This window comes from Rhizobium sp. CCGE 510, assembly GCF_000292525.1.
Classification (GTDB): domain Bacteria; phylum Pseudomonadota; class Alphaproteobacteria; order Rhizobiales; family Rhizobiaceae; genus Rhizobium.
Genome location: NZ_AEYF01000002.1, coordinates 54,772 through 111,194, shown reverse-complemented (window position 1 = coordinate 111,194; position 56,423 = coordinate 54,772). Strand labels below are relative to the sequence as shown.

Here is a 56,423-nt window from a genome sequence, read left to right as displayed (position 1 = left end):
TCGATCACAGAATAGCGCCATGAAAGGCCGCGATACTCGAAAGGCCGAGCGCGATAACCACAGCCGAGCGAATGAGAAAGAGCGGATAGTCGAAACGGTACATTGTATGAAGAGAGGTCATGGCTGCAGCACTTCCCGTTTTTCTGAAAACATGTCAATGGGTGATAATGTCACGCCGGAGCGTGGCGCGGCCGATAGGACGCGCCATCACCTTCAATTCACGCATGATTTTGCGCGCAAATCGATCCTGATTTTCGCTGTATATGCGTGGGGGCTCGATAGGAGCGTCTATTTCTTTGGAGCACTGCCGTGCGGGGCGGTCGTGGTCGCCGTCTTCATCTGGTTGGCGAATGTGCTTTCCGTCTTAGCCGCCTGCTTGTCCTTCTTCGGCTTCCGGACCTCACGATTGCTTCTTACCTGTCCCTTTGCCATGGATAAATCTCCCGTTTGATCGAAAACTGAAAGCCGTAGCCTGCGCGGTGTTCGCCCACTTGTCGGTCGCGACCAGAGATCGCGGGATCGTCATGAGGGCGACCCGACAACGCCGGGCCGCAGGAATTGAATGAAATGATGCCTGCTGAAACCGCATCGAAGTCTGGAGGCAGATGACCTCAGAGGTCACCAAAAGCCAAACCCGACGTTGAGACGGGACGTCACCATGCTTTCGCGATCAGGAAAATGGCGGGCCGAAATCCGGTCACCGCAAATGCCGCATCGGCCAAATCAGCGAGCCATATTGTTACACTGAAATTACGGTGCCATTAAGGCCGTTGCCGCAAGAAAGCCATATTTCCACAGGGCTTAATCATTAATGGGAAACAGGCGGATCAGCTTGGTTCTTTCCATTTCTGCTCGGCCTGATGCCGACATGATGCCGCGGGCTAGGCAAAGGTCTATATCCCGCCCGATATCGACCGGTACTTGCATGCCGCCGGCCTTGAGCAGGCGGTCGGTCATCGAAAAAAGCAGGTCCAACCGTGCCTGGCAACCGTCCACTTCGAGGAGCGCCACTCGGCGCTCCCTGTCGATCTCTGCAAGTTCCTCGGCATGCTGCCCTTGCTGGTAAGCCCTGAACTGTACCCATGCAAAATAACCGGCCGCTGCGACGCAGATACAGAGCAACAGGGTTTTTCGCACAATAATCCCTCGGAGCCGGGCGGCTCGGTATGCGCAAGTTCAAAGTGATTGAGAGACCTTGGCTAGTCTGAGAAGACCCGGCGCTCTAGCCCGCGGCGCGTCTTTCGCGGGGCAATCCCTGTATCGCATATCGGTTGCAGACGGGCGTTACCGGTTTCGGCGGTGCCTTCGGCTTGCCGAAATGGTATTCGAGCGCCCGTGAGAGCAGGGCCGGCGAGGTGACGCCCTCCTGGAACAGCCTGATCAGCAGCACGGCGGCGACGTTGAAGACCCTTTGGTCCTCGATCAGGATTCTGGCGTCGTAGCCGGCGTCGTCGAGCACGCCCTGAAGCATGTCGAGATCGGACGAGGTCAGATGCTTTTCGGAAGTGGAAGACATAGGTCCTCCTTTCGTCGGGGCGAGGGTATGAAAACCCTCAGTCGGCAGCGCCCGTACAATGGCTGCCGAAGGCGAGACCATGCGCCTTTCGCCGAGGCAAGGCAATGGGGTTCTGCTGCTAATATTCGCTTTGTCTTATGAAGAGCCCGCACCGATCAGGGTGCGGGCGCAACGGTCATTCCGCCGCTTGATAGGCCGGCGGCCGGGCGGCCGATGTCCGCGGACCGGCGGCTGCAAGCAGGGTGATCGCCACCGCAAGCAGCGCCACGAAGGCGATGCCGGCGACATAAGGGTCCCAGCCGAAATGCGGTGCGGCGCCGAACACCGCCGAGGCGGCTGCAAGCACGATGCCGCCGCCGATCTGGAAAGAGGCGAAGAGCAGCCCGGAGGCAAGCCCCGCCTTGTCATCCTCCACGTCGGAGAGGGCCGCAACCTGTACTGAGGGGTAGGTCAGGGCGTAACCGAGGCCGAGCGGGATCTGCGAGAACACGACGAGCAGGATCGGGTCGACATGCCCGAGTGCGGTTACCCAGAAGATGTAGCTGAAGGCCTGCAGGCCGACACCCGCTGCCATCAGCCGGGTAGCGCCGCGATTTTGCGCGAGCGTCGCAAAACGTGGCGCCAGGAACATCACGAAGACGCCGCCAAGCGCAAAACAGAAGCCGGTGGTGAAGGCCGACCAACCGATGACGTTCTGATAATAGAGCGTCGCCAAGAACTGGAAGCCGACATAGGCGCCCTGGAAGAGTGCGGCAATCGCATTGGCATGCCGGAGCCTGGCCCGGCGGAACATGCCGAGCGGCACCATCGGATCGGCATGACGCGCCTCGACCACGAGGAAGAGCAGGATCAGCGCCACCGACGCGACGAGCGAACCCCAGCTCGCAAAAGCCTGCCAGCCGGCGGCCGCGGCATTGGTGATGCCGAAGACGAAGAGCAGCAGCCCAGGCGTGATTGTCAGCGCGCCGGCCCAGTCGAAGGCCGGCCGCGGTCCCGTCCTTTTCGGGTCGGCGGGCAGCACCAGCGGCGCAAGAAAGAGCGTCAGGATGGCAACGGGCGCGCCCATGACCAGTGTCGCCCGCCAGCTGAAGATCGTCGCCGCACCACCGAGCACCATGCCGAGCACGAAGCCGGCGGCACCGGTCGAAGAGAAGACGCCGAGCGCCTTTGCCCGTGCCTTTCCCTCGCCGAAGACGGAGAGCAACAGCGCGAGCGCCGCAGGCGCGGTGAAGGCGGCGGCAATGCCTTTGACCAATCGGGCGGCGATCAGTGTCGGGCCGCTGTCGACGAAGCCGCCGGCGATGCTGGCGGCGGCAAAGATCGCCAGCGACCAGAGGAAGACGCGGCGATGGCCGAAGACATCGGCGACCCGGCCGCCGAGCAGTAGGAAGCCACCATAGCCGAGCACATAGGCGCTGACGGCCCATTGCAACGAGGTCGCCTCCATGCCGAGTTCAGCCTGGATGGCGGGGAGCGCGACGCCGATGGTGGACACGTCCATGGCGTCGAGGAAATTGGCGGCGCAGAGCAGCAGCAATGCCAGCCCCGCTCCACTTTTCGATTGGGAAAGAGTCATCGAAATCGTTCCTTTTTGCTGCCGCCTCATCGGGGGAGGTTGCCGGGCGGCAGGGAACGAGAAAATGTACAGCTTCTATTCCTATTGCAAATTGATAGTAGCCATGCCAGGTATTACTCACGATGATGAATGATGTCACCCTTCGTAAGATTGACCTTAATCTGCTGCTGGCCTTTTCGGTGCTGATGCAGGAGCGCAATGTCAGCCGCGCCGCCGAACGGCTGCTGCTCGGCCAACCGGGCCTCTCGGCCGCTTTGCGGCGCCTGCGCGAGGCACTGGATGACGAATTGTTTGTGCGTGTCGGCCGCGGCCTGCAACCGACGCCGCGCGCCCTTTCCATTGCCCCGGCGATCGAGGATGCGCTGTCGGGCATCGAACGCGCCATCCGTCCGCAGGCCGAGTTTGATCCGGCGAACTGGCAGGGCGAGTTCCGCATCGGCATGTGTGACAATCTCGAATCGGCGTTTTTCGGCCCGCTTGCCGCCCGCCTGCTGCAGCTTTCACCCGGCGCCCGGCTGGTCGGCATCGCTTCCGAAAAGCGCGATGCGGCGCGCCGATTGGACGAGGGCGTCTTCGACTTCAGCGTTTCTGTGCACGACGAGCCGGCCTCCTGGCACATCCGCGCGCCGCTGTTCGACCAGTCATCGATCTGCATTTACGATGATGCCCAGCTCCGGCTGAAGGCGCCGCTGAGCCTTGAGGATTTCGCCAATGTTGCGCATCTCACTGTCTCGTTCGAGGGCAATGCCTCGACCAGCATCGACATCGCGTTGAACCGCGCCGGCCATGTCAGGCGTGTGGTGGCGACCGTCCCGCGTTTTTCCGCCTTGCCGACGGCGTTGCGGGCGATGCCCGCCATCGCGATCGTGCCGGAATCGATCGGTCGCTGCATGGCGCAGCTGCATGGGTTGACCATCTCAGCGCCGCCGCTTTCGCTGCCGGCCGATCCGGTGACCATGCTCTATCGCCGGGTCGACCAGGCCGACGGCCGGGCGCGCTGGTTCCGCCGCCTGTTCCTCGACGTCGCCGGCGAGGCGCTCGAAGCCTCCGGCTGCTGCGTGTCGATCTCGAGAGAGGCGGCCTAAGCAATTCCAGGAAAAGTGTGAAGCGGTTTTCCGTCCGGAATTGCGTAGAAATAATGCCCAATTCCAGAAAAAGTGTGAAGCCGTTTTCCGTCCGGAATTGCTTAGAAATAATGCCCAATTCCAGGAAAAGTGTGAAGCGGTTTTCCTTTCGGAATTGCGTAGAAATAATGCGCAATTCCAGGAAAAGTGTGAATCGGTTGCGTAAGCCTGTTACAACTCGCCTTTTTGGAAATAGGCTTCGAGGCGATAGCCATCCGGGTCGATGATGAACGCGGCGTAATAAAAGCGTCCATAATCCGGCCGGATACCCGGTTCGCCGTTGTCGGTGCCCCCGGATGCAACGGCGGCCGCGTAAAAGGCATCCACCGCGGCCTCATCAGGCGCGACGAAGCAGAAATGCAGCCCGGATCGCATATCGGCAACAATCGGTTGCTCGACCTGCATCACCCAGAGCCCGACCTGTTCCGGGCCATAGCCGATCATCTTATCGGAATTGGATAGGCGCTCATAGCCGAGCGGCGCCAGTGCCGCATCATAGAAACGGCGGGCTCTGTCGAGGTCTTTTACGCCAATGGAAACATGATCGAACATGGACCGCAAAACTCCTTCTCCGCTCATTCCGGGATGAATCGTCCACAGGATGACTGATCCCCGAGGTCGCTTATCTGACGACGAGGGCCAACATCTTTCAACCCTCGTCCGAAGTCAACGAAGGCCTGCTCTCTGATCATTCATGGCCTGCGATGCCGTCGAGCGCCGGGAGCGGTTGACGATTTGGCGGCATCAACATCGGCGGTTGACGGTGCAGGTCGGCCTTACTGCAGCTGCGGCTTTTTGAGAAAGTTGTTACGGTCGGCGGATTTGATCCGCAGCCAGGCTTCCCGGCCGTTCCTGAGGATACGGATCGGAATCTCAGCGCCGGCCGGGCCGCTGCTCCAAACCTTGCGATAGAAGTCGGCCAGGCCATCGACCTCCTCGTCGCGGATCTCCGAGATGATGTCGCCCTGTCGCAGGCCGGCCTTTGCGGCCGGACCGCCTTCAGCAACGCTCATCACCACGACGCCGCCATTGCTCTCGGCGGAGAATGCGCCGAGCCAGGGCCGCGGCGGCCTGTTGACCCGGCCGCGGTTCAACAGATCGTCGAGGATCGGCGGCAAAAGGTCGATCGGCACGACCATGTTGATATCGGCGACATCGTCGCCCTGGCTCATCTGCAGGCGAAGCGAACCGATGCCGAGAAGCTTGCCATCCGAGCCGATCAGCGCCGCCCCGCCCCATGAGGGATGGGCCGGCGTCGTGAAAATCGCTTCGTCCAGCAGATATTCCCAATAGCCGGCAAATTCCTGCCGGGCGACGATGTTTGCCTCGACGAATTCTCCGATGCCATCGGCAAGCACGACGGGATCGCCGGGCTTGGCGCTTGCCGCGTCGCCGAGATCCACGGCCGGCGCATCAAGGGGCCCAAGCGCCTGCACCAGGCCGAATCCGCTTTCCTGATCATAGGCGAGCGCATGCGCGGGAACGACGCGCCCGTCATGGGTGGTCAGCCAGACCTCTTCGGCCTCGGTGATGAGATAGCCGATGGTCAGCACCAGCCCATTATCGCGAATAACCACGCCGCTGCCCTCCCGGACAGTGCCCAGCGTCTCCGCTGTGAAGGCATCTTCCGGAATGGAAGAACGAACGGCCACGACTGACCGCAAAATCGGATCAATATTCATGCTTTCATCCCGATGAGGCACCGGCGCGAAAGGATGAAAGCCGGTGCATTTCATCCTGAATAAGTAAGAAGATGGATGTGTGGAGGCAAGGCTGCGACGGAGGGAATTTCGAAAGCGCCGAAACCATGGGGAGATGCATTCAATGCGCGATCAACTACGTTGCAACAAGCCACTTCGTGCAATAGCCCTGTGTCACCGAAGTTGTGGACATGATGTTTTTGGTGACAGCGTCACCGTGCAACAATATACGGTCAATTCTATCAGGAATCAGGCTAACACGGATTTACGACATGAAAGACTGGCATCCCGATCTCAGCCGCAGCAGCAGCCCTCGTTATATGGCGATCGCCGATGTGATCGAAATGGATCTCCGCAGCGGCCATCTGGTGGCCGGCGACCGGCTGCCGCCGCAGCGCCAACTCGCCAAGCGGCTGAATGTCGATTTCACCACGGTAGCGAGAGGGTATGTCGAGGCGCAAAAGCGCGGGCTGGTGGATTCGCATGTCGGCCGCGGCACCTTCGTCACCAGTGGCATGAATAAGGAGCGCCAGGGTTTCGCGCCCGGCGCCGCGCCTGATCCGCGCCGCGCCTCCGTCGTCGATTTCTCGATGAACATGCCGCCGGAACCGGTCGATCCGGAACTGGTCGCCCGCATGCGTGAGGGCATGTCGGCGGTGGCCGCAAACCTCATTCCGCTTCTGCGCTATCAGGGTTTCGGCGGTTCCGGCATGGACAAGGAGGCCGCCGCCGCCTGGCTCAGCCGTCGCGGGCTGGTGCCCTCGCAGGAGCGGATTTTCGTCACGCCGGGCGCCCATCCGGCTCTGCTGGCGATCTTCGGCCTGCTGGCAAAACCGGGCGAGACCGTGCTTTCGGAAATCATCACCTATCCCGGCATGCGTTCGATCGCCGCCCAGCTGCGGCTCAATCTGGCCGGCCTGCCGATGGACGGGGACGGTATCCTGCCGGACGCCTTTGCTGAGGCCTGCGAGAGATTGAAACCGAAGGCGCTCTACCTCAATCCGACGCTGCAAAACCCGACGACGCTGACCATCCCGGCCAAACGCCGCGAGGAAATCGCAGCTGTTGCCCGCAAATACCGCGTACCGGTCGTCGAAGACGATGCCTACGGCTTCATTCCGCAGCAGGGGCCGGCGCCGCTCGCGGCGATAGCCCCCGATCTCACTTGGCATATCGGCGGATTGGCGAAGAGCATCGGCGCGGGTCTGCGCCTTGCCTATGTGGTGGCGCCGGATAGCAAGGCCGTATGGCCCTTCGTCAGCGCCATGCGCGCCAACAATGTCATGGCCTCACCGCTGACCCTGGCGCTTGCCACCCACTGGATCGAGGACGGCACTGCCGATGCGATCCTGCGCTTCATCCGCACCGAGGCCGCCGCCCGTCAGCAGATGGTCGCGGCCATCCTGCCGGCCGGCGGCTACCGCGCCGATCCGATCAGTTTCAACATCTGGCTGCCGCTCTGCAACGGCTGGACCCGCTCCACCTTCGGCAGCCACACCCGCTCCTCCGGCATCGGCGTCGTCGCAAGCGATGTCTTCACGGTCGAGGGAACGGCACCCGAGGCCGTCCGTGTCTGCCTTGGCGGCCCGATCACCCGGGAGAAGCTGCAGGGCGCGCTGGAATTCATGGCCCATGCGCTGGAAGGTCCGCCGGAAATGGCGGCTTCGTTCTTCTGACGTTCAAGCCTTGTGGCTGACCGTCAAGCGAAACCGAACGCCGGGAGCAGTCGGGGTAATCGGCCGCGCCAAGATCCACCCAAAATTGAAGCGTAGCCGTCAGTTGCTGCCAACCGGCGCAAACTGTGCGGCATTCTGACAGGTTGACTGGCAATGGTGAAACAATGTACCCATATTGCATGCATACATTATTGGGCATTGATTGGTTCGATGTCACACGCAAAAAGGCGAGATCATCATGGAGACCGAATATCCTCCGCTTCCTCCCCTGCAGACCGGCATCAGGGGACGCTGCCCGCGTTGCGGCCAGGGCCATATGTTCAAGGGCTTCCTGACCCTGCAGCCGGAATGCGAGGTTTGCGGCCTCGATTATTCCTTCGCCGATCCGGCTGACGGTCCGGCTTTTTTCGTCATCTGCTTTGCCTGCATACCGAGCGTGCTGCTCGGTGTCTGGCTGGAGGTCGCTTTCACGGCGCCCATCTGGGTGCAGCTTCTGGTCACCGGCCCCTTCATGCTCGCCACCTGCATCCCGCCGCTTCGGCCGCTGAAGGGCTGGCTGGTCGCCAGCCAGTATTTCTACAAGGCGGAAGAGGGCAAGCTCGCCTGAAGCATGTCGCGCAAAAGTGTGCAGCGGTTTTCCCAGGCAAAGCGCGAAGCGCTTTTGCCGCAACGACATGCGTAAAACAAAGGGCTAAAGCGCTAGGAGCGAATCTGAAAGATCGCGACGCGCTTTAGGATCTGTTCAGCGTCGCGCGCAGGCGCGGTGTGGCGAAATCGATGAGCGCCCGCAATTTCAGCGGCACCAATCCCTGCTGGGGATAGACGAGATGCACCGGTGCCGGCGGCGGTTCGAAATCGACAAGCAGCGGCGTGAGTAGACCCGCCATCTCAGCGCCTGCGGCCTGGTAGGAAAGTACCCGGGTGACGCCGAGACCGGCGACCGCCGCATCGACCGCAGCCTCGGCGGTGTTGACGGCAAGCCGTGAGCGGATCGGCACGATGAGATCGCGTTTCCCTTCGGTGAATGTCCAACTCAGCGTCGAGGCCATGGCCTCGAAGGTGACGCAGTCATGTGCGGTGAGATCGCCTGGCTGCTGAGGTGCGACGTGCCGCGTCAGATAATCCGGGCTGGCATAGACCGTCCGGCGGATTGCGCCGAGCCTGGTGGCGATCAGGTTGCTGTCCGGCAGGTTGCCGATCCGCAGCGCCACATCGATATGATCCTCGACGAGGTTGGACAGCCGGTCACCAAGCATCAGCCGCAGATTGATATCGGGGTAGGCCTTCAGGAAATCCACCACCACAGGCAACACATGCAGCCGCCCGAAGACGATCGGCGCAGTCATCGTCAACTCGCCCTTCGGCGCGCTGTATTCACCGGCCGCTGCCCGTTCGGCCTCTTCCACCCGATCGAGAATTTCCCGCGCCGCCTCCACATAGGAGCGGCCGGCCTCCGTCAGCGCGACCTTCCGGTTGGTTCTCTGGAGCAACCGGGCGTTCAAATGTGCTTCCAGTTCGGAAATCTTGCGGCTGACAGTTGCCAGCGGCGACCGCAGATGCCGGGAGGCGGCCGACAGGCTGCCCTGTTCGACCACGGCAAGAAGCACGGTCATGGCGTCGAGGCGGTCCATCCTATCCTTCCATGAGTTGGGAATATGCCTTCCATATTAGCGCTCTACTACACCTAAATGGAAGGCAATAAATTGTGCCGCAGATGGTTCGAAGCGGCCATCGGCAATCGCGGCCCGTCGATTGCAAAGATAAGAGGAAACCATCATGAAACTCTACCACCATCCGCTATCCGGCCATTCGCACCGGGTTCACCTGTTCCTGTCGCTGCTTGGCGTGCCCTATGAACTGGTCGAACTCGACCTGGCGGCGGGTGCCCACAAAACGCCGGAGTTTCTGAAGCTCAATCCGTTTGGGCAGGTGCCGGTACTTGATGACGATGGCACGGTGATTGCCGATTCCTCTGCCATCCTGGTCTATCTCGCGCGCAAATATGGCCGTACCGACTGGCTGCCGGAAGAGGCATTGACCGCTGCGCGAATACAGAAATGGCTTTCGGTCGCATCAGGCGAAATCGCCTACGGGGTGTGCGCTGCTCGCCTGGTGACCGTCTTCGGCGCCGATTTCCGCACTGAGGAGGTGATCACCCGGGCGCACCGTATTCTCGCGCTGATCGAGGCAGAACTCGCCGGCCGCAATTTCCTGCTCGGCGACGATCCGGTGATCGCCGACGTCGCGCTCTACAGCTACATCGCCAATGCGCCGGAGGGCAATGTCGATCTCTCTGCCTATCCAGGCGTCCGCGCCTGGCTGGCGCGCATCGAGGCGTTGCCGGGTTTCGTCGGCTTTCGCAAGACGAAGATCGGCCTCGCCGCATGACACGTCGCCGGGACGGATCACCGTCCCGGTTTCCCAAATGGTGCCCGCAAGGAGGCCGTAATGCTGGAGCAGACAAGACAGGACGGCACATCACCCTGGCATCAGGGTGAACTCGCCATGCAGCGCAGCGTCGGGGTCGTCGAACGCATGGACGGACCCGGGCGCAATTTCCTCCGCAAGGCGATGCCGGAGCAGCACCGCGCTTTCTTTCCAATGCTGCCTTTCGTCGTGCTCGGTGCCGTCGATGCCAAAGGCGATGTCTGGGCGACGGTGCGGGCTGAGCGGCCGGGCTTCATGTCCTCGCCGGATCCGGAGGTCCTGGATGTCGACCTGCGGCGCGACCTGGCCGATCCCGCCGATGCCGGCATGGAGGACGACAATGCGATCGCGATGCTCGGCATCCAACTCGAGACCCGCCGGCGTAACCGGCTGAACGGGGTGATCCGCAGAACGGATGCCGAAGCTTTCCGCGTGCGCGTCGGCCAGAGCTTCGGCAATTGCCCGCAATATATCCACCCCCGCTGCTCGGTCTTTGTCCGCGATCCCGATAGGCCGACAGCGGTGGTGCCGCTGCATTCCGGTCAACTCGACGATCGCATGCGGCAGATGATCGAGGGTGCCGATACCTTCTTCGTCGCCTCCTATGTCGATCGCGACAATGGCGAGCGGCAGGTGGACGTCTCCCATCGCGGCGGCGATGCCGGTTTCGTGCGTCTCAGTGCCGACGGCGTGCTCACCATTCCCGATTTTTCCGGCAATCGGTTCTTCAACACCCTCGGCAATTTCCTCGTCAACCCGAAGGCCGGCCTGGTCTTCATCGATTTTGAAACCGGCGACCTGCTGCAGATGACCGGCAAGGTCGAGGTGCTGCTGGATTCGCCCGAAATCACCAGCTTTCAAAGGGCGGAACGGCTGTGGCGTTTCACGCCGGAAGCGATCGTGCTTCGCCCGGATGCTCTGCCGTTGCGATGGAGCAAGGAGAGCGCCGATCTGCTGCGCCGTTCCCGCGGGTGAGGGAGATTCTGGCTGCATCTCGGCCTTAGCGTTAAAACGTTGCCTTGGGACCTTGCGACAACTGTACCAATCAGTACAATGATAACCGACCAGTACAGGAGCGCCCATGTCCAGCCTCGTCCCACCCTTCACTCTTGAGACCGCCACCCGAAAAGTCCGACTTGCCGAGGACGGCTGGAACGGCCGCGATCCAGAGCGCGTCTCACTCGTCTATACGCCGGATAGCCGCTGGCGAAACCGCGCCGAATTCGTCAACGGCCGAGCCGAGATCGTCGCCTTCCTCAGCCGCAAATGGGCCAAGGAATTGGACTACCGGCTGATCAAGGAAATCTGGGCCTTCACAGATGATCGCATCGCCGTGCGCTTCGCCTATGAATGGCACGACGACAGCGGCAACTGGTTCCGCTCCTTTGGCAATGAGAACTGGGAATTCGATGCCGCCGGTCTGATGCAGCGCCGCTTCGCCTGCATCAACGACCTGCCGATCCGGGAATCGGAACGCCGGTACCATTGGCCGCTCGGCCGGCGGCCGGACGATCATCCCGGTCTCAGCGAACTCGGCCTCTGACGCAAGCCAAGCAGGGAGCTCAGCCGGTGAAGACCGTCTACGAACGCGCCGACATCGTGCCGTTGCTGGCGGAAATCTTCCGCGAGCTCGGCTATGCGGCAACGTCGCTCAGCCGCATCACCGAACGGACCGGCATCGGTAAGGGCAGCCTTTATCACTTCTTTCCCGGCGGAAAGGAGGAGATGGCGGCTGCCGTGCTCGCCGATGTCGATGCCTGGTTCGAACATGCGATCTATCAGCCGTTAAGAAGGGACGACGCTCGTCAGGCGGTCGCGGCGATGTGGACGAATGTGAACGATTATTTCCGCTCCGGCCGGCGCATCTGTCTCGTCGGCGCCTTCGCGCTCGACGAGACCCGGGAACGATTTTCGTCAGCAATCGGCGGCTATTTTATTCGCTGGATCGACGCCCTGCGTTCGGCGTTGATGCGGGCAGGCTGTGCAGAGGAGGAGGCGCAGGTGCTGGCCGAGGAGGGCGTTGCCGGCATTCAAGGCGCACTGGTTCTGTCGCGGGCGCTGGACGACACAACGGTCTTCACCCGATCGCTGGAAACGCTAGCGAAACGGCTCGATGCCGTGAGGCGATGAGGGGCGGTCAAGCGGCTGGGATGTTTATTGCAGCTATGAAGAATTCACCCGGCCACGATTGATTGGCCGGGGCCTTGATCGGGCGCTGGACGGCACTCGATCTTATATCAGCGTTGTTGTTGAGGCTGCTGGACCGGGCGCGGATTTTCCCGTTCAGGGCGAATCTGGCGCCATTCGTTTTCCATCTGGTCGACGACGTGCTGGGGAATGGTGGTTTGCTGCGTTGCGGGCGTCTGCATCGGAAGTCTCCTCGCTTTTGTGGTAAGGCTTCAGGGCAAGAAAATGCATCGCACAAGATAAAAGGCGTGTAAATCAGTGGCTTAAACACTTTAACCGATTAAATAGATTTTAATCGATTAAGACGGTTTTAACCACGATATTTCTGGGAAGCGCGGAATGGTTGTCCACATGGACCGAGGTTTCTTTTTCGATACGGTGCGGGATCAACTCTTCAAAGGAGAGATGACGCATCCTCAGGTAGTGGGCATCACGGCGATTATCGACGCCTGGGAAGAGCGGTTTCCCCATGCCGATCGGCGGTGGCTCGCCTACATCCTCGCAACCGCTTACCACGAGACCGCCTATACGATGCAGCCGGTGCGAGAGACGCTGGCGCAAAGCGATACACGCGCGGTCGAGATCCTGGAGACGGCCTTTGCTGCAGGCAAGCTTTCCTGGGTGAAAACTCCTTACTGGCGGCCCGACGAGGATGGCCGCAGCTGGCTCGGACGCGGCTTGGTGCAGCTCACCCACAGGCGGAACTATGAGGCGATGAGCACGCTGACGGGCATCGACCTCGTTGCCGATCCCGACCGGGCGATGGAGATGGAGGCGGCGGTGACCATCCTGATCGAAGGCATGCTGCAGGGCAGCTTTACCGGCCACAAGCTTGCCGATCACCTGAACTTGACGACGGAGGATTGGGTGAACGCGCGCCGCATCGTCAACGGCACCGACCGGGCGGAAAAGCTCGCGGCTTACGCCATCGCCTTCGCTGCGGCGATACGTCCGGATGCCCCGCATGGCATGTTCGCACGGTTGAAGGCCTGGGGCGCGCGTGTTATCGCGCGGTTGACCCTCTGAAACTTGACAGGAGCTTCCGCGTGATCCGCCATATCGTCTTCTTCACCGTGCAGGAGGAACATCTGCAGGAGGTGAGGGCCGGGCTTTCGATTCTGACCGGCATTCCGCATGCGCGGTTGCTGGAAATCGGCACCAATGTGAAGACCGATCAACTGGGCACTGAGATCGATCTCGTGGTCTACGGCGAATTCGACGACGAGGCGGCCCTTGCCGCCTACAAGGCCCATCCCGATTATCAGCTCTCGATCGAGCGCGTGCGTCCGCTGCGGGAAAAACGCATCGCCGCCGATTACGATAGCCGCACGGCGGTAACGCGGCCACTTTGAATCTCGCCAGTGTGCGGCTGCCATGCCACATTCCATTGGTATTTCAATTGGATGAAATGATTTTCCGGAGCGGCATCGCGCCCCAGCTCACTCAACTCGTGAGCCGTCGGACTCAACCTTCGAAAAAGCGCTGGCAAGTGATTCAAAAGATTCGCCAAAAATGGCTGTGCACTGATGGTCGATGGTCGCAGCAGTCGCGGTGCATGGACCGAATGCCGCTCTCGCGATGACGGTGATGATACTCAAGACAGATTAAGAATGGCTGACTTGCCGGGCCCGGGCTCTCACGAGACGACCCGGCTCGTCAGCGATGCGTGGGCGCCGCGCACCACCGCCATCAATATCAGCACGAAACTCAGCGACAAGGCTGCGAGAACGGCGCAGACGACGAGTGCCGGGCCGGTGCCGGCGCGGTCGAGGATTGCGGTGAAGATGACGGGGGCGATGGCGTTGGCGAGGTTTTGCGGCAGCGACAGCCGGGCCGATTGCAGGCCGTATTCGGCCGGCGAAAACACCGCCAGCGGCAGAAGCGCGCGGGCGACGGTCATGACGCCGGTGCCGAAGCCGTAGAGCAGGACGAAGGTGACGAGCAGCGGTGTCGACGGGCCGCCGACCAGCATAATCAGGAAACTGATCATCATCAGGCTAATGCCCACGGCCGCGCTGAGCATGGGGTTGCCGCGCCGGCCGAGCAGCATGTCGAGGAAACGCGCCGAGATGCCGAGGATGCCGCGGGCCGAGCCGAGCTGCAGGGCGAAGGCCGGCGAGGCGCCGGACTGGCGGAAGATTTCGAGCAGCGATGGCGACACGCCGAAGGTGATGAAGGTCGAGATCGTCGTCGCCGCGGCTATCAGCAGGAACGCTTTGCGCCGCGCCGCTTTCGACAACGGCACCGGCGCAATTTCGGCCCCGCCGCCGTCGGCATGCGTCACGATCGGTTTCGGCAGGGCGAAAAGATGCAGCGGCAGGCAGACGAAGAATTGCAGCGCCGCGCAGACGAGAAAGGTGAGGCGCCAGCCGAGCGTCTCGTTCAGCAGGCTGAGGATCGGCCAGAAGATGGCGCTCGAAAGACCGGTGAACAGCATGAGAATGGCGATGACGCGTTTGCCGTTCGCCCCTTCGCGCTCGACGACGGCCGTATAGGCCGGTGCTGAAAGGCCACAGGCGCCGCCGACGCCGATGACGACCCAGGCGCTAGCATAGAGCACGATGCCGTTTGCGGCGGAAAGCAGAAGCAGGCCGAGCGCAAAGGTCAGCGAGGCGGCCGATAGCACTCGGGCTGCGCCGTAACGGGAGAGCCAGCGGCCGGTCGCGGGACCAACGATGGCGCTGACCATCATCATGATCGTCAGGCCGGCAAACGCGACCTCGTTCGCCAAGCCGAGAGCAGGCGCCACGACGCGGCCCATGACCCCGAGCATGTCGAACGTCGTGCCCCAGCCGATCAGCTGGGTGATGGCAAGCACGGTGACCGTCTGCGCCGAGCGGAAGCGGAAGGAATTTGGCATTGGTGCTGAAATGGCCTGAACGCGGAAACAGCGAGGGCATACCAGTTTCGACCGGCCGGCAAAAGCTGCGATTGCAATCCCGGCACGCGGAAGGTCGAAGGCATTTTTCCGATGCGGAGAAGGCCGCCGAAGCCTGCCGCGGCAGCGGTTTTCAGCGGCCGATACCGGCTGCCGCCAGCAGTCGAGAATGGTTCTAAATGCCCTGTGTTACAGCGCATTCATTTGCCATTCAGGTCGCGTGAGTACATATTCGGGCCACGTTGGCATTACCTTGAAAGCATAGCACATGGCCTTTCCTCTGAGCGTCGCAGCATTGGCCGCCGGACTGGTGGTATCGGCGCCCTCATCGGACGGCGTCGGCACTCTCGTCCATAGCGTAGCAGGCGATTGCAGCGCCGCCGCAGCCCAGGTCGTTGAGCAAACGGGCGGCCAGCTGCTGTCCGTGCAACCGGTGGGTGACACCTGCATCATCACCGTCCTGGTGTCGGGAAACGGCCAGCGTCCACGCAAAGTGACGGTAAAGGTTCCGATGTAGGCGGAATCGGTCTATTCAGGACATGATCGATTTGAAGCGGGCGAAGGCGAACCGATGCGCATTCTGGTAGTCGAAGACGACGTTAATCTGAACCGGCAGCTGGCCGACACGCTGAAGGAGGCGGGCTATGTCGTCGACCAGGCGTTCGACGGCGAGGAAGGCCATTTCCTCGGCGATACCGAACCTTATGACGCCATCATTCTCGATATCGGCCTGCCGGAGCTGGACGGGGTCACCGTCCTTGAAAAATGGCGCGGCGCCGGCCGCGGCGTGCCGGTGCTGATTCTGACGGCGCGCGACCGCTGGAGCGACAAGGTCGCCGGCATCGACGCAGGGGCCGACGACTACGTCACCAAACCCTTCCATGTCGAGGAAGTGCTGGCGCGCATTCGGGCGCTGATCCGGCGTGCGGCCGGGCATTCGTCATCCGAGATCATCTGCGGGCCGGTGCGGCTCGATACGAAATCCTCGAAGGCGACGGTCAATGGCACGACGCTGAAGCTGACCTCGCACGAATACCGCCTGCTCGCCTATCTCATGCATCATATGGGCGAGGTCGTCTCCCGCACCGAGCTGGTCGAGCACATGTACGACCAGGATTTTGACCGCGATTCCAATACGATCGAGGTCTTTGTCGGCCGTTTGCGCAAGAAGATGGGCGTCGATCTGATCGAAACGGTGCGCGGTCTCGGATACCGCATCCAAGCGCCGAAACATGCGAATTAAGTCGCTCACCGCACGTGTTTTGCTGTTGACCACGGTCTGGTCGACGGTGGCGCTGGTGGTGATCGGCCTGTTGATCTCCACCCTCTACCGCAAGAGTGCCGAACGCGGTTTCCAGGATCTGCTGCGGGCGCAGCTCTATAACGTCATCAATTCGGTGACGATCGGCGATCAGGGGGCACTCAGCGGCAGCCCGCAGCTCGGCGACCTGCGTTTCGCCCAGCCGAAGACCGGTTGGTATTGGGTGGTGGAGCCGCTCGGCACCTATACGACGGCGCCGCTTGTGTCGCCCTCGCTCGGCTCGGCGCTCATTCCGGTTCCCTCCGTCGTCGAGGCGCCCTTCGACAAGAATTACGAACGCTACTACCAGGTGACGGATGCCTCCGGGAACCGCGTGCAGGTGGCCGAAACCGAAGTGGTGCTCGATACCGACGGGCGCGCGGCGCGCGTCCGCGTCACCGGCAATGTCGATGTCGTCGAAGACGACGTGCGCACCTTTTCCCATAGCCTTTATCTGGCGCTGGCCGGCTTCGGCGTTGGCAGCCTGATCGTCAATGCCCTGGCGATTCTCTATGGCCTGAAGCCGCTCGACAAGGCACGTGCCGCCTTGGAGCGCATCCGCGCCGGCGAGAGCGAGCAGCTCAAAGGCGACTTCCCGCGTGAGATTTTGCCGCTCGCCAACGAGGTCAACGCGCTGATCGACAGCAACCGCCGCATCGTCGAGCGGGCCCGCATGCAGGTCGGCAATCTCGCCCATTCGCTGAAGACGCCGATTGCCGTTCTTCTCAACGAGGCGCGCGTGCTCGAAAAATCCCACGGCGAACTGGTGCGCAGCCAGGCCGAATCGATGCAGGGGCAGGTGCAGTCCTATCTCAACCGCGCGCGCATCGCCGCGCAGCGCGAATCCGTGCTTGCCCGCACCGACGCCGAGCCGGCGCTCGAGCGGCTGGTGCGCGTCATGCGCCGGCTGAACGTCGATACCGAATTCGATCTCGTCGTCTCGCCGCCGCATCTGGCCGTCGCCATGGAGCAGCAGGATCTCGAGGAGACAGTCGGCAATCTCTTGGAGAATGCGGCGCGTTTTGCCAAAAGCAAGGTACGGCTTTCGGCCGTCGAGGCCGGCGACGACGTCAAGGGAGCGGAGGCGAGTGTGCGCCGCCACTGGGTGGAGCTCGCCGTCGAGGATGACGGGCCGGGCCTGGAGCCCGATCAGATCCGCGAGGCGCTGAAGCGTGGCCGCAGGCTCGACGAAAGCAAGCCCGGAACCGGGCTCGGCCTTTCGATCGTCACCGAGATTTCCAGTGAGTACCAAGGACGGCTCGAGCTTTCCCGCGGCGAATGGGGCGGGCTCAAGGCGAAGCTTATCCTGCCCGGCATCACAAAGGATGTTGCATGAGCAACTGCTTGATGTCACAAAGATACTGGCAAATGTATAGCATGCTTTGCCTTAATGCTGACACGGGGACGCTGCACTTCGATCGGCTGAAATTGACCCCTGATCGTGGTTCGACGCAATGATTTTACGCTCGCAAGGCATGATCGCTTCCGCTCTTCTCGTCGCCGTCGCGCTCTCCGGCTGCACGACGACGAAGGGTGCCGCTTCACGCGGCATTTTTTCGAGCAAGCCCTCGGCCTCGGCCGCCTTCCTCACCGCGCTGCAGGGCGGTCTTGCCGGCCGCAGCGGCGTGACGCTGAACGATAGCGACAAACAGCGGGCGCTCGAGGCAGAATATCGGGCGCTGGAAGGTGCAGCCGTCGGCCAGCCGGTGCTGTGGACCGGCAAGGACGTCGCCGGCAAGGTGGTCGCGGCAGCACCCTATCAGGTCGGTTCGCAGAACTGCCGGCAATATACCCATACGCTGACCGCCGACGGCAAGGACACCGTGGTGCGAGGCGCTGCCTGCCGCAACAACGACGGAAGCTGGTCGCCGCTCGGCTGAATCTGGTGAGTTGCGGCTCAAATCTTTGTCATTCCGGCTTTGGCAGTTGGAATGGCGGCGCGCATCAAGTATTTGGGCCGGTATGCTGTTCTGGATTCTCGTTGCCGTTCTGACGGCAGCCGTCGCCATCATCCTGCTTTACCCCCTTCTGCGCGGAGCGAAGGCGGCGGAGAATATCCGCGCGGGCGAGGCGGCAGTCTACCGCGACCAACTGCGCGAACTCGACCGCGATCTCAATAGCGGGCTGATCACGCCTGAAGAAGCTGATTACGCCAGGGCCGAAATCGGCCGGCGGCTGATCGCCGTCTCTGCCGATGAGGAAGAAACCCCGAAACCCGCACGGCATCACCGTTTCAGCGAGGCCTTCGTGCTGCTGGTCCTGCCGGTTCTAGGCCTCGGTCTTTATTTGACGACGGGCAGGCCGGACCTGCCCTCGCAGCCGCTGGAAGCGCGGCTGGAAAATCCCGGCAACGATATGGCTGTGCTGATCACCAAGGCGGAACGCCACCTGGCCGAGGAGCCCGATGACGGCAAGGGCTGGGACGTGCTGGCGCCGATCTATGTCAGCACCATGCGGGTGAACGATGCGCAAGTGGCCTATCGCAATGCCATCCGGCTTCTCGGCCCGAGTCCGGCCCGGCTCGACGGCCTGGCAGAGACGCTGATGGCAATCTCCGACGGCGTCGTGACGGAGGAAACGCGCCAAGTGCTGGAACAATCGCTGACACTGGAACCTGACAATCCCCGCGCCCGCTTTTATATCGCGCTCAGCATGGAGCAGGCGGGACGGCCCGATGAGGCGCGCCAGGCCTTCGAGGCGCTGGCAAAACAATCGCCGGCCGATGCGCCCTGGCTGCCGCTGGTCAACCAGCATATCGCCATGAATGGCGGCGCGCCGGCCGGTGCGGCTGCCCCGGGCGCCAATCCGGCTGCCCCGGGCGCCGATACGGCTGCCCCGGGCGCCGATCCGGCTGCCCCGGGCGCCGATACGGCTGCCCCCGGCAATCCCACGCAGCAGGATGTGGCGGCGGCGGACAACATGAGCGCCGGCGACCGGCAACAAATGATCCGCGGCATGGTCGAGAGCCTCGATACCAAGCTGAGCGCCGATCCGAACAATTTCGAGGGATGGATGCGGCTCGTCCGCTCTTACGCCGTATTGAACGATAAGGATCGCGCCGCCGCTGCGCTGAAGCGCGGCCTTGCGGCCTTTCCGCCGGCCGGCGAACAGGGCAGGCAATTGCTGGCGCTGGCCAAGGAACTCGGCATCGCCACGGAGGGAATGACGCAATGACGCGTAAGCAGAAGCGCCTGGCGGTGATATCGGGCGGCATGGTTTTCATTGCCGCCGCCGTGCTGCTGGTGATGTTCGCCTTCAGCCAGTCGGTCGCTTATTTCTATATGCCGGCCGATCTGGCGAAGACGCCGGTGGCGCCGGAAACCCGCATCCGGCTTGGCGGGCTGGTCGGCGAAGGCAGCGTCGTACGCGACACCGGCTCGACCGTGGAATTTGCCGTCACCGACGGCAGCACCAACGCCGTCAAGGTCAAATATACCGGCATTCTTCCCGATCTCTTCCGCGAAGGCCAGGGCGTCGTCACCGAAGGCATGTTTGCATCAGGGACCAACGTCTTCGTCGCCGACACCGTGCTTGCCAAGCATGACGAGACCTATATGCCGAAGGACGTGGCCGACAGGCTGAAGCAGCAGGGGCTGTGGAAAGAAGGCCAAGGCCCAACGAAGGAAGGCCAAGGTGCAACGAAGGAAGGTCAGGCCCAGGAAGTGAAGGCGACGCAATGATCATCGAGATCGGCCATTACGCGCTGGTGCTGGCGCTGGCCACGGCGCTCATCCTTTCCATCGTGCCGGTGATGGGAGCTCGTCGCCGCGACCGGGCGATGATGGATGTGGCGACGGTCGGTTCGCTGGCGATGTTTGCGCTTGTCGCCTTCTCCTTCGGCGTGCTCACCTATGCACATGTCGTTTCGGATTTCTCGGTCGAGAACGTCTGGGAGAATTCGCATTCGCTGGTGCCGCTGATCTACAAATATTCCGGTGTTTGGGGCAATCACGAGGGATCGATGATGCTCTGGTTGTTGATCCTGACGCTGTTCAGCGCCCTGGTCGCCGTCTTCGGCCGTAACCTGCCGGAGACGCTGAAGGCCAATGTGCTGGCCGTGCAGGCCTGGATTTCGGTGGCTTTCACGCTGTTCATTCTTCTGACCTCCAATCCCTTCCTGCGGCTCGATCCGGCGCCGGCCGAGGGCCGCGATCTCAATCCGGTCCTTCAGGATATCGGTCTGGCGATCCACCCGCCGCTGCTTTATCTCGGTTATGTCGGCTTTTCGGTCTGCTTCTCTTTTGCTGTCGCGGCCCTCCTCGAAGGCCGCATCGACGCCGCCTGGGCGCGCTGGGTGCGGCCGTGGACGCTGGCCGCCTGGACCTTCCTGACGCTCGGCATCGCCATGGGCTCCTACTGGGCCTATTACGAACTCGGCTGGGGGGGCTGGTGGTTCTGGGACCCGGTGGAAAACGCCTCCTTCATGCCGTGGCTCGCCGGCACCGCATTGCTGCATTCCGCTCTCGTCATGGAAAAGCGCGAGGCGCTGAAGATCTGGACGGTGCTGCTGGCCATCCTCACCTTCTCGCTGTCGCTGATGGGCACTTTCCTGGTGCGTTCCGGCGTGCTGACCTCGGTGCATGCCTTTGCCAGCGATCCCTCCCGCGGCGTCTTCATCCTCTGCATCCTGCTGATTTTTATCGGCGGCGCGCTGTCGCTGTTTGCCTTCCGCGCCCCGAAGCTGTCGGCCGGTGGGCTGTTCGCGCCGATTTCGCGCGAGGGCGCGCTTGTCGTCAACAATCTGATCCTGACGGTTGCATGCGGCACGGTTCTCACCGGCACGCTCTATCCGCTGCTGCTGGAAACGCTGACCGGCGACAAGATCTCGGTCGGGCCGCCCTTCTTCAACCTGACCTTCGGCCTGCTGATGGCGCCGCTGATCGTTGTCGTGCCCTTTGGACCGCTGCTTGCCTGGAAGCGCGGTGATTTGCTTGGCGTTTTGCAGCGGCTCTATGTCGTTGCCGGTCTTGCCTTCACCGCTGCGGTGGTCTTCTTCTATCTCCAACATGGCGGCCCGGTCCTATCCGTGTTCGGACTGGCAGCCGGGCTGTTCCTGGTTCTGGGTGCAGCGGCAGATCTCTGGTATCGCGCCGGCATCGGCAAGGTGGCGGGCAATGTCGCCTGGCGCCGTCTGACCGGCCTGCCACGTTCGGCCTTCGGCACCGCCCTTGCCCATGCCGGGCTCGGCGTCACCGTGCTCGGCATCGTCGCGGTGACGACGTTTCAGACCGAGCACGTCATCCAGATGAAGCCCGGCGAGACCACCGATGCCGGTGGCTACAGCCTGCACTTCGACGGCATGCAGCCGGCGACCGGGCCGAACTACACCGAGGAGCGCGGCCACTTCACTATCCGCCGCGCCGGTGTCGCGGTTGCCGATACCTGGTCGGCCAAACGCCTCTACACCGCCCGCCAGATGCCGACGACGGAGGCCGGCATTCTGACCTTCGGGCTCAGCCAACTCTACGTCTCATTGGGTGACGCCACCAAGGACGGCGGCATCGTCGTGCGCATCTGGTGGAAGCCGTTCATCCTCTGCATCTGGGGCGGAGCCGTGCTCATGGCCTTCGGCGGCCTTGTCTCGCTCAGCGACCGGCGCCTGCGCGTCGGCGCCCCACGCAGGAAGGCGAAGCCCGCAAAGCCGGCAGCGCCGGCAATGGAGCCGGCGGAATGACGGGCTCGCATCTTTTTTCCCCTTCTCCCCATCGGGGAGAAGATGCCCGAAGGGCAGATGAGGGGGCTGAGCGGCAGAGCCGCGAGGGGCTTGAGCGCAAGCGAAAGGTCGGTTGTGCTGCGAGGGGCCGCCCCCTCATCCGCCCTGTCGGGCCCCTTCTCCCCGAGGGGAGAAGGGGAACGCGGCCTCTCTCCCGTCTCCTCGTCATCCTGTTCATCCTCTTCACGCCCTTCTCCGCCTTCGCCGTCAATCCCGACGAGGTGCTGGCCGACCCGGCGCTGGAGGCCCGCGCCCGGGGCCTTTCGGCGGAACTGCGCTGCATGGTCTGCCAGAACCAGTCGATCGACGATTCCAATGCCGATCTCGCCAAGGATCTGCGCCTGCTGGTGCGCGAGCGCATCACCGACGGCGACAGCGACGATGAGGTGCTGAATTATATCGTCTCGCGCTACGGCGAGTTCGTGCTGCTGAAGCCGCGGTTCAGCATGAAGACGGGCCTACTCTGGGGCGCCCCGGCGCTGCTGGTGCTCGCCGGCGGCCTGTCACTGCTGGTCTTTGCCCGCAGAAGGGCCGGCAAGCCGACGGGAAGCAAGCTGACGGCGGATGAGCAGGCGAAGCTAAGCGAGCTTCTGAAAAAGTAAGCAGTGCGCCAGCGGAGATGCTTCAGAAGGCGCCCGTTTTAGCTTAAGGTTTCAAAAGCGATAGCAACGCACCGGTCGTGACAATGGAGTTTCTCGTCTGGCTGCAGGCAATGCTAGCGAACGCGCCGCGGGCGGCCCCAACTGGTGAGGGTGCTATATGGTCTTTGAAGCGCCGGGCAGGCTTGCCGGTCTGGTGGCTTTCTTCACCGGCTTGTGTTGGCTCCGGTTCGATTTCGCCAATAAGGCGGGCATTGCGCGCCAGCCCGAATAGATAATAGAGCCGATTGGCCTCGCACCAGGCCACGAGCTAGCTCCCGGCAAAAGCCGCTGTCGGCACGCAGCAATATGCGGATCCGCGGCTAACTGGCGCGGATTTGAGCGACAAGACCCTCCTTGTGCCCGATGAGTTCCAGCTGATGCCGATCGACAAAGCAAGCGGCAAATGAGGACCGCTTCGACAGGCGTAGGCGGCCTACCGGCGTCTATCGGTCAGGACGACGATGTTGTCCCGTGCCGTCTTGCGATCGGCCGCGACATCGGTGATGTGATTTTCGAGCATCGTCACGAATGCCCTGCCGAGTGACGTTAAGGGGGCACTTTTCGGCCAGATTGCGGCGATTTCAAAATCCAGTGGTTTGCCGCCGAGCGCGATGGCCCGATTCGAAAGCGAACGATTCCTCAAGACAGTCGCGGACGGTACCACGGCGATGCCGCCACCGCCCGCCGCGATCGCCAGCAACGTATGAGGCGAGGAGGTTTCCAACCCGATCATCGGTGCAAGACCGCTTACACGGCATGCCGCGTCGAAAATTTCGCGGGTAACGTGGCGCTTGTTTAGCAGCAGCAACGGATGCTGGCCGACCTCGTCCAGCTCCACCGGGCTTTCTCCCGGTGGCAGAAATTCGCAAAGGCCGATCGCCCGCAGCGTCATGAATCCGAGCGGCACACTGTCCGACTGGTCATTCTGAATGAAGCTACTGGCGTTGATGGCAATATGCACATCGCCGTCCGCAAGCGCGCGGCTGAGGTCTGCGCCGCCGCCTTCTTCCACCTTGATCTCGATCGTCGGATTGATCGCTCGCCACTTGGAAAGTATGTCGGGGAAATAGCGTTCGATGACCTGCGAGCAGGCTCCTACGCGCAGGATGCTGACCTCGCCTTGCCGCAGCTTGGCGGCGGTGTCATGCATCTTCCGGCTCGCAGCCAGCACCGATTGCACACGCGACAGCAGAACGTCACCTTCACGAGAAAGACGGAGCTTGCGTCCCATCCGCTCGAAAAGCTGGACGCCGAGTTCCATCTCCAGCTTTTGGATCTGTCTCGTCAACGCTGATTGGGTCATGTTCAGCCGGACAGCGGCTAGCGTCAGGTTGCCCATCTCGGCGATCGTCGCGAAGCTTCGCAAAACCCTTTCGTCCATCGTAAATCCGCATCCTGTGGGCGAAAACGATCAGCGACTGCCGCGACCGATGGCTACGATAATGTCCCGGAATTGAACTGGATCGCCAACAAAAATATACTGCCGGCGCAGACAATCCGAAAACGCAATTCTAATATGCTGGCGAATTCCACGCGCCGCGAAGATCTGGCCGGATCATTCCCAATTTGCATGGATAAACGCTAGAAAGATTCATTGGACGAAGTCATTTTCGCAACGCTACCCTTGCATCCGGTGCTCTGGCGCAAATCTGCGCTGCAACATCTCCTTTATGAATGCGAGGGCGGCGTGCAGGGTATCGGCTGGAGAAATCTCAATCAGGAGCGCATCGTCCTGGTGATTGCTGTCGTGATCTTCATCACGGCCTCCATCGCGTTGCCTGGCTTTCTCACGACGGACAACATCGTAGCGATCGCCCGCTCCGTGTCGGTTCTCGGTATCCTCGCCTTGGGAATGGCCATCGTCATCATTGGACGCGGCATCGACCTGTCAGTCGTGGCGATCATGGCGATGTCGGTTGCCTGGTATCTGCAGCTTCTGGGCACGGGCGTGGACAGCGGGGCGGCACTTTCTCTGGTGCTTGCGGGCGTGCTGGGCATAGGGCTGATCAACGGGTTCCTCGTTGCCTATGCGGATGTTCCCGCCATCTTCGTGACGCTGGCCAGCGGATCCTTCGTGTTCGGCGTGGTCCGGTCGCAGCTGATCACGCAGGACGCCGTCCCCGTGCCATCGGGCAACTGGATCGAGCTCGTCGGCGGATTGCGCTTTCTGAACGTGCCGGTGGAGGTCTTCATCTTCGCCGGTCTGTCCTTCACGACATTTCTTTTCCTGCGCTACACCAAATGGGGCCGCTACGTGTATTTCGCGGGCGACAACCCTGTCGCTGCGCGCAACATCGGCATGCCTGTGCGGCCGATGCTGGTGCTCCGGTATGTGATCTCAGCGGCAATCGCTTTCGTGGCCGGTATTCTTACTGCGGGGAGCCTGCATTCCATCAACACCCGTATCGTCAACTCGACCCTGCTCTACGACATCGTGCTCGTCGCCGTCATCGGCGGCATCGGTCTCTCTGGTGGCAAAGGAAGCGTGCGCAACGTGCTTTTTGGGGCAGCGCTGATCGGCATCATGCTGAATGCCATGACTATCATCGACATTCCGCTGATCTACCAGAACCTCATCAAATCGACGATTCTGCTGGCCGCCATCATTGTCGATGGCGTCCTCAATCCGCGTGACGAGCAGACGGCCCAGCAGGGCGACATCTGAATTCCGATTGCCGCCGAGAAGGCGGATATTTTTACCGACGCACCGAACAAGGGGACTATGATGAGATACTTGAAACTGGTGATGGCAGCGGCCGCCACCCTCTCCATCGCATTTTTCGCAACGGCGCCGCAGGCCCAGGAAGATCCGGGTCCGGCCGCCTATGCCCAGGCTCTCAAGGGAAAGCGCGTCATGCTCGTTCCTCTGGCGATGGGTTTTGACCTGGCTCAAGGCTGGTCGCACTACCTCAAGAGGGAAGTGGAGGCATTCGGCGGCACATTCGAAACCCGCGATCCGAACTGGAGCACGGAGGCCGGCGCGCAGGCGATCACCGAAGCGATCTCTTCCGACACCAAGCCGGATGTCCTGATCGTCCATGCACCCGACCTGAATTCCTATTCCCGCCTCTACAAGAAGGCGCAGGCTGCCGGCATCTACGTCATCCTCATCGACAATCCTGCCAATTACCCGGCCGACGCCTTCGTCGGCTCGGATTGGGACAAGCTCGGCCAGCTTGAGGCGCAGGCAGCCATCAAGGGATGCGGCCCGAATTCGTCCAAGAAGATCGGTCTCGTCCAGGGCGACCAGGTCAACGCTTCGAGCCTCTATCAGTATGCCGGCATCATGAAGATCCTCGATAAGAACCCCGATTTCAAGGTCGTCGCCAAGCCCGACTCCAACTGGGATGCCACCAATTCGCGCAACGTCACGACGACCATGCTTCAGCAGAATCCCGATATCTGCAGCATCATCGATTTCTGGGATGGCGACGCTACCGGAGCTTCTGCTGCAATCCGTGATGCCAAGCTGCAGGACAAGGTGTTTCTCGTAACGACAGGTGGCGGTGAAAAGGCTGCAGATTGCGATAATCTCGAAAACGGGACTTACGGCGCCGTCGTCATGACCGAGCTGCATCATCAGTCCGGCGACATCAACGCCATTATCAAATTCCTGCTGCAGAGCGGCCAGCCGGCCGGCACGTCGAAGACCTTCATCTACACGCTGGAAAAGGCAACGACGAAGGCCGACCTGAAGCCCGATACCTGCTGGGACCTCAAGGCCCTTCAGGCCGAAGCGGCGGCAAAGTAAGATATTTCGCCAGAGGTGGCCGAGGGACTCTTCGGCCAGCTACCCTTTTGTTTTCAGTGCTTTGGTAAGCCACCATGTCCTTTCGCGAACGCCTGCAGTCATGGCGGTACAACCTTATTCCCGATCATCTGGTCGGCGAGATCCTGACCAAGCGCTGGACCGACAATGCCATTCCTTTCCTGGCTCTCGTCGTCACGATCGCTTCCTTCGGTACCGCGATCCAGGGCTTTTTCAAGCTTTCCTCCCTGCAGGATTCCACCCGCCAGCTCGGCGAGTTCTCCATCGTCGTCACCGGCATGACGGTCGTCATGCTCGGAGGCGGCATCGATCTCTCCGTCGGTTCGATCTTCGCGCTCTCGACATTTTCGGCCGTCGCCGTCTTCTTCATCTTCGAGCAGCCGGTCTGGCTGGCGCTCCTGGCATCGGTCGCGACGGGCGTGGTGCTGGGCGCCCTAAATGGCTATCTGGTCGGCTTTCTTCGACTTCGCGCGTTTCTGACGACCCTCGTCACCTTCATCATCGGCCGCGCCATCTATGATATCCTGATCGTCAATTTTGCGGCGCGGATCCAGTTGTCACCAGCCACGTCCAATATCTGGGACTACATCGGCGACGGCACGTTCCAGGGTCTTTCGATATCCGTGCTCGCGGCGATCGTGCTGGCGATCGTCACACACATCGCGCTGACCCGCTCGCGGCCGGGCTGGCATGTACTGGCCGTCGGCGGCTCCAGGCGCTCGGCCCACAATGCCGGAATCAAGGTTCGCCAGACGGTCTTCATGACCTATGTCTTTTCCGGCTTCTGCTCGTCGATCGCTGGATTTCTCTTTGCCTGCCGCTTGAGCGGGGCCGGGCCTGGCACCGGGCTCAACCTGGAAATTCTGGCGCTGACCGCGGCCGTCGTCGGCGGCAACAGCCTTGGTGGGGGCCGGGGCTCCGTCGTCAAGGGCGTCATGGGCGCGATAATCGTGCTCGTCATGACCAATGGTTTGATCCGCCTTGGCTACGGCACCGGAACCAACCAGATGGTGTTGGGCCTAATGCTTGCCGCAGCCGTCACCATCGATATCCGCTGGCTGAAAAACCGCCACAAGGTGCTGAACGAGGTCTATGTCGCGCCGGTATATCTGCGGATGGGCGATTCCCAATCGGCAGTTCCCGGCTCCGGCACCAGCTACGAGCTGAATGACCGGCTTTCTCAGACGGATTATATCGGCCTCGATGAGCTCGAAGGCCCGGAGGACGTCATCCTCGATCGCGAAGGGCATCTCTATTGCGGCACCCGCCACGGGGAGATCATTCGCTTCTTTGCCCCGGATTACAAACGTTCGGAGGTCTTCGCCCATATCGGCGGCTTCCCGCTAGGCCTCGCATTCGATCGCACGGGCAATCTGATCAGCTGTGTCGGCGCCATGGGCCTCTATTCCATCTCTCCGTCAAGGGAAGTGACCAAGCTTTCGGCGGAGACCGCGCGCTCGTGGACCTCGGTTGTCGACGATGCGAGGCTGCGCGATCCGAACGATTGCGACATCGCTCCCGACGGGCGCATCTACTTTACCGATTCCACCAAGCGCTATGATGCCCATGACTGGGCGCTGGATTCGATCGAGAACCGGCCGACGGGGCGGCTGCTGGTCTACGATCCAAAGGACGGCTCGACCAAGACCCTTCTGGACGGCTATCGTTACACCAACGGCGTCTGCATGGCGCATGACGGCGAATCACTGTTCTTCGCCGAGAGCTGGGCATGCCGCGTTCATCGCTACTGGCTCGAAGGCCCCAAGGCAGGCACCGCGGAATGCGTGATCAAGGACATGCCGGGCTATCCCGACAACATCAACCGCGCGTCCGATGGAAACTACTGGATGGCGTGGCTCGGCATGCGCACGCCAAGCTTCGATCTCTCGCTGCGCCATCCCGCCATGCGCAAGCGGATGACCCGGCGTCTACCCCAGGACGAATGGCTGTTTCCAAACATCAATACCGGCGGCGTGGTCAAATTCAACGAGAAGGGCAGCATCGTCGATACGCTCGGCGATCTCTCCGGCACATCCCATCCGATGGTGACGTCGATGCGCGAACACAAGGGCCATCTCTTCATCGGCGGCATCCTTAACAACCGCATCGGTCGCTACAGGATTCCCGGCGCCGACGAGAGCTGGACGAGTTCGGTATCCTATTGGGGAGGCGAGTCATGATATTCGACCCAATCCTCGACATCTTCCGCGGTAAGGCGGTAACGATTCCGCCGCTCGACGGCGCGTTTCGGCCCAATACAAGCCTGGATGATGCGGATATCTTCGCTACGCTTTCCGAACCCGACAATCTGGCGGTCTGGAATGGCAATCTGATCGCCGGTAGCGGAAGCGCGCTGTTTCGGATTGCAGCAGACAGCGAGCCGGTCGTTGTCGAAACGCTTCAGTCGCCTGTGACGGCCCTGGCGGTGTCTCCCGCAGCCGAACTCACGGTTGGAATGGAAAATGGCAAGTTGCTGATTGCGGGCAAGGAGAATCCGCTTCCCGGCGAGATCGGCTGCATCACGGCGCTCGCCTATGGTGAGGACGGCGCTTTGTGGCTGGCAAACGGTTCCGCCAATTACGCGCCATCCGGCTGGTCTGCCGATCTCATGCAGAAAGGCTCCTCGGGTTCGCTCTGGAAAAGAGAAGCCGGCGGTCGCGAGTTCAAGAAGATCGCTGGGCATATTGCCTATCCCTATGGGCTTCACCCCACAAAAGATGGTGTCTTCGTCAGCGAGAGCTGGTCTCACCGGATCCTGCATGTCGACGGCAGCGGAAATCGGAAGACGGTGCTCGATCATCTGCCCGGTTATCCTGCACGGCTGAGCCAGGCTGCGGGCGGAGGGGCATGGCTAGCACTGTTTGCGCCGCGCAACCGGTTGATCGAATTCGTGCTGCAGGAAAGCCGGTATCGCCTCGACATGATGGCGGAGGTGCCGCGTGAATACTGGATCGCACCGGCCCTGGCGTCCAATCGAAGTTTTCTCGAGCCGCTTCAGTGCGGTGGGATAAAGACGATGGGCATACACAAGCCATGGTCGCCAAGCCGGTCCTACGGCCTCGTCGTCCGCCTCGATGCGGCGATGCGGCCGTTGCACAGCCTTCACAGCCGGGCGAATGGAGACCGCCATGGCATCTGCAGCGCTGTAGAGATGAACGGGCAAGTCTATGCGGCTTCGAAGGGTGGAGATTGCGTCCTGTCTCTTTCCGGAATTTCGCAAGAGGCGCTGGCATGAGCGATACGGAATTCGAAACGATCATTCGCCTGGTAGGCGTGACCAAGACCTATCGCGGTGTTCCTGCCGTGAGAAACGTCGATTTCGAACTGCGCAAGGGTGAAGTCCACGCTCTGCTTGGTGAGAACGGCGCCGGCAAATCGACGCTCACGAAGATGATCGCCGGCGTCGTCGATGCGACCTCCGGCCGGATATTCCATCACGGGCGTGAGGTTGCCTATGCGTCGCCGCATGCGGCCCTTGAAGCCGGCATCGCCATGGTGTTCCAGGAAACCAGCCTCGTGCCCTCCATGACGGTGGCGCAGAACCTTTATCTCGGAACGGAAAAATTCCTGAACCGCCTGCGCGGCACCTATATCGCGGCACAGCAATTTCTACAGTCCCTCAACTTCCCTGTCGATCCGGCTGCCATGGTCGAAACGCTGGGTGCGGCCAAGCGCCAGATGGTGGAGATTGCCCGCGCCGTCCATCACAATGCGGAAATCATCATTTTCGATGAGCCGACCGCAACGCTGACGCCGGAAGAGAAGCGCCATTTCTTTGCCCTGATTCAGCGGTTGAAGGCCAAGGGCGTCTCTGTCGTGTTCATCAGCCATGCCCTGGAAGAGGCTCTGGCCATATCCGATCGGATCACCATTCTTCGCGATGGCGAAGTGGTGGCCAGCGGCAATACGGGGAGCTTCGACCGCGAGGCCATCATAGCGGCGATGGTGGGACGGATCTTGTCGGCGGCTCTCTACAGACCGCGTGAGGACGCTAAGCTGCGCAAGCCGGGCAGGAAAGCCGTCTCCGTCCAGGACATTTCCATGAACAGCATCGTTCGCAACAATTCCTTCTCGATCTTCGAAGGCCAGATCACCGGCGTTTTCGGACTGATCGGCTCCGGCCGCACGGAGACGTTCAAGATCCTTGCCGGCATCTACAAGCGCGATTTCAAGCGAGGTGGTACCATCGAGCTCTATGACGAGCCGGTGCGCTATATCGTTCCGCGCCAGGCGATGAAGGACGGCATTGTCTATGTGACCGAGGATCGCAAGAGCGAGGGCTTTTTCGAGACGATGTCGATTGCCGAAAACCTGTTTTCCGGCCTCCTGGCGGCAGGCCATGAGAAAGCCTGGGTGGTGGACAGCAGGGCCATGCGTGATCTTTCCGCCGAGTGGACGAAGACGTTGAATATCCGCGCGATCAATCAGAATGCCCGCGTGGTCGAGCTGTCCGGCGGCAATCAGCAAAAGGTGGTGATCGGCAAGGGCTTGGTGCAGAAGCCGCGCATCGTTATCTTCGATGAGCCGACACGCGGCGTTGATGTCGGGGCCATTGCGGAAATCCACCAGATCATCAACCGCCTTGCCGATGAAGGCCTCGCCGTTGTGGTGATCTCGTCCTATCTTCCGGAAATCAAGAACCTGTCGGATCGCATTCTCGTCTGCCGCCAAGGGAGAATCGTGGAAGAGTTCTCGCCGTCCGAAGCGACGGAAGAGAAGATAATGTATGCGGCCGTGCACTAGCTGGCACCGTCAAGAAAAACCAAGAAAAGCGGAATGGGAGAACACAGATGGCAACCGTGAAATTGCTGACCGACGCAGAGGTGGAGTCGAACCCGGCCGTGAAATCGGTCTTCGATGATATCCGCGCGACGCGTAAATCCGATTTCGTCAACAACTTCTGGCGCGGCCTTGCCAATGATCCTGCACTGCTGAAACGGACCTGGGAGCAGCTGAAGGCCGTGATGGTGGCCGACGGCGCGCTCGAACCTCTGGTGCGTGAAATGATCTACATCGCCGTCTCGACGGCCAATGGCTGCCAATATTGCGTTCATTCGCATACGGCGGCCGCACGCGCCAAGGGTATGAGCGACGCACAGCATGGCGAGCTGTTGGCGGTCATTGGGCTGGCCGCGCAGACGAACCATCTGGTCACTGCGATGCAGATCCCGGTCGATGCCGCTTTCGACGTGAAGAGCTGATAAGCGATGAGCAAAGGTCTCGTTGCCTTCCAGCCCGGCGGTCCCGAGGTGCTGGTCTGGCATGACGTCCCGACGGGCAGGCCGGGCGAGGGGGAGGTCAGACTTCGTCACACGGCGATCGGCGTGAACTTTCTGGATATCTATTATCGGAGCGGACTTTATGCGTGGCCGGAAGAGACAATGATTCCGGGCGCGGAGGCGGCGGGCGTGGTCGAAGAGGTGGGGCCGGGCGTTACCGGCTTCCAGCCGGGTGATCGCGTCGCCTATGTCATGCACCACGGCGCCTACCGCGAGGAACGAGTGGTGCATGCAAACAAGCTGATCCATCTTCCTGAAGGCATTAGCGAACAGACCGCTGCGGGCGTCTTGTTGAAAGGTCTGACGGCGCAATATCTGGTGACCTCGTCCTATGCGGTGAAAGCGGGGGACACGGTGTTGGTCCATGCCGCCGCGGGTGGGGTTGGTCTGCTCTTGGGGCAATGGCTGAAGTCGCTTGGAGCCCGTGCCATAGGTACGGCCGGATCCGCCGAGAAGGTCGCCCTGGCGCTGGAGCACGGCTATGATCATGTTATCAACTATAGTGAGCAGGACTACATGCCTGTGGTCAGTGAGTTGACCGAAGGCCGGGGCTGCGCCGCCGTCTATGATAGTGTTGGAAATGATACGTGGCGTGGTTCACTCAAGTGCCTGGCGCGTTTCGGCATGTTTGTCAGCTTCGGCCAGTCATCCGGCATGATCCGCGATTTCTCCTTTTCGGATCTGGCCGCAGGTTCTTTTTCCGCCAATAGACCTGTTCTTTTCGATTATATCGCCGGCCGCGAAGAACTGGAAAGGCGAAGTGGGGATCTGTTCGGTCGATTGCTGAGCGGCGGCTTGCGAACAGAAGTCTCTTCCACGGGCCGCCTGCAGGAGGCGCCGATCTTTCACGCTCTGCTCGAGCGTCGGCAGACGAAAGGGGCGACGGTCCTAATCCCCTGAAACGAAAGTAGGCTCGGCGCCTTAAGTGCGCCGGACCTGCTGCATAGATCGGTGTATGCGCGTGAGATGAGCACGCGTGAGATCGTGGGGCATGTCCAGGAGCTTTATGGGATCGACGTGTCGCCTGACTTGATCTCGGCCGTCACCGATGCGGTGCTGGACGAGGTTACGACGTGGCAGTCGCGGCCTCTGGAGCCGGTCTATCCGCTGGTGTTCTTCGATGCGCTCCGCGTCGAGATCAGGGATGAAGGCCATGTCCGCGACAAGGCCGTGCATATCGCGCTCGGCGTGCGCGGCGACGGCACAAAGGAAATTCTCGGCGTTTGGATCGAAACCAATGAGGGGGCAAAATTCTGGCTGCGGGTAGAAAAGAAGTGGAAGATGCCGCCAAGGGAATGGGCGATTGCCAAATCCCAATTCACGATATCTCTTTGCGGCAGGCCGCAAGGGCGTAAGCGCAAATGTTCAACCGCACGCCTGTACACGAAATCCCTGACAGTCCCGGATCCGTAGACCCAGCAGCAGCGATGGTGTCGCGCGTCACCCGTCAAATGCGGCCACCACCGATCGCGATTCTACGCGTGCAAACATCGCAAACATTACGAATTTTTCATTGGCCGGACAGTTCGCAGTAAGGTGCGACGTCCTATATCTTCATTCATCGACTGATCCGGCGCCGCCGGTCTGAAGATTTAAGAACAAGAGAAGGTGCTCCAATGCTGAAGAATTTCAACGGACGTCCGTCCCTCGCCACTGTGCTCAAGGCTTCTACCGTCGCCGGTATCGCAGCCGCTGTGCTTGCAACCGGCGTTCCGCTCGAAATCACCCGGTCTTATGCCGAAGCCGTCAAGGTTCAAGCACCTGCTGTCCCGAGCTTTGCCAATGTTGTCGATGCCGTTTCGCCGGCCGTGGTTTCCGTCCGCGTTGAGAACCGCGTCAATCCCGTCTCTGACAATGACGGTTTCTCCCTCGAAGGCCGCGGCTTCGACGATCTTCCCGATGATCATCCGCTGAAGCGCTTCTTCAAGCAGTTCGGCGGCCAGGACCCAAATGATCAGCAGGGCCATCAGCGGCGCTTTGGCCAGAACGGCCCGGGCGGCCCGAATGGCCCCGGCGGCAAGGGCCGTCTGCGTCCGGTCGCTCAAGGGTCCGGCTTCTTTATCTCCGAGGACGGCTACATCGTCACCAACAACCACGTCGTTTCCGATGGCCAGGCCTTCGTCGCCGTCATGAATGACGGCACCGAACTCGATGCCAAGCTGATCGGCAAGGATCCGCGCACCGACCTCGCCGTGCTGAAGGTCGAGGGCAAGGGCAAGAAGTTCACCTACGTCAACTGGGCCGACGACAATAACGTCCGCGTCGGTGACTGGGTCGTTGCCGTCGGCAACCCCTTCGGCCTCGGCGGCACGGTCACGGCCGGTATCGTCTCGGCCCGCGGCCGCGATATCGGTTCCGGTCCATATGACGATTACCTGCAGGTGGATGCCGCCGTGAACCGCGGCAACTCCGGCGGTCCGACCTTCAACCTCAGCGGCGAAGTCGTCGGCATCAACACCGCGATCTTCTCGCCGTCGGGTGGCAGCGTTGGTATCGCCTTCGCCATTCCCGCCTCGACCGCCAAGGATGTCGTCGCCGATCTGATGAAGGACGGCCAGGTTTCGCGTGGCTGGCTGGGTGTACAGATCCAGCCGGTGACCAAGGACATCGCCGAATCCATCGGCCTCTCCGAGCCGAGCGGCGCCCTCGTCGTCGCCCCGCAGGCCGGATCGCCGGGTGACAAGGCCGGCATGAAGGCCGGCGACGTCGTCACGGCGCTGAACGGTGAAACGATCAAGGATGCGCGCGACCTCAGCCGCCGCATCGGTGCGATGCAGCCGGGCAGCAAGGTCGAGCTTTCCGTCTGGCGCGCCGGCAAGGCCCAGCCTCTCACCGTCGAACTCGGCACGCTGCCGGCCGACCAGAAGGATGCGTCCGCCGATGACAACAGCCAGCCGCAGCAGCCTGAGGCGCCGGCTTCCGAGAAGGCGCTTGCCGATCTCGGCCTGACGGTCGGTCCTTCCGATGATGGCAAGGGCCTGGCGATCACCGGCATCGACCCGGACTCCGACGCCGCCGACAAGGGCATCAAGGAAGGTGAAAAGATCACCTCGGTCAACAACCAGGAGGTCTCCAGCCCCGCCGATGTCGTCAAGGTGCTGAACCAGGCCAAGAAGGACGGTCGCACCCGCGCGCTCTTCCAGATCCAGTCCGGAGAAGGAAGCCGCTTCGTCGCCCTTCCGATCAACGGCCAGGGCTGATCCTTCAAGAAAACAGGAGCCGTGCGGATGAAAATCCGCGCGGCTCAATTCTTCTGACCTTTTGAAGGATGATCGCCATGAGCGCCGCCCCGCAGGAAGATGCTTTGAGCCTTGCCGAAACGCAGCCGGTGGGTAATGTCGGCCGCATGAAGATTCTCATCATCGAAGATGATCTCGAAGCCGCGGTCTACCTCACGAAAGCCTTTCGCGAGGCGGGCATCGTCGCCGATCACGCCAGCGACGGCGAGGCCGGCCTGTTCATGGGGTCGGAAAATACCTACGACGTCATCGTCATCGACCGTATGCTGCCGCGCCGCGACGGTCTCTCCGTTATCAGCGAGCTGCGCCGCAAGGCGATCCATACGCCGGTCCTCATCCTCTCGGCGCTCGGCCAGGTCGATGACCGCGTCACCGGACTTCGTGCCGGCGGTGACGACTATCTGCCGAAGCCCTATGCCTTCAGCGAGCTGCTGGCCCGTGTCGAGGTGCTCGGCCGCCGCAAGGGCACGCCGGACCAGGACGTCGTCTATCGTGTCGCCGACCTCGAACTCGACCGGCTTTCCCACGAGGTCCGCCGCGGCGGCAAGGAGATCCTGCTGCAGCCGCGCGAATTCCGCCTGCTCGAATATCTGATGAAGAATGCCGGCCAGGTGGTGACCCGCACCATGCTGCTTGAAAACGTCTGGGATTATCACTTCGACCCGCAAACCAATGTCATCGACGTCCACGTCTCGCGCCTGCGCTCGAAGATCGAGAAGGATTACAGCCAGCCGCTCCTGAAGACCATCAGGGGCGCGGGGTACATGATTAAGGACGAGGGATGAGCCGCTTCAGGGTTCTCTTCAAGTCCACCGCAGTCCGCCTTTCGGCCCTCTATATCCTGCTTTTTGCCATCTGCGCCGCGACGCTCGTCTTCTATGTGACGGCGATGTCGGAACGGCTGCTGACCGGCCAGATCCGCGATGCCGTCAAGCAGGAGGTGGAGCAGGTGCAGCGCGCCTTTGACACTGGCGGCATGAATCTTCTCCTGCGCACGATGGAGCGGCGCGCCCGTCAGCCGGGCGCCAATCTCTACATCATCGCCGGTCCCTCGGGCGATATTCTCGCCGGCAACGTCGCCTCGGTGCAGCCTGGTGTTTTCGAGGAAATCGGCTGGACGTCCGCGCCATTCATCTATCAGCGCTATACCGACAGCGGCGTCGAACGCCGCCACAAGGCGATCGCCAATATCTTCGTGCTCGACAACGGCCTGAGGATTTTGATCGGCCGCGACCTCGGCGATCCCGAGCGTTTTCGTCTCCTGGTACGCCAGGCACTGATGGTGGCCTTGGCGATCATGGGGCTAGGCGCCATCATCATCTGGTTCGCCATCGGCCGCAATGCGCTGAAACGCATCGACCGCATGTCGGATGCGAGCAAGAAGATCATGGCCGGCGATCTATCGCAACGCCTGCCGGTCGGCGGATCCGGAGACGAGTTCGACCGCTTGTCGATGTCTTTGAATACCATGCTGGAGCGCATCGAGAAGCTGAACGAGGGCCTGCGGCAGGTCTCCGACAATATTGCCCACGATCTCAAGACGCCGCTGACCCGGCTGCGCAACAAGGCGGCCGATGCACTCGATATATCAGATGGCGAGACGCGGCGGGGAGCGCTCGAAGGCATTATCTCCGAATCGGACCAACTGATCCGAACCTTCAACGCCCTGTTGATGATCTCGCGCGTCGAGGCCGGATCGGTGGCGGCCGAGATGTCGCCGGTCGAGCTTTCGGCGATCGTTTCCGACAGCGCCGAGCTTTACGAACCGGCGGCCGAGGAAGCCGGGCTCGGCCTCAGCGCCAGCGTCGAACCGGGTGTCGAGGTGCAGGGCAATCGCGAGCTGATCGGCCAGGCAATCTTCAATCTTCTCGACAATGCCATCAAATATTCCTCCGATACTGAAGGGGCGGGTTTAGTGTCGCTGAAGCTTGCCCGCCGCCCGGATGGCATCTGCCTTTCGGTGGCCGACCACGGGCCGGGCGTTCCCGCCGAACGGCGTGACGACGTGGTGAAGCGCTTCGTCCGCCTCGATGAAAGCCGTTCGAAGCCCGGCACGGGGCTCGGGCTTTCGCTGGTGGAAGCGGTGATGGAACTGCACAACGGCCGGCTGGAGCTCTCCGACACCGATCCCGACAGGCCAGGGCAGCGCGGCTTGACCGTCAGCATGATCTTTCCGGCCAAGGCTGCCTGAACTCTCCTGCCGAATGACCATCGGCTAAATCGCGTATTGGCGGTTTGGCGCCAAGACCCTAGTTTAATTCCGATCGAAGCAGATGGTTCGCGATTCCATGTGGCCGTTTCCTTCCGCTCAAAAGCCAGGGAGAGCGCATGCTGACGAAACCGACGCATGGCCTGAAGGATGTGGCCGAAGGGCTGCTGCGTCCGCTGAGCCAGACGGAGCTGAAGCTGGCGATGGCCGATCTTCAGGAGGCCGGTAGACAAGAGCCGTCGGTGGCTGCGATGCTGAAGACGGAAGGCCCGCTGCGCGATTTCATCGCCGCCGCGCTGACGCTGTCGCCTTATCTGCGCGAAATCGCCAATCTCGACCCGGCCGTCCTTGCCGGCGCTATCACCCAGCCGCTGGAGCCGCAGATCGAGGCGTTGGTCGCCGATGCCCGGCACTGCTGGCGACCGAACGGCGAAGGGACAGCACCCGCCGAATCCGTGGTGATGAGCAGGCTGCGCATCATCAAGCGCAAGGTGGCCTTCCTCGTCGCACTCGCCGATCTCGCGCGGATTTTCGACGGGCGGGCGACGACGGCCTGGCTGAGCGCGCTGGCCGAAGCTTCGGTCGCCGCCGCAATCGACCACCTGCTGCTGTCGGCGCATGAGGGCGGAAAGTTGAAGCTGCGCAATCCGGCTGCCCCCAGCGACGGCTCCGGCCTGATCGTGCTCGGCATGGGCAAGCTCGGCGCCTCCGAGCTCAACTATTCCTCCGATATCGATCTCGTCGTCTTCTTCGACGAGGAGAAAGGCATCGTGCCCGACCCGGATGATGCGATCGAGATCTTCCCCAGGATGATGCGCCGGCTGGTGCGCATCCTGCAGGAGCGCACAGCCGATGGCTATGTCTTCCGCACCGATCTCAGACTGCGCCCCGATCCCGGCTCGACGCCGCTGGCGATCACGATCGACGCGGCGATGATCTATTACGAGGGCAGGGGCCAGAACTGGGAGCGGGCAGCCTTCATCAAGGCACGCGCCGTGGCCGGCGATCTCGTGGCCGGCAGCGATTTCCTGCGCGGGCTTTCCCCTTTCGTCTTCCGCAAATATCTCGACTACGCGGCGATCGCCGATATCCATTCGATCAAGCGGCAGATCCATGTCCATAAGGGCCACGGCGCGATCGCGGTCAAAGGCCATAACGTCAAGCTCGGTCGCGGCGGCATCCGCGAGATCGAATTCTTCGTCCAGACCCAACAGCTGATCGCCGGCGGCCGCATGCCGGCCTTGCGGGGCCGGGCGACGGAAGAGACGCTCGGTGAATTGACCAAGGCGAAATGGATCGACGCCGAGACCCGTGACGAGCTGACGGAGGCCTACTGGTTCCTGCGCGATGTCGAGCACCGCATCCAGATGGTGCGCGACGAGCAGACCCACCTGTTGCCGGAGACGGATGTCGACCTGAAGCGCATTGCCTTCATGATGGGCTTTTCCGACACGCCGAGCTTTTCCGAACGGCTGGTCGGCGTGCTGAAGACGGTGGAGCGGCGTTATGCCCATCTCTTCGAACAGGAGAGCAAGCTTTCCACCGACACCGGAAACCTCGTCTTCACCGGTCAGAGCGACGATCCCGATACGCTGGAGACGCTGAAGAAACTCGGTTTCACCAGGCCGTCCGACATTTCCCGCATCATCCGCACCTGGCACTATGGCCGCTACCGCGCGACGCAATCGGTCGAGGCGCGCGAAAGGCTGACGGAGCTGGCGCCGGAGCTTTTGCGGGTTTTCGGCGAAAGCAAGCGCGCCGACGAAGCACTGCTGCGTTTCGACAGCTTCATTTCGGGCCTTCCCTCCGGCATCCAGCTGTTCTCGCTGCTCGGCAGCAATCCGGCGCTATTGTCGCTGATCGTCAACATCATGTCCTCGGCACCCCGACTTGCCGAGGTGATCGCCGCCAAGCCGCATGTTTTCGACGGCATGCTCGATCCCGGCCTGATGGCCGAGCTGCCGACCCGCGATTATCTCGGCGAACGGCTGAAGGGCTCGCTCGCCCAGGCCCGTCATTATGAGGAAGTGCTCGACCGGTTGCGCATCTTCGCCGCCGAGCAGCGTTTCCTGATCGGCATTCGACTGCTGACCGGCTCGATCAACGGTCAGATGGCCGCACGTGCCTTCACCCATCTCGCCGACCTCATTATCGCAGCCGCACTCGAGGCAGTCGTGAGCGAGATGCGGGTAGCGCACGGCGACTATCCGGGCGGGCGCATCGCTGTCGCCGGCATGGGTAAGCTCGGCAGTTTCGAGCTGACGGCCGGTTCCGACATCGATCTGATCCTGCTCTACGATTATGACGACAACGCTTCCGAATCCGATGGCGAAAAGCCGCTCGACGCGACGCGTTACTTCACCCGCATCACCCAGCGGCTGATTGCCGCTTTTTCGGCGCCGACCGCCGAAGGCGTGCTCTATGAGGTCGACATGCGGCTACGCCCATCCGGCAACAAGGGGCCGGTCGCCACCCGCATCAATGCCTTCGGCAAGTACCAGCGTGAAGAGGCATGGACCTGGGAGCATATGGCGCTCAGCCGCGCCCGATTGATCTCAGGCGATGAGAGCCTCATCGCCGAGGCCGAACATATCGTCCGCGAGGTGCTGTCGGCCGATCGCGACATCGCCAAGGTGGCGCATGACGTCGCCGAGATGCGCGAACTGATCGATAGGGAAAAACCGCCCGCCGGCCCATGGGACCTGAAGCTGATCCCCGGTGGCGTGATCGACCTCGAATTCATCGCCCAGTACCTGGCGCTGATCGCCCCAACCAAGGGCGTCGGCATCGCCGTGAACGGGATGAGCACCGGCGAGACCCTGAAGCTGCTGGGCGAACGGCTGATGGCGCCCGCCGATCTCGACATATGCCTGGAAGCCTTTGCGCTTTATACCGCTCTTTCACAACTGATCCGCCTATGCATCGACGGCCTGTTCGATCCCACGGACGCACCATCAGGTCTCCTCGAACTCGTTTGCCGCGCCGGAGATTGCCCAGACATCAAGACGCTGGAAGTGGAAGTGAAGCGGCTTTCAAAGGCCGTCAGAAAAATATTCCTGGATCTCGGGAAGGTCTGATCTAAATCGAGGGTAAGCCGCGCTACCGGGATCGCAGGTAACAGCTGAGATGTTGGGTCTTTGCATGAAGACATTGAACTCATCGAGGTCTTCGAAGAAACAATGATATCTCTCTTCCCACGCAGCCCCAGGTTAAGCCGAGCGTCAACTTTTTGGCGTGACAGCGTGGCGAGCGAATATTGGTCCATCTGCCGAAAAGGACGTCGACGCTTCTACGAAACCGGATGGGCAAAAAATCACCCAGTCTCAAAAACTGGGTGATCTTTCACATCGGAAATAAGCGTTAGAGAACGCCCAACGCAGTTCGATTCACTATACTGCGGTGAACTGCTGAGGGCTCAGCCGAAGAGCAGCGGCACGGCGATGGCCTTCAAGCTTCTCCGTCGCGCTCTGGCGGACAGCAGCAGGTGCAACCGCTGCAACGCCATGTTCTTCAAGCCACTGGTGAGTTGCGATCTTTACATACGAGCCGACCCATAGGCCGCCTGTGTAACGGCCAGCTGCCATGGTAGGCAGGGTGTGGTTCGTACCGCAGCACTTGTCAGAATAAACGACGCTGGCGAGTTCACCAATGAAGATGGAGCCGTAGTTCCGCAGCTTTTTTGCTGTCGCTTGCGGATCACGGGTGTGGACCTGCAAATGCTCCGTGGCGATGTAGTCCGAGTAGGCGATCATGCTCGCTTCACCTTCGACTATGGTAACTTCGCCGTAGTCCCTCCACGCCACGCCAGCGACTGCGGCGGTCGAAAGAGTTTCGAGCTGCTTCTCGACCTCCTTGATGGTTTCTTCAGCGATCTTGCGGTCGGTCGTGACCAAGCCGACGCGGGTGCGGACATCGTGCTCGGCCTGAGCCAGCATGTCGGTGGCAAGTGTCGCCGGGTTAGCGGTTTCGTCGGCAACAATGAAGATTTCGCTCGGCCCGGCAAGCTGGTCGATGCCGACCTGACCAAATACCTGGCGTTTTGCTTCGTTGACGAATGCATTTCCGGGACCGACGATTTTGTCGACGGCCGGGATGGTCTCGGTGCCATATGCCATCGCCGCGATGGCCTGGGCTCCGCCTACGCGGAAAATGCGGTCGGCACCAGCAAGGTGACACCCTGCGATCATTGCCGGATGTGCATTCGGCGGCAGGCAAGCAATGACCAGGTCGCAGCCAGCGACTTTCGCCGGAACGATTGTCATGACGGGAGCCGAAAGAAGGGGATAACGACCGCCTGGGACGTAACAGCCGACGATCTCAATCGGGATGACCCGATGGCCGAGGTGAAGGCCGGGGAGACTTTCGATTTCAAGTGGGAGAATTGTCCCGAGCTGTGCTTCTGCGAAACGGCGAACATTTGCGATTGCAAACTCGGTGTCCTCCCGGGTCTGTGGATCGAGGTCGGCTATCGCCTTCAGCTTCTCTGCCTCGGTAACCTCGAAGTTCGCAACGTCGGCCTTGTCGAATGCAATCGAGTATTCACGGACAGCGCCGTCGCCACGCTCACGAACGTTGGCGATGATGTCCTTAACCGTCTTCTCAATGGAAACTGTGTCCGAAACGGCATCGCGCCTCGGTTCTTTGATCTGAGTAAACTTGCCTTTGAGAGCGTCGAGCCGCGATGTCATGAAGGTCTCCTATGTGCGTGCTGACCGGAAGCATCACGCACAAAAAGAAGTCCGACAATTGCCTCCTAAACACCTGTCTAGTATTTTCACCAAGATTAATGGCTCTCTGCGGTCTCCGGTATGCAGTCGATCAAGACGGTGCCATGCTCGCAAAACGGGCAGATAACCACCGGGATCAACAAAATGCCAAAAATCGGGACAAAGCTCAGAGAACTTCGCCGCCGTCGCGACCTCGGGGTTCGTGAACTAGCCGCGCGGTCGGGGATTTCACACTCAACGATTTCCCTTATCGAAAGGGACAAAATGTCGCCATCCATCGATACTTTGGGGGCCGTTTTGGATGCTCTGGGTACAACGTTGCCGGGCTTCTTCTCCGACCTCCAGTCAAGCCTTCCGTTCACACCTTTCTACGCTGCTTCCGATCTTGTTGAGATCGGAAAAGTCGACACAATTTCGTATCGAGTTATCGGACTCGACCATCCAAATCGACAGCTGCTAATGTTACATGAGAGGTATGCGCCGGACGCGGATACTGGCGAGGAATTCACACATGCGGCGCAGGAAGCGGGTATGGTACTTTCCGGAGCTGTGGAAATTACAGTCGGCAATCAGAAGCGGGTTCTCCGATCTGGTGACGGATACTATTTCGACAGTCGTCTTCCCCACCGCTTCCGAAACGTCAACGATGGTGAGAGCGAGATATTGAGCGCTATTACGCCACCGACGTACTAAAAAGGTGGTTCCCAAAGGGGCGCCGTCGGTGAGTATAATCACCAAGCAGGTTAACCCGCCTTCCAAATCCCCTAAAACGTGATTTCCTATTCGACGTTTGAAACAAACAAGGGGAGCATCCGATGAACCTGCTTAAAGCTACACTTATTGCATCCACGGTCCTTATGACCGGCGTCTTGGGCGCTCAAGCCCGAGACCTGACAGTTGTGTCTTGGGGAGGCAATTTCCAAGATGCGCAGCGCAAAATCTTTTTCGAAACCTTCGCGAAAGAAAGCGGAAAGCCTGTTCTCGATGAAAGCTGGGACGGCGGATACGGCGTTCTGCAAGCCAAGGTGAAGGCTGGCACCCCGAATTGGGATGCGGTTGAAGTCGAATCTGAAGAGTTGGCGCTCGGTTGCGCCGACGGCATTTACGAAAAAATCGACTGGCAGAAGCTCGGAGGCAAGGAAGCCTTTCTTCCCGCTGCGGTAAGCGATTGCGGCGTCGGCAATATTGTCTGGTCGACTGGCCTTTCTTACGATGGCGACAAGTTGAAGGAAGCACCGAAGACATGGGCCGACTTCTGGGACACGAAGAAGTTTCCCGGCAAGCGCGGTCTCCGCAAGGGTCCGAAGTATGCCCTCGAATTCGCTTTGATGGCTGACGGCGTTCCGGCCGATCAGGTCTACAAGGTGCTCGCGGCTGAAGGTGGTGTTGATCGCGCATTCAAGAAGCTCGACGAACTGAAGGCCGATATCGTCTGGTGGGATGCCGGCGCACAGCCGCTGCAGCTTCTATCGTCGGGTCAGGTCGTCATGACGTCGGCTTACAATGGACGTATCAGCGGCATTAATCGCAGCGAAGGCAAGCATTTCGGCTTCGTCTTCCCCGGTAGCGTATACGCCATCGACACCTGGGTTGTTCTCAAGGACGCTCCGAACAAGGATGCGGCGATGGATTTCATCGCTTTCGCAAGCAAGGCTGAAAACCAGGCTAAGCTGCCCGAGTTCATCGCTTACGGCTTGCCAAACCTCGGTGCCTCGAAACTCGTGCCCGAACAGTACCAGAAGGAACTTCCGACGACCGAAGAGAACCTGAAGGGTTCGATCGCGCTCGACGTCGATTTCTGGACGGACAACTCCGAGGAGCTTACCCAGCGCTTCAACGCCTGGCTCGGACAATAAAATCGTTGCTGGGACCTCCGAATTGAGGTCCCACGCGACACTGCCATTTGCATGACGCGAGTGGTCTTGCACGAATCGAACGAAATTGGGCCATGATGAACAACGCGTTTATTCATTTTGATAAGGTCAGCAAGGCGTTCGGTATCGTAACCGTCGTTGATGATCTCGAGCTGGCGATTGCCAAGGGCGAGTTCGTCAGTCTGCTTGGACCGTCAGGGTCAGGCAAAACAACTCTTCTCATGATGCTTGCCGGTTTTGAGAGCCCAACCAAAGGCTCGATCTCAGTTGCCGGAAAACGCGTTGACGCATTGCCTCCCTACAAGCGCAACATGGGCGTAGTCTTTCAGAACTACGCTTTGTTCCCGCATATGACGGTGGCGGAGAACGTGGCATTCCCACTCAAGATGAGGGGGCTTTCCCGGACTGAGATTGTAGAGCGAGTTACGAAGGCACTCGACATGGTGCAGCTCGGTGCCTTCCAGGAGCGTCGTCCGATCCAACTCTCGGGCGGTCAGCAGCAGCGCGTCGCATTGGCCCGCGCTCTCGTTTTTGAACCTGAAGTCGTGTTGATGGATGAGCCGCTTGGAGCGCTCGACAAAAAGCTGCGTGAGCAGATGCAACTCGATATCCGCGATCTTCATCGTCGCTTGGGGCTGACAATCGTATTTGTCACGCACGATCAGACCGAAGCCCTGACGATGTCGGACCGTATCGCGATCTTCAACCATGGCAAGATTGAGCAAATTGGTGCACCGTCGGAAATCTACGATCATCCCAAGACCCAATTCGTCGCTCAATTCATCGGGGAAACAAACCTTCTCACGGGCAAAGTTGTTCGGAGCGATGATGGGATCGCGGACGTTCGCTTGGATGACGGCAAAATCATCAAGGTGCGAACTGATCTGGACCTTCCGGCAGGGAAGGGCGTGAAGGTCTCGATCCGGCCGGAACGTATCGAGCTGAACTCGACGGCAGCCTTGGAAAATCGCGTGAATGTCAGTGTCTCGGACGTTGTCTACCATGGCGACCATCTCCAGGTCCGGGTTCTCGCAAACGGACGTGAGCTGATCGTCAAATCGGACCGGAAGGCCACCCCGCCGCACCTCGGAGATGAAGCTGTCGCGTCATTCTCTCAAGACCAATGTTGGATTGTCGCATGACGCGGCGATCTTGGTTCCGAAAGCAACTGACATCGTTCGCCTTGGTTGCACCCTTGGCACTCTTCCTGGCGTTCTTTTTCGTCGTCCCTCTGGCGACGATGATGAAGTCGGCAGTCTCGGACACGGTTGCCTCTCAGGCGCTTCCTACGACGGCAGCAGCTTTGAAGGGATGGGATCGTTCGAGCACTCCTCCCGTCGACGCGCAGAAAGCCTTTGCTCGTGATCTGCGAGGCATCACTGATGATCAGCTTTTTGGCGATCTCGTTCGGCGCTTGAACAGCGCGAAATCTGGGTTCCGCACTCTAATGAGCAAGACCAAAACGGCCGCAGTCTCAGATGAGAACCTCAGTGATCTTGTATCGGTCGATCAGCGTTGGAGTGATCCGGCTTTCTGGATCGCTGTACAAGATGCCGCTAGCTCGCCGATCACCGACCGTAACCTGCTCGCCGCAGTCGATCTGACGCGGGACAATGACGGAAGCATCGTTTCGCTTCCGGAAGGCAGCTCTGCAAACCGTGAGACATTGATAAGGACACTTGTGACCGCAGGCATGGTCACGATCTGCTGCGTTCTTATAGGGTTGCCATTTTCCATGGTTGCCGCATCAGTCAATGGCTGGGCTCGTCAACTTCTTCTAGGCGCCGTTCTGTTGCCGCTCTGGACCTCGCTTCTCGTCCGTACAGCTGCGTGGTACATCCTTCTCCAGGACAATGGCCTCATCAACTCAACGCTCGAAGCCATAGGTCTCACAAGCGGTCCAATACCGTTGATCTTCAACAGGGTTGGCGTTGTTATCGCGATGACCCATGTTCTCCTTCCTTTCATGGTCCTGCCGATCTTCAGCGTCCTCATCGGAATTCCGAAGAACCTTATGCCTGCTGCGGCCTCTCTAGGAGCATCTCCAATCCGCTCGTTTTGGCTGGTGCTGCTGCCGTTGACCCTTCGCGGCGTCGTATCAGGCTCGCTTTTGGTGTTTATGAGCGCCCTTGGTTACTACATCACGCCAGCACTTATCGGCGGAGCGAAGGATCAGATGATCAGCGCTGTCATTGCGTATTATGCCACAGGCGCAGCAAACTGGGGCATGGCAGGTGCGCTGGGCTTGGTGCTGCTGCTGGCTACCATCATCCTCTATGTTGTCTACCTGAGACTGTCGTCCGAGGAGGCACGGTGATGAAGCCCCTGACCCTTTCAAAGGTGATCTTCGGCTCAATGGTCGTTTTCTTCTTGATGGCCCCGTTGATCGCAATCCTTCCGCTTGCCTTCACCAACAGCGTGTTTCTGAATTACCCCATCCCAACTTTCTCGCTCCGCTGGTTTGATGAACTGTTCACCGCTGATGCGTGGAGGCGGTCAATCGTCAACAGCCTGATCATCGGCGTAGGCACGACGATCTTGTCGACGGTATTGGGCACTGTTGCGGCGCTTGGTTTGAGGGGAAAGTCGGTTTCGTTGATCTTTGGATTTATCCGAACCGTTTTTCTCTTGCCGATGGTTGTACCCGCCGTCGTTCTCGGCGTTGGGATGCAGTTGACGTTCGCTCAGTACGGGCTAGCGAATACGTATATCGGGGTCATCGTCGCCCACTCGGTTCTGGCCGTTCCATTCGTGATCGTGAACGTCACGGCATCCTTGCAGGGTATCGATACGCGTTTGGAACATGCTGCGGCCAGCATGGGAGCATCACCCCCAACAGTATTGAGGACTGTCACCCTTCCACTGGCCATGCCTGGCATCGTCTCGGGCGCGGTGTTCGCGTTTGCAACCTCGCTGGACGAGGTCGTGTTGACGCTATTCGTCGCGGGACCGAACCAGAGAACTCTTGCGCGGCAAATGTTCTCGACAATTCGTGAGAACATTAGTCCCGCCATTGCGGCAGCTGCCTTCGTCTTCATCGTGGGTACGGTGACCATCGCAGCGCTGGTGAACCTTGGGAGAAGGAGGACACAAAACGCTTAAAGACAGCGAACGCTACAGCGCGTCGCGATCTTTCAGGTTCGCTCCTTACTCTTTAGCTCTTTGTTTTCACGCATGTCGTTGCCGCAAAACCGCTGCACATTTTGCGCGACATGCTCTAGCCACGATCAGACATCGTCGGGAATGCGCAACGAGATCACCGTGCCCACAGCTTCGCGGGAGCGGATCTTCATGCGGCCGCCATGCAGCGCGGTCAGTGAGCGGGAGATCGCCAGCCCGAGGCCGGAGCCGCCCTTGCTCTTGGCGTACTGGCTCTGCACCTGCTCGAAGGGCTGGCCGATCTTTGCCAGCGCCGAGCGTGGGATGCCGATGCCCGTGTCGGCGATGGTCACGACGACAGCGCCGTCGACGCGGCGTGTGCGCACCGCGATGCGGCCGCCATGGTCGGTAAACTTCACCGCATTGGAGAGCAGGTTAAGCAGCACCTGCTTCATCGCCCGGCGGTCGGCCGTCAGCGTCAGGCCGGATGAGATGCGCTGGTCGATGACGATGTTCTTTTCGGCCGCAGGAATGGCGGTGAAGCGCAGGCTTTCCTCGATCAGCGGCACGAGATCGATACGTTCGCAGTGCAGCCTGAGGTGGCCGGCCTCGATCTTCGACATGTCGAGAATGTCGCTGATGACGTTGAGCAGATGTTTGCCGCTGTCATGGATATCGCGGGCGTATTCGTCGTATTTCAGCGAGCCGAGCGGACCGAACATCTGGTTCTGCAGGATTTCCGAGAAGCCGAGGATGGCGTTGAGCGGCGTGCGCAGCTCATGCGACATGTTGGCGAGGAATTCCGATTTCGCCTTGTTGGCGGCCTCGGCGCGCTCCTTCTCCGCCTGGTAGTTGGAATTGGCGGTCGAAAGCTCGGATTTCTGGATCTCCAGCGTCTGGCGCGAGGCGGAAAGATCGCCGATCGTCGCCATCAGCCGGCGCTCGGATTCGCGCAGCCGCTCCTGATGGCGTTTCATCAGCGTGATGTCGGTTCCAACCGAGACCCTGCCGCCGTCGCGGGTGCGCCGCTCGTTGATCTGCAGCCAGCGCTCGTCGGCAAGCTGCACCTCCGTCGTGCGCGAATAGCCCGAGCCGTCGGCATCGGCGATCCGCCGCTCGATAACGGGACGGGCGGCAGCAGCATTGACGGTCGAGCGCTCGGTGCCGGGCACCAGCACGCTGTCCGGCAAGCCGTAAGCCTGCTGGAAATGCGTGTTGCACATGACCAGCCGATCGTTCTTGTCCCAGAGCACGAAGGCCTCCGAGGTGCATTCGATGGCGTCGGCCAGGCGCTGATCCGCTTCGGCGTAGCGCTGCGCGAGCCGATGCTGTTCGGTCACGTCCATGGCGATGCCGATCAGGTGGACGCGGCCGGAATTGCTGCGGATCACCTGGGCGCGGGCGCGCATCCAGACATAATGGCCGCCGGCATGGCGCATGCGGAAGATCTGGTCGACCTGGCCGGAATGGCCCTTGGCGATGGCGCGCGCGATCTCGTAGAGTCCGCCGTCATCGGGATGCATCAGCCGAGCGGCCTCGCCGAACCCCATCGTCTTGTCGGAACCCGGCAGGCCGAGCATGTCGTACATCGAGCGCGACCAGAAGAATTCGCGGTTCTCGAAATCGAAGTCCCACAGGCCGCAGCGGCCGCGTGACAGCGCCGTCTCGACGCGCAGGTTCGATTCCAGGAAAATGTCGTCGGCGTCGCGAGCGCGCTTCACCTGCGTGTAGTAGGCATATAGGATGACCAGCAGGATCGACGAGATGCCGGCAAACAGCGTAACATTGAGGGCCAGCTGCTCGCGCCAGAGCCGGCTGATCTCGTCGAGCGAGGTGGCGGCGACGATATAACCGCCGGCATTGCCCATCAGCGTGATTTCGGCATAGTGCGGCACGCCGCCGATGGTTGTTTCGATGACGCCGGCGCGGTCGCCGAAACGCCGGATCGTCGAGACCTCAGGGAAGAAATCGCTGACATTGCTGCCGACATGGGAAAGCCCGGCGGTCGTCGCGGCGAAAACCTTGCCGCTTGCCTGCACGAGCAGCACGAAGGCGCCGGTGTCGAGCCGGTCCTGCGGCAGGAACCTGGCGAGCCGGGCCTGCGCTTCTGCGATATCGCCGCTGTCGAAGATGTCTGATGTATCGGCAAACACCGCAGAGGCAGTCGCTGCCGAAAGCGCCGTGGCATGGCGGGCCGAGGCTTCCAGGCGGGAGTATTCGCTGACCATGCCGAAGAAATGCGACGCGGCGACGACGAACAGGAAGGCGACGATCAGCGCCGGAATGGCGCGCTTCAACAGCAGCTCGGCCTTCGGCAGATGCCGCAGAAGTGGTTCCGATGTCGCATGACCGGAAAGGCTGTCTCGCCAGGCTTTCAACCCGTCAAAATCGACACGCAGCCGTCCTCCGGCCACGGTTGCCCGCCGCACGTCCATCATCTCTTCGCCTTGTCCCTCGTGTGATTCGCGCGCCGCTCGCTCGAACCTGACCTAGAGAATCATGGGTGATTCGCCTTGTCCAGAGGCAAAGGTAAAAATCCGTTAACTATCTATGATTTCGCGTTTTTCGGGTGATTCAACCTGCTGGGCAACCGGCCGCCGCGTTTTTCACGACGGCCGGTCCAGGCAAACTACCCTTTAAGCGTGCGCTCGACGATATCGCGCACGTCTGTGGAAAGAGCGGTGGCCCGCTCGATCTGGAGCAGCGCCGAGCGGGCATGATCGGCACGCGCCGGTTCAAGCGCCCGCCAGGAGCGCATCGACGTGAGAATGCGGGCGGCAAGCTGCGGGTTGCGTTCGTCGATATCGAGAATTTGACCAGCGAGGAAACGATAGCCTTCGCCGTCGGCACGGCCGAAGCCGGTCGGATTGGCGAAGGCGAAGGTGCCGACCAGCGCCCGCATCCGGTTCGGATTGGTCCGCCTGAACAGCGGATCGTCCATCAGCGCGCGGATCCGTTCCAGGGTTGCTGCGCCCGGAATGCCGGCCTGGATTGCGAACCACTTGTCGATGACGAGAGCATTTCCCGCGAAACGGTCACGGAAGCTTGCCAGCGCCTCTGTTGTCTCCGCGCTGTCGGCGAAACGATGGGCGAGGATCGTCAGCGCATGGCTGAGATCGGTCATGTTGTTGGCCGCATCGAAGGCGGCCTTGGCGCGGGCCGGCGTCTGTTCGGCGTAGGAGAGGTAGGTGAGGGCGCTATTGCGCAAGGCCCTGAGGCCGGCGCTTTTCGCGTCCGGGCTGAAATCGCCCGATGTCGTCATCGCCGCGTAGAGGCCGGCAAAAACATCCTTTCCGGCATCGGCGATCTGCTTCAGGACCGCTTGCCGGCCGGCATGGATGGCATCGGGATCGTTGTTGCCGCCGAGTTCGCGGGCGATATCGGATTCGCTCGGCAGAGCCAGCGCCTGGGCGCGGAAGGCAGGCTCGAGGCCCTCGTCGGCGGCCGCCGCAATCAGCGTCTCGACAAAGGTCGCTTCGCAGACGACAGGCTTGCCCTCACGAGCGTCGCGGGCTGCTTTCAGGAGGTTCGGCAGCGCCAGATCGGTCAACGCCTGCCAGCGGGCGAAATGATCGGTCTCATGGCGGGCGAGGTGGGCGAGATCGGCCGGGCTCTGATCGAAATGCAGGTTGATCGGCGCTGAGAAGCTGCGGTTGATCGAAACGACCGGCCGCGAGCCAATGCCATGAAACACCGCCGTCTGCGTGCGGCCTGTGAGATGCAGCACCTCGCCGGTATATTCGGCGCCGTCGACCGAGCGAGGCTCGATCTTGCCGCCGTTCTCGCCGAACAGCGCCAGGCTGAGGGGGATATGCATCGGCTCCTTGTTCGGCTGGCCGGGGGTCGCAGGCGTCATCTGTTCGAGCGACAGGGTGAAGCTGCCGGCCGCCGCATCATAGCTGCCCGATGCGGTGACGAGCGGCGTGCCGGCCTGATGGTACCAGAGCGAGAACTGCGTGAGGTCGCGTCCGCTTGCATCCTCGAAGCATTTGACGAAATCCTCGATCGTCACGGCTTGGCCGTCATGGCGATCGAAATAGAGGTCCATGCCCTTCTTGAAGCCGTCCTTGCCGAGCAGCGTCGCGATCATCCGCGTCACTTCGCTGCCTTTCTCGTAGACGGTCGTCGTGTAGAAATTATTGATCTCGCGATATTGCGTCGGCCGCACCGGATGAGCGAGCGGGCCGCCATCTTCCGGGAATTGCTCCGATTTCAGATGGCGCACCTCGGCGATGCGCTTGACCGGCCGCGAGCGCTGGTCGGAAGAGAATTCGTGGTCGCGATAGACCGTCAGGCCTTCCTTGAGGCACAGCTGGAACCAGTCGCGGCAGGTGATACGGTTGCCGGTCCAGTTGTGGAAATATTCATGCGCGATGATCGCCTCGATATTGGCGTAGTCGGCGTCGGTGGCGAGTTCCGGATCGGCAAGGACGTATTTGTCGTTGAAGACGTTGAGGCCCTTGTTCTCCATCGCCCCCATGTTGAAGTCGGAGACGGCGACGATCATGAAGATGTCGAGATCGTATTCTCGCCCGAACCTCTCTTCGTCCCACTTCATCGAACGTTTCAGCGCGTCCATCGCATAGGCTGCACGCGGCTCGTTGCCGTGCTCGACATAGATCTTCAGCACCACTTCGCGGCCGGACATGGTGGTGAACGTGTCTTCGACGACGCCGAGATCGCCGGCGACGAGTGCGAAGAGATAGCTCGGCTTCGGATGCGGGTCGAACCAGGCGGCGAAATGCTTGCCGGGGCCGTAGCCGGCGCCGCCGAGGAAGTTGCCGTTTGACAGCAGCAGCGGGTTGGCGTCCTTGTCGGCGATGATGTTGACCGTGAACGGCGCAAGCACGTCGGGGCGGTCCGGGAAATAGGTGATGCGGCGAAAACCCTCCGCCTCGCATTGCGTGCAGTAGATGCCGCCGGTGCGGTAAAGGCCCATCAGCTTGGTATTGGCTTCGGGATTGATGATCGTGGTGATCGTCAGCTCGAAAGGCGCACTCTCCGGCAGGTCGCGCACCGTCAGGCTCTCCGGTGTTGCGTCATAACGCGAAGGGTCGAGCTCCACCTGGTCGAACAGCAGCCCTGACAGCGTCAGCTCGTCGCCGTCGAGCACGATCGGTGCTGCCGGATCGACGCCCGGGCGGCGATGAAAGATCAGGCGTGCCTCGACCTTTGTCTCCGTCGGGTCGAGTTCGAAAGTCAGGTCCACGCGTTCCAGCACGAAGTCGGTGGGACGGTAATCTGCCAGATGAATGACCTGGCCGGTATCTGTTCGCATGGTGTTTCCTGAAGACCGTTATTTGACAACCGCGGAATACAGAGGCGGGCGCACTCTGCCATAAATTTGTCGGGCATGATTACATTAAAGTCTGAACTAAAGTTAAAGCAAATTGCCCGCGAACACCAAGTTCACGGGCAAAATACTCTCTTGGAAACTGAAGGACGCGGCTGCCTGGGCGAGAGGCGCTACTTTAGATTGAGTGCCGCCTTGATCGTCGCGTCACTTTCCGTCCGCTGCACGACGACGCCGTACCAGCCAAGCCCGTCGTAATCCTCGTAGCCGAGGGTACGTGCAAAGGCGACGATCGAGCCGTTATTGTCGTAGTAGCTGCCCTTGGCCCGGCCGGACGGATTGGCGAGGGCGAAATGGGAAAACAGCAAGGCGGGGTTGGTGGTGGCGATCACCCGGCTCTTGCCGTCGAGCAACATGACCGTCGTTTTCTCCGCCAGCTGCGGCGGCAGGTTCGCCTCTTTCTCGACGATCGCCTGGCCCTGGTTCTGCCAGTCGAAATAGACGCCGAGCGTGCCGATCAGCCGTCCGTCGAGCTTGCCTTCCTCGCGGATGCCTGTGGCATAGACGAGTGCATGCCTGTTGTCATGGATCGGGCTGGCTTTGACTTCGTCGACACTATACGCGTCGCCGGAGGCGCAGGCAGACGCTGCGCGGAACCACGGATCGCCGGCAAGGCTTGTGCCGGCAATCTTGCGTTGGAACTTGGGATTTGCCGATGCGATCACCTTGCCCGAGAGATCGGTCATTACCAGATCGAGATAGACAGTGTAGAAGCGGTTGATGGCGCCGAGACGCTCCGCCGCGAAGGCGATGGTTTCCCGATCCGGGTTTCGCAGCGCCTGCCAGAGTGCCGGGTCCGTCGCCCACCAGCGCACATCGGCCGTGCGCTCGAAAAGGTTGCGGACAATCAACTGCACCAGCGTCTGCGCCAGGTCGGTGAGGCGAACGCCCTCCATCTCCTCGACCAGCGAATCCGCCATGGCGCGGCTGAGACCGATGCGGCCGAGCACGTTGCTCTCGAACCTGCCGGTGATGTCGGTGGCGATCTGCGCCAGCCGCTGCACCTCGTTGGCAACCACTGCAAAGCCCTTTCCGGTCTCGCCGGCTCTTGCCGCTTCGATCAGCGCATTGATGGCGAGCAGCTTGATCTGCTTGACGATATTGGTGTTGTCGGCGCTGAAGCGCTCGAGGTCGGTGCTGATGCCGTCGGTGACGACGCGCATCGAGCGCGGTGTCGCATTCTGCGACTGGGCAATGGTTTCGGCGCTAAGCGGCTTCATCAAATGATCCTGGAAGGGGCGGGCAATCGTTGCAGGGCGAAGAAAATTTCGACTAAGCAAAAACGATGCGTGCCTATGGTTTTCAATTGGTTAACACCGACCGGCCAAAGGCGAACATTTTGGGCGAAATGGCTGAAGAGAGCAAAAAATCGACGCGCGGGCGCGCATTCCGCACCGTCGAGCGCGCGCCCGAAGGTGATCTTGCGATTCTTCCACGCTGCTTGCGATTTTTTGGCCAATCGGGATTTTCTTCGCTACGATGGGAGACGTCATCTTCTGCGTTCCCGAGTCGAACGCGTCTCCCCGTTGCTGTTAAGTCGATATAAGAGCCAGGATCATGCACGCGGTTCTCAAAAACCCGATGAGAGGCATTGCGCTGAAGGTCTCGTCGGTCGTGGTCTTCCTGGCCATGCAGACCTTCATCAAGCTGGCCGGCTCCGACATCCCACCTGGCCAGGTCACCTTCTGCAGGTCCTTCTTCGCGCTTTTCCCGATCATGGCCTATCTTGCTTATATCGGGCAACTGCGCGCCGCCTTCTACACCGCCAATCCGGTCGGCCACCTCAAGCGCGGCACGATCGGCATCATGTCGATGGCTTTCGGTTTCTACGGCCTGCTGCATCTGCCGCTGCCGGAAGCGATCGCGCTCGGCTACGCCTTGCCGCTGGTCGCCGTCGTCTTCGCCGCGGTTTTTCTCGGCGAGACCGTGCGCATCTATCGCTGGAGTGCCGTCCTGGTCGGGATCGTCGGCGTCGCCATCGTTTCCTGGCCGAAACTCACGCTGTTTCGCGACGGCGGCATGGAGGCGGAACAGGCTGTCGGCGCGCTCTCCGTGCTGCTCTCGGCCGTGCTCGGCGGCATGGCGATGATCCAGGTGCGTCGTCTCGTCGAGGAGGAGAAAACGGCGACGATCGTGCTGTACTTCTCGCTCATCGCCTCGGTCTTTTCGCTGGCTTCTCTGCCGTTCGGCTGGCTCGTCCTGCCATGGCCGTCGGCACTCTGCCTCATCGCCGCCGGTTTTTGCGGCGGAATCGCGCAGATTCTGCTGACGGAAAGCTACCGCCATGCCGATGTCTCCACCATTGCGCCGTTCGAATATACCTCGATCCTGCTCGGCAGTATCGTCGCCTATTTCGTCTTCGGCGATGTGCCGAGCTTTACCATGCTGATCGGTACTCTTATCGTCATCTCCGCCGGCATCTTCATCATCTATCGCGAGCATCAGCTCGGCATCGAGCAGAGGGAGGCGCGCAGAGCCACGACGCCGCAAGCCTGACGCCCTGCAAGCGCATGATATGCAAGCTTTTAATGCATGGAGTGCTGCAGCGCGAAAATTGCTCGCAATGAGCGAAAAGAATGGTGAATTCTTGGGATATCGTTGCCTCACGGAATATGTTTGTTGAAGATGAGCGGATATCATTTATTCGAAGCTGTGCATGTCTGAATGGCCGCTGATACCGGGGAAGCTTTCGGTATTGCTGCTCCGAACGCCAGCCGGCGAGCGGAGGTGGAGAAAAGCATAATGGCATTCACGGCGGAGCAATTGGCGGGAAACGACTCCTTTCTGCTGAGCATCCGCTTTTTGGCTGGGCAGATGCGCGGCATGTTCGATGCCAGCCCGCGCCTGGCGCGATTGCTCGCTTCGCATCAGCGCTGGCTTCTGACCCAGACTGCCTATGCCCTTAACCTGGAATATGATCCGCGTGACCCGACCTCGGGTTTCACCGCCGTTCGGCTGACCGGACGCATCACCGCGCATAAGGTGGCGAGCCGCAACACCGTCCTCGCCTTCATCGAAGAACTCTACACCTACCGCTTCATTGTTCACACGCCCGGCGACGAGCGGCGGCGGCCACGTCATTTCGAGCCGGCTGACGTCAGCCATCAGGCGATGTTTGCCTGGATTCTTTCCAATCTCGGCGCGCTCGATCTGCTTGACGGCGGTCAAAGGGCCGCATTTTTCCAGGCAAACCCATCAATGATGCGGCTGGTTCAGCCGCGCATCGCCCGCCATTGCCTGGAAGATGCCGCCTGGCGCGAGCCGCCCGAACAGGTGGCGCTGTTCCTCTGGACGGAAGCCGGCGGCCTCGTGGTCGACAACTTCATCGCCCGAATGGATATGGAAAGCAGCGAGCCGGATAGGTTTTCCGTCGGCCGTGTCGAAACCCGTGCGCTCGCCGCCGATTTCATGATGTCGCGCACCCATCTCCAACGGCTCTTGGCAAAGGCGGCGCAACGCGGCTGCGTCGGCTGGGATGACGAACCACGCAAGGCGCACATTTGGATATCGCGGGATTTCGTCGAGCAATATTGCGCCTGGCAGGCGGTCAAGTTCGCCTATGTCGACGACGCCTTCGAATGGGCGAAAGCCCAGTTCGAGGCAATGGCCGTCTGATCAGAGAACGATTGCCGCAGCACTTGGGCCAATGCAGGGGGCAGCGTCGACCGGCTTGAGTGATAGCTCGCGCTCGTATTCCCGCGCGGCTGAGACCGCGACGCGGATATGCTCGAAGGTTTCGATGTTACGCAGAAGCGATATCAGGATCGTCATCTTGGGGTTACTCTTGACGCTAGAGCAATTCCAGGAAAAGTGCGAAGCGGTTTTCCCAGGCAAAGCGCGAAGCGCTTTTGCCGCGAATTGCGTAAAAACAAAGGGTAGAGTGGTTCGGCAGTCTAAACAGCAGGCGATGCGCCTGCCACTCAATATTGCTGGAAATCCGAAAAAATCGCGTCGGGGCGTGCTGTGCGGCCGTTGATGCCGGTGCCGCGGGCGATCATCTGTTCGTTCGCGGCAAAGCCGAAACGGCTGTAGCCGTGGGTGGTACGAACCTGGTCGCCGGCGAGGCGAAGGGTTTCAAACCCGCTATGGATAGGACGAAATCGTTTGTTCATGGCCTTGGTTCCTGTGGTTCCTCC

General features: G+C 61.0%; 51 protein-coding genes and 2 pseudogenes. 37 read left to right on the top strand and 16 right to left on the bottom strand.

From position 1 onward, the window contains the following. The first annotated feature begins 19 nt into the window (after positions 1-19). Complete coding sequence (locus tag RCCGE510_RS35080; protein ID WP_192815270.1) at positions 20-451, top strand: hypothetical protein; 432 nt, start codon at positions 20-22, stop codon at positions 449-451. Between the two features lie 350 nt (positions 452-801). Here RCCGE510_RS35080 and RCCGE510_RS02200 read toward each other — a convergent pair whose 3' ends face one another. The 3 genes from RCCGE510_RS02200 to RCCGE510_RS02190 form a co-directional block, all read right to left on the bottom strand. Next, on the bottom strand, positions 802-1,137 hold the full coding sequence (locus RCCGE510_RS02200) for a hypothetical protein (RefSeq protein WP_037077513.1): 336 nt from the start codon (positions 1,135-1,137) through the stop codon (positions 802-804). 85 nt (positions 1,138-1,222) lie between these two features. Continuing rightward, positions 1,223-1,516, bottom strand: a complete 294-nt coding sequence (locus tag RCCGE510_RS02195; protein ID WP_007626727.1) for a hypothetical protein — start codon at positions 1,514-1,516, stop codon at positions 1,223-1,225. Between the two features lie 175 nt (positions 1,517-1,691). Then, positions 1,692-3,092 carry an MFS transporter gene (locus RCCGE510_RS02190; protein WP_007626726.1) on the bottom strand — a complete coding sequence of 467 codons (1,401 nt, stop codon included), beginning with the start codon at positions 3,090-3,092 and terminating at the stop codon, positions 1,692-1,694. 122 nt (positions 3,093-3,214) lie between these two features. Between RCCGE510_RS02190 and RCCGE510_RS02185 the strand changes: the two genes are divergently transcribed. Further along, entirely contained in the window at positions 3,215-4,177 is a 963-nt protein-coding gene (locus RCCGE510_RS02185) for a LysR family transcriptional regulator (RefSeq protein ID WP_007626725.1), read from the top strand. A gap of 210 nt (positions 4,178-4,387) precedes the next feature. On the opposite strand, the gene RCCGE510_RS02180 is transcribed toward RCCGE510_RS02185, so the two are convergent. Then, complete coding sequence (locus tag RCCGE510_RS02180; protein WP_007626723.1) at positions 4,388-4,768, bottom strand: VOC family protein; 381 nt, start codon at positions 4,766-4,768, stop codon at positions 4,388-4,390. A gap of 224 nt (positions 4,769-4,992) precedes the next feature. Further along, on the bottom strand, positions 4,993-5,898 hold the full coding sequence (locus tag RCCGE510_RS02175) for a S1C family serine protease (protein ID WP_007626722.1): 906 nt from the start codon (positions 5,896-5,898) through the stop codon (positions 4,993-4,995). A gap of 290 nt (positions 5,899-6,188) precedes the next feature. Here RCCGE510_RS02175 and RCCGE510_RS02170 point away from each other — a divergent pair, with 290 nt between their 5' ends. Beyond that, on the top strand, positions 6,189-7,592 hold the full coding sequence (locus RCCGE510_RS02170) for a PLP-dependent aminotransferase family protein (RefSeq protein ID WP_007626721.1): 1,404 nt from the start codon (positions 6,189-6,191) through the stop codon (positions 7,590-7,592). A 238-nt stretch (positions 7,593-7,830) separates the two neighbouring features. Continuing rightward, positions 7,831-8,199 (top strand): DUF983 domain-containing protein, encoded by a 369-nt coding sequence (locus tag RCCGE510_RS02165; RefSeq protein WP_007626716.1) that lies wholly within the window; start codon positions 7,831-7,833, stop codon positions 8,197-8,199. 124 nt (positions 8,200-8,323) lie between these two features. Here RCCGE510_RS02165 and RCCGE510_RS02160 read toward each other — a convergent pair whose 3' ends face one another. Further along, positions 8,324-9,223, bottom strand: a complete 900-nt coding sequence (locus tag RCCGE510_RS02160) for a LysR family transcriptional regulator (RefSeq protein WP_007626715.1) — start codon at positions 9,221-9,223, stop codon at positions 8,324-8,326. A 145-nt stretch (positions 9,224-9,368) separates the two neighbouring features. Here RCCGE510_RS02160 and RCCGE510_RS02155 point away from each other — a divergent pair, with 145 nt between their 5' ends. The 4 genes from RCCGE510_RS02155 to RCCGE510_RS02140 all read left to right on the top strand — a co-directional run bounded on the left by RCCGE510_RS02155 (position 9,369) and on the right by RCCGE510_RS02140 (position 12,149). Further along, complete coding sequence (locus RCCGE510_RS02155; RefSeq protein ID WP_007626714.1) at positions 9,369-9,980, top strand: glutathione S-transferase family protein; 612 nt, start codon at positions 9,369-9,371, stop codon at positions 9,978-9,980. 60 nt (positions 9,981-10,040) lie between these two features. After that, positions 10,041-10,994, top strand: coding sequence for a pyridoxamine 5'-phosphate oxidase family protein (locus tag RCCGE510_RS02150; protein ID WP_007626713.1), 954 nt, complete (start codon positions 10,041-10,043; stop codon positions 10,992-10,994). 106 nt (positions 10,995-11,100) lie between these two features. Then, the gene (locus RCCGE510_RS02145; RefSeq protein ID WP_007626712.1) at positions 11,101-11,562 is read left to right on the top strand and encodes a nuclear transport factor 2 family protein; all 462 of its coding nucleotides are present in this window, start codon (positions 11,101-11,103) and stop codon (positions 11,560-11,562) included. Between the two features lie 26 nt (positions 11,563-11,588). Further along, on the top strand, positions 11,589-12,149 hold the full coding sequence (locus tag RCCGE510_RS02140; protein ID WP_007626711.1) for a TetR/AcrR family transcriptional regulator: 561 nt from the start codon (positions 11,589-11,591) through the stop codon (positions 12,147-12,149). 107 nt (positions 12,150-12,256) lie between these two features. Here the strand turns inward: RCCGE510_RS02140 and RCCGE510_RS35940 are convergent, their stop codons facing one another. Then, positions 12,257-12,388 (bottom strand): hypothetical protein, encoded by a 132-nt coding sequence (locus RCCGE510_RS35940; RefSeq protein ID WP_007626710.1) that lies wholly within the window; start codon positions 12,386-12,388, stop codon positions 12,257-12,259. 157 nt (positions 12,389-12,545) lie between these two features. Between RCCGE510_RS35940 and RCCGE510_RS02135 the strand changes: the two genes are divergently transcribed. Together RCCGE510_RS02135 and RCCGE510_RS02130 are read left to right on the top strand one after the other, a co-directional pair. Then, positions 12,546-13,232: a hypothetical protein gene (locus tag RCCGE510_RS02135; RefSeq protein ID WP_007626709.1), complete on the top strand. Its 687-nt coding sequence runs from the start codon at positions 12,546-12,548 to the stop codon at positions 13,230-13,232. Between the two features lie 20 nt (positions 13,233-13,252). Then, positions 13,253-13,558 (top strand): Dabb family protein, encoded by a 306-nt coding sequence (locus RCCGE510_RS02130; protein WP_007626707.1) that lies wholly within the window; start codon positions 13,253-13,255, stop codon positions 13,556-13,558. Positions 13,559-13,842: 284 nt separating this feature from the next. Here RCCGE510_RS02130 and RCCGE510_RS02125 read toward each other — a convergent pair whose 3' ends face one another. Next, positions 13,843-15,066 (bottom strand): MFS transporter, encoded by a 1,224-nt coding sequence (locus RCCGE510_RS02125; RefSeq protein WP_007626705.1) that lies wholly within the window; start codon positions 15,064-15,066, stop codon positions 13,843-13,845. 286 nt (positions 15,067-15,352) lie between these two features. Between RCCGE510_RS02125 and RCCGE510_RS02115 the strand changes: the two genes are divergently transcribed. The 8 genes and pseudogenes from RCCGE510_RS02115 to RCCGE510_RS02080 all read left to right on the top strand — a co-directional run bounded on the left by RCCGE510_RS02115 (position 15,353) and on the right by RCCGE510_RS02080 (position 22,699). Further along, entirely contained in the window at positions 15,353-15,601 is a 249-nt protein-coding gene (locus RCCGE510_RS02115; RefSeq protein ID WP_007626701.1) for a hypothetical protein, read from the top strand. 54 nt (positions 15,602-15,655) lie between these two features. Then, positions 15,656-16,327, top strand: a complete 672-nt coding sequence (locus tag RCCGE510_RS02110; protein WP_003569356.1) for a response regulator transcription factor — start codon at positions 15,656-15,658, stop codon at positions 16,325-16,327. Then, positions 16,317-17,720, top strand: coding sequence for a HAMP domain-containing sensor histidine kinase (locus RCCGE510_RS02105; protein ID WP_007626680.1), 1,404 nt, complete (start codon positions 16,317-16,319; stop codon positions 17,718-17,720). Before RCCGE510_RS02110 ends, RCCGE510_RS02105 begins: the two co-directional genes overlap by 11 nt. Before the next feature lie 118 nt (positions 17,721-17,838). Continuing rightward, positions 17,839-18,264, top strand: a complete 426-nt coding sequence (locus RCCGE510_RS02100) for a hypothetical protein (protein ID WP_007626679.1) — start codon at positions 17,839-17,841, stop codon at positions 18,262-18,264. Between the two features lie 51 nt (positions 18,265-18,315). Then, positions 18,316-19,558 (top strand): annotated as a pseudogene (gene ccmI / locus RCCGE510_RS02095) (c-type cytochrome biogenesis protein CcmI). Beyond that, positions 19,555-20,064 (top strand): cytochrome c maturation protein CcmE, encoded by a 510-nt coding sequence (gene ccmE / locus RCCGE510_RS02090; RefSeq protein WP_007626675.1) that lies wholly within the window; start codon positions 19,555-19,557, stop codon positions 20,062-20,064. The pseudogene ccmI and the gene ccmE overlap by 4 nt, the downstream one beginning before the upstream one ends. Continuing rightward, a complete protein-coding gene (locus RCCGE510_RS02085) occupies positions 20,061-22,058 on the top strand; it encodes a heme lyase CcmF/NrfE family subunit (RefSeq protein WP_007626673.1) in 1,998 nt (665 codons plus the stop codon). The genes ccmE and RCCGE510_RS02085 overlap by 4 nt, the downstream gene beginning before the upstream one ends. Positions 22,059-22,264: 206 nt before the next feature. After that, positions 22,265-22,699: a cytochrome c-type biogenesis protein gene (locus tag RCCGE510_RS02080; RefSeq protein WP_037077559.1), complete on the top strand. Its 435-nt coding sequence runs from the start codon at positions 22,265-22,267 to the stop codon at positions 22,697-22,699. 472 nt (positions 22,700-23,171) lie between these two features. On the opposite strand, the gene RCCGE510_RS02075 is transcribed toward RCCGE510_RS02080, so the two are convergent. Beyond that, a complete protein-coding gene (locus RCCGE510_RS02075) occupies positions 23,172-24,119 on the bottom strand; it encodes a LysR family transcriptional regulator (protein ID WP_007626668.1) in 948 nt (315 codons plus the stop codon). Positions 24,120-24,425: 306 nt separating this feature from the next. On the opposite strand from RCCGE510_RS02075, the gene RCCGE510_RS02070 reads away from it, so the two are divergent. The 12 genes and pseudogenes from RCCGE510_RS02070 to RCCGE510_RS02015 all read left to right on the top strand — a co-directional run bounded on the left by RCCGE510_RS02070 (position 24,426) and on the right by RCCGE510_RS02015 (position 40,311). Next, positions 24,426-25,403 (top strand): ABC transporter permease, encoded by a 978-nt coding sequence (locus RCCGE510_RS02070; RefSeq protein WP_037077556.1) that lies wholly within the window; start codon positions 24,426-24,428, stop codon positions 25,401-25,403. A 57-nt stretch (positions 25,404-25,460) separates the two neighbouring features. Continuing rightward, the gene (locus RCCGE510_RS02065; RefSeq protein ID WP_007626663.1) at positions 25,461-26,489 is read left to right on the top strand and encodes a sugar ABC transporter substrate-binding protein; all 1,029 of its coding nucleotides are present in this window, start codon (positions 25,461-25,463) and stop codon (positions 26,487-26,489) included. 74 nt (positions 26,490-26,563) lie between these two features. After that, entirely contained in the window at positions 26,564-28,687 is a 2,124-nt protein-coding gene (locus RCCGE510_RS02060; RefSeq protein WP_007626656.1) for an SMP-30/gluconolactonase/LRE family protein, read from the top strand. Continuing rightward, a complete protein-coding gene (locus RCCGE510_RS02055) occupies positions 28,684-29,742 on the top strand; it encodes a hypothetical protein (protein WP_007626655.1) in 1,059 nt (352 codons plus the stop codon). The genes RCCGE510_RS02060 and RCCGE510_RS02055 overlap by 4 nt, the downstream gene beginning before the upstream one ends. Beyond that, entirely contained in the window at positions 29,739-31,250 is a 1,512-nt protein-coding gene (locus RCCGE510_RS02050) for a sugar ABC transporter ATP-binding protein (protein WP_007626654.1), read from the top strand. Before RCCGE510_RS02055 ends, RCCGE510_RS02050 begins: the two co-directional genes overlap by 4 nt. A 47-nt stretch (positions 31,251-31,297) precedes the next feature. After that, entirely contained in the window at positions 31,298-31,708 is a 411-nt protein-coding gene (locus RCCGE510_RS02045; protein ID WP_007626653.1) for a carboxymuconolactone decarboxylase family protein, read from the top strand. Positions 31,709-31,714: 6 nt separating this feature from the next. Beyond that, positions 31,715-32,686: a quinone oxidoreductase gene (locus RCCGE510_RS02040; RefSeq protein ID WP_007626651.1), complete on the top strand. Its 972-nt coding sequence runs from the start codon at positions 31,715-31,717 to the stop codon at positions 32,684-32,686. A gap of 48 nt (positions 32,687-32,734) precedes the next feature. Continuing rightward, positions 32,735-33,052, top strand: a pseudogene (locus RCCGE510_RS02035) (transposase); the annotation flags it as partial. Positions 33,053-33,402: 350 nt separating this feature from the next. Further along, a complete protein-coding gene (locus RCCGE510_RS02030; RefSeq protein ID WP_007626647.1) occupies positions 33,403-34,986 on the top strand; it encodes a Do family serine endopeptidase in 1,584 nt (527 codons plus the stop codon). Positions 34,987-35,063: 77 nt separating this feature from the next. Continuing rightward, positions 35,064-35,810, top strand: a complete 747-nt coding sequence (locus RCCGE510_RS02025; protein ID WP_037077550.1) for a response regulator transcription factor — start codon at positions 35,064-35,066, stop codon at positions 35,808-35,810. Then, entirely contained in the window at positions 35,807-37,216 is a 1,410-nt protein-coding gene (locus RCCGE510_RS02020; protein ID WP_007626645.1) for an ATP-binding protein, read from the top strand. Before RCCGE510_RS02025 ends, RCCGE510_RS02020 begins: the two co-directional genes overlap by 4 nt. A gap of 137 nt (positions 37,217-37,353) precedes the next feature. Next, entirely contained in the window at positions 37,354-40,311 is a 2,958-nt protein-coding gene (locus tag RCCGE510_RS02015; protein ID WP_007626644.1) for a bifunctional [glutamine synthetase] adenylyltransferase/[glutamine synthetase]-adenylyl-L-tyrosine phosphorylase, read from the top strand. 312 nt (positions 40,312-40,623) lie between these two features. Here RCCGE510_RS02015 and hisD read toward each other — a convergent pair whose 3' ends face one another. Further along, positions 40,624-41,922: a histidinol dehydrogenase gene (gene hisD / locus RCCGE510_RS02010; protein WP_007626643.1), complete on the bottom strand. Its 1,299-nt coding sequence runs from the start codon at positions 41,920-41,922 to the stop codon at positions 40,624-40,626. 183 nt (positions 41,923-42,105) lie between these two features. Between hisD and RCCGE510_RS02005 the strand changes: the two genes are divergently transcribed. The 5 genes from RCCGE510_RS02005 (at position 42,106) to RCCGE510_RS01985 (ending at position 46,937) form a co-directional block, all read left to right on the top strand. Next, entirely contained in the window at positions 42,106-42,654 is a 549-nt protein-coding gene (locus RCCGE510_RS02005) for a cupin domain-containing protein (RefSeq protein WP_037077546.1), read from the top strand. A gap of 122 nt (positions 42,655-42,776) precedes the next feature. Beyond that, on the top strand, positions 42,777-43,817 hold the full coding sequence (locus RCCGE510_RS02000; RefSeq protein ID WP_085989751.1) for an ABC transporter substrate-binding protein: 1,041 nt from the start codon (positions 42,777-42,779) through the stop codon (positions 43,815-43,817). Between the two features lie 95 nt (positions 43,818-43,912). Next, positions 43,913-44,977: an ABC transporter ATP-binding protein gene (locus RCCGE510_RS01995; RefSeq protein ID WP_037077542.1), complete on the top strand. Its 1,065-nt coding sequence runs from the start codon at positions 43,913-43,915 to the stop codon at positions 44,975-44,977. Then, entirely contained in the window at positions 44,974-46,152 is a 1,179-nt protein-coding gene (locus RCCGE510_RS01990) for an ABC transporter permease (RefSeq protein ID WP_007626637.1), read from the top strand. Before RCCGE510_RS01995 ends, RCCGE510_RS01990 begins: the two co-directional genes overlap by 4 nt. After that, positions 46,152-46,937 (top strand): ABC transporter permease, encoded by a 786-nt coding sequence (locus tag RCCGE510_RS01985; RefSeq protein WP_007626636.1) that lies wholly within the window; start codon positions 46,152-46,154, stop codon positions 46,935-46,937. Before RCCGE510_RS01990 ends, RCCGE510_RS01985 begins: the two co-directional genes overlap by 1 nt. A 125-nt stretch (positions 46,938-47,062) precedes the next feature. Here the strand turns inward: RCCGE510_RS01985 and RCCGE510_RS01980 are convergent, their stop codons facing one another. From RCCGE510_RS01980 to RCCGE510_RS34625, 4 genes are all read right to left on the bottom strand, one after another. Beyond that, entirely contained in the window at positions 47,063-49,372 is a 2,310-nt protein-coding gene (locus RCCGE510_RS01980) for an ATP-binding protein (protein ID WP_007626635.1), read from the bottom strand. Between the two features lie 191 nt (positions 49,373-49,563). Continuing rightward, the gene (pepN, locus tag RCCGE510_RS01975; RefSeq protein WP_007626634.1) at positions 49,564-52,212 is read right to left on the bottom strand and encodes an aminopeptidase N; all 2,649 of its coding nucleotides are present in this window, start codon (positions 52,210-52,212) and stop codon (positions 49,564-49,566) included. A 188-nt stretch (positions 52,213-52,400) separates the two neighbouring features. Then, a complete protein-coding gene (locus tag RCCGE510_RS35935; protein WP_007626630.1) occupies positions 52,401-53,507 on the bottom strand; it encodes a methyl-accepting chemotaxis protein in 1,107 nt (368 codons plus the stop codon). Continuing rightward, positions 53,507-53,746 carry a hypothetical protein gene (locus tag RCCGE510_RS34625; RefSeq protein WP_007626628.1) on the bottom strand — a complete coding sequence of 80 codons (240 nt, stop codon included), beginning with the start codon at positions 53,744-53,746 and terminating at the stop codon, positions 53,507-53,509. The genes RCCGE510_RS35935 and RCCGE510_RS34625 overlap by 1 nt, the downstream gene beginning before the upstream one ends. Positions 53,747-53,844: 98 nt before the next feature. Here RCCGE510_RS34625 and RCCGE510_RS01965 point away from each other — a divergent pair, with 98 nt between their 5' ends. Together RCCGE510_RS01965 and RCCGE510_RS01960 are read left to right on the top strand one after the other, a co-directional pair. Further along, positions 53,845-54,783 (top strand): DMT family transporter, encoded by a 939-nt coding sequence (locus RCCGE510_RS01965; protein WP_007626621.1) that lies wholly within the window; start codon positions 53,845-53,847, stop codon positions 54,781-54,783. Between the two features lie 246 nt (positions 54,784-55,029). Further along, positions 55,030-55,902 (top strand): hypothetical protein, encoded by an 873-nt coding sequence (locus tag RCCGE510_RS01960; RefSeq protein WP_007626620.1) that lies wholly within the window; start codon positions 55,030-55,032, stop codon positions 55,900-55,902. Here RCCGE510_RS01960 and RCCGE510_RS35075 read toward each other — a convergent pair whose 3' ends face one another. Together RCCGE510_RS35075 and RCCGE510_RS01955 are read right to left on the bottom strand one after the other, a co-directional pair. Then, positions 55,903-56,058, bottom strand: a complete 156-nt coding sequence (locus RCCGE510_RS35075; RefSeq protein ID WP_007626617.1) for a hypothetical protein — start codon at positions 56,056-56,058, stop codon at positions 55,903-55,905. Between the two features lie 149 nt (positions 56,059-56,207). Further along, complete coding sequence (locus RCCGE510_RS01955) at positions 56,208-56,399, bottom strand: hypothetical protein (RefSeq protein WP_007626614.1); 192 nt, start codon at positions 56,397-56,399, stop codon at positions 56,208-56,210. Between the last annotated feature and the right edge of the window lie 24 nt (positions 56,400-56,423).

Excerpts from the sequence above, each read along its gene's own strand:
- RCCGE510_RS02005 (WP_037077546.1), top strand. The coding sequence starts at position 42,106 with ATGCCAAAAATCGGGACAAAGCTCAGAGAACTTCGCCGCCGTCGCGAC.
- RCCGE510_RS02165 (WP_007626716.1), top strand. The coding sequence starts at position 7,831 with ATGGAGACCGAATATCCTCCGCTTCCTCCCCTGCAGACCGGCATCAGG.
- RCCGE510_RS35080 (WP_192815270.1), top strand. The coding sequence starts at position 20 with ATGAAAGGCCGCGATACTCGAAAGGCCGAGCGCGATAACCACAGCCGA.
- pepN (WP_007626634.1), bottom strand. The coding sequence starts at position 52,212 with ATGCGAACAGATACCGGCCAGGTCATTCATCTGGCAGATTACCGTCCC.
- RCCGE510_RS02045 (WP_007626653.1), top strand. The coding sequence starts at position 31,298 with ATGGCAACCGTGAAATTGCTGACCGACGCAGAGGTGGAGTCGAACCCG.
- RCCGE510_RS35940 (WP_007626710.1), bottom strand. The coding sequence starts at position 12,388 with ATGCAGACGCCCGCAACGCAGCAAACCACCATTCCCCAGCACGTCGTC.
- RCCGE510_RS02015 (WP_007626644.1), top strand. The coding sequence starts at position 37,354 with ATGCTGACGAAACCGACGCATGGCCTGAAGGATGTGGCCGAAGGGCTG.
- RCCGE510_RS02145 (WP_007626712.1), top strand. The coding sequence starts at position 11,101 with ATGTCCAGCCTCGTCCCACCCTTCACTCTTGAGACCGCCACCCGAAAA.
- RCCGE510_RS02085 (WP_007626673.1), top strand. The coding sequence starts at position 20,061 with ATGATCATCGAGATCGGCCATTACGCGCTGGTGCTGGCGCTGGCCACG.
- RCCGE510_RS01965 (WP_007626621.1), top strand. The coding sequence starts at position 53,845 with ATGCACGCGGTTCTCAAAAACCCGATGAGAGGCATTGCGCTGAAGGTC.
- RCCGE510_RS01990 (WP_007626637.1), top strand. The coding sequence starts at position 44,974 with ATGACGCGGCGATCTTGGTTCCGAAAGCAACTGACATCGTTCGCCTTG.
- RCCGE510_RS01995 (WP_037077542.1), top strand. The coding sequence starts at position 43,913 with ATGAACAACGCGTTTATTCATTTTGATAAGGTCAGCAAGGCGTTCGGT.
- hisD (WP_007626643.1), bottom strand. The coding sequence starts at position 41,922 with ATGACATCGCGGCTCGACGCTCTCAAAGGCAAGTTTACTCAGATCAAA.
- RCCGE510_RS02150 (WP_007626713.1), top strand. The coding sequence starts at position 10,041 with ATGCTGGAGCAGACAAGACAGGACGGCACATCACCCTGGCATCAGGGT.
- RCCGE510_RS02175 (WP_007626722.1), bottom strand. The coding sequence starts at position 5,898 with ATGAATATTGATCCGATTTTGCGGTCAGTCGTGGCCGTTCGTTCTTCC.
- RCCGE510_RS02135 (WP_007626709.1), top strand. The coding sequence starts at position 12,546 with ATGGTTGTCCACATGGACCGAGGTTTCTTTTTCGATACGGTGCGGGAT.
- RCCGE510_RS02190 (WP_007626726.1), bottom strand. The coding sequence starts at position 3,092 with ATGACTCTTTCCCAATCGAAAAGTGGAGCGGGGCTGGCATTGCTGCTG.
- RCCGE510_RS02160 (WP_007626715.1), bottom strand. The coding sequence starts at position 9,223 with ATGGACCGCCTCGACGCCATGACCGTGCTTCTTGCCGTGGTCGAACAG.
- RCCGE510_RS02040 (WP_007626651.1), top strand. The coding sequence starts at position 31,715 with ATGAGCAAAGGTCTCGTTGCCTTCCAGCCCGGCGGTCCCGAGGTGCTG.
- RCCGE510_RS02170 (WP_007626721.1), top strand. The coding sequence starts at position 6,189 with ATGAAAGACTGGCATCCCGATCTCAGCCGCAGCAGCAGCCCTCGTTAT.
- RCCGE510_RS02065 (WP_007626663.1), top strand. The coding sequence starts at position 25,461 with ATGATGAGATACTTGAAACTGGTGATGGCAGCGGCCGCCACCCTCTCC.
- RCCGE510_RS02125 (WP_007626705.1), bottom strand. The coding sequence starts at position 15,066 with ATGCCAAATTCCTTCCGCTTCCGCTCGGCGCAGACGGTCACCGTGCTT.
- RCCGE510_RS02060 (WP_007626656.1), top strand. The coding sequence starts at position 26,564 with ATGTCCTTTCGCGAACGCCTGCAGTCATGGCGGTACAACCTTATTCCC.
- RCCGE510_RS35935 (WP_007626630.1), bottom strand. The coding sequence starts at position 53,507 with ATGAAGCCGCTTAGCGCCGAAACCATTGCCCAGTCGCAGAATGCGACA.
- RCCGE510_RS02075 (WP_007626668.1), bottom strand. The coding sequence starts at position 24,119 with ATGGACGAAAGGGTTTTGCGAAGCTTCGCGACGATCGCCGAGATGGGC.
- RCCGE510_RS01980 (WP_007626635.1), bottom strand. The coding sequence starts at position 49,372 with ATGATGGACGTGCGGCGGGCAACCGTGGCCGGAGGACGGCTGCGTGTC.
- RCCGE510_RS01985 (WP_007626636.1), top strand. The coding sequence starts at position 46,152 with ATGAAGCCCCTGACCCTTTCAAAGGTGATCTTCGGCTCAATGGTCGTT.
- RCCGE510_RS02055 (WP_007626655.1), top strand. The coding sequence starts at position 28,684 with ATGATATTCGACCCAATCCTCGACATCTTCCGCGGTAAGGCGGTAACG.
- RCCGE510_RS02000 (WP_085989751.1), top strand. The coding sequence starts at position 42,777 with ATGAACCTGCTTAAAGCTACACTTATTGCATCCACGGTCCTTATGACC.
- RCCGE510_RS02110 (WP_003569356.1), top strand. The coding sequence starts at position 15,656 with ATGCGCATTCTGGTAGTCGAAGACGACGTTAATCTGAACCGGCAGCTG.
- ccmE (WP_007626675.1), top strand. The coding sequence starts at position 19,555 with ATGACGCGTAAGCAGAAGCGCCTGGCGGTGATATCGGGCGGCATGGTT.
- RCCGE510_RS02105 (WP_007626680.1), top strand. The coding sequence starts at position 16,317 with ATGCGAATTAAGTCGCTCACCGCACGTGTTTTGCTGTTGACCACGGTC.
- RCCGE510_RS02050 (WP_007626654.1), top strand. The coding sequence starts at position 29,739 with ATGAGCGATACGGAATTCGAAACGATCATTCGCCTGGTAGGCGTGACC.
- RCCGE510_RS02100 (WP_007626679.1), top strand. The coding sequence starts at position 17,839 with ATGATTTTACGCTCGCAAGGCATGATCGCTTCCGCTCTTCTCGTCGCC.
- RCCGE510_RS02155 (WP_007626714.1), top strand. The coding sequence starts at position 9,369 with ATGAAACTCTACCACCATCCGCTATCCGGCCATTCGCACCGGGTTCAC.
- RCCGE510_RS01960 (WP_007626620.1), top strand. The coding sequence starts at position 55,030 with ATGGCATTCACGGCGGAGCAATTGGCGGGAAACGACTCCTTTCTGCTG.
- RCCGE510_RS35075 (WP_007626617.1), bottom strand. The coding sequence starts at position 56,058 with ATGACGATCCTGATATCGCTTCTGCGTAACATCGAAACCTTCGAGCAT.
- RCCGE510_RS01955 (WP_007626614.1), bottom strand. The coding sequence starts at position 56,399 with ATGAACAAACGATTTCGTCCTATCCATAGCGGGTTTGAAACCCTTCGC.
- RCCGE510_RS02030 (WP_007626647.1), top strand. The coding sequence starts at position 33,403 with ATGCTGAAGAATTTCAACGGACGTCCGTCCCTCGCCACTGTGCTCAAG.
- RCCGE510_RS02185 (WP_007626725.1), top strand. The coding sequence starts at position 3,215 with ATGATGAATGATGTCACCCTTCGTAAGATTGACCTTAATCTGCTGCTG.
- RCCGE510_RS02020 (WP_007626645.1), top strand. The coding sequence starts at position 35,807 with ATGAGCCGCTTCAGGGTTCTCTTCAAGTCCACCGCAGTCCGCCTTTCG.
- RCCGE510_RS02115 (WP_007626701.1), top strand. The coding sequence starts at position 15,353 with ATGGCCTTTCCTCTGAGCGTCGCAGCATTGGCCGCCGGACTGGTGGTA.
- RCCGE510_RS02195 (WP_007626727.1), bottom strand. The coding sequence starts at position 1,516 with ATGTCTTCCACTTCCGAAAAGCATCTGACCTCGTCCGATCTCGACATG.
- RCCGE510_RS02025 (WP_037077550.1), top strand. The coding sequence starts at position 35,064 with ATGAGCGCCGCCCCGCAGGAAGATGCTTTGAGCCTTGCCGAAACGCAG.
- RCCGE510_RS02180 (WP_007626723.1), bottom strand. The coding sequence starts at position 4,768 with ATGTTCGATCATGTTTCCATTGGCGTAAAAGACCTCGACAGAGCCCGC.